This window comes from Ruegeria sp. BH6 (genome assembly GCF_056538105.1).
In genome coordinates this window covers 55,929-110,950 of sequence record NZ_JBQFSR010000002.1, presented here as the reverse complement: position 1 = coordinate 110,950, position 55,022 = coordinate 55,929, and the positions used below count along the sequence as shown (strand labels likewise).

Genomic DNA, 55,022 nt, shown 5'->3' with positions numbered 1-55,022 from the left:
TGGACCAACTTGTGCCCGCGATGGCGTCTTTTTCCACCAACGCGCATGGCGGCGACAGCGTTTGAATACCAAGCGCTCAGTTTTTGCCTATTGACCTTTATCCGGTCTGTGCAAACTCTGCCCACGTCGCCGCGTTTCGAATGGCGAATAGACCCCTGCAGAACGTGCCCGGAAATGAAAAGGTTTGAGGAATGATCGCAACTGGTGGCAAATCACTTTATGGCGCATCGGTGGGTATCCTGATGCTGGACGCACGCTTTCCCCGCATTCCCGGCGACATGGGCAACGCGCTGACCTGGCCGTTTCCGGTGCATTACCGCATCGTGCGGAACGCTTCGCCCGATCTGGTGGTGCGTCGTGGAGCGCAGGGGATGCTGGACGCCTTTGTCGATGCCGCGCGCGAGCTGGTTGACGAGGGCGTCGACGGGATCACCACCAATTGCGGGTTCCTGTCGCTGTTTCAGAAAGAGCTGTCTCAGGCGGTCCCGGTGCCCGTTGTCACATCCTCGCTGATGCAGGTCGAAATGGTGAACAAGGTATTGCCTGCGGGCAAACGGGCGGGGGTGCTGACGATCTCAGCCTCGACCCTGACCGAGGCCCATCTGCGCAGCGCACAGGTGCCTGAGGGCACGCCCATCGGCTCGACCGAAGGAGGGCAGGAGTTCACACGCGCGATCTTGGATAATGAACTGACGCTGGACGTGGACAAAGCCCGCGCCGACAATGTCGAGGCCGCCCTGGCGATGAAAGAGGCCCATCCCGACCTCGGCGCGCTGGTGCTGGAATGCACAAACATGTGCCCCTACGCGGCCGATATTCAAACGGCGACGGGGCTGCCGGTGTATTCCATCGTCTCTCTGGTCAGCTGGTTTCAGGCAGGGTTAAGGCCGCCGGTTTGCTGAGTGGCTAACGCTGAGCGGCGACGTGTTTTGCATCCATTCAACGCGCTGCGTGCCCGTGCAAGTTAAACGATGAATTTCACGCGGATTCGACACCTCGATTCGGTTTTATTGGCGTAATTGCCGTAGTATATCTTATTCACTTTGCAGGATATTCTAGTGGCCGGTGCCGGCACTTGGAGATGTCAGTCGCGCGATCACAGATCACGCGGATGAGATCTTGCAGATGATAAGATGATGCAAATTTTTGGTCTAAAGCACGGATCGACCCGTATCCCTTTTGTAATGGGAGGAAGTCATGACCAATAGTTTCGACGTAAAATCGACGTGGGATTCGGTAATGGATGAGACCAAGAACCCACTTAAGAAATACTCTCTATCTACAGCGCATATGCTGATGCAGATGTTGGCGTGGATGTGGAGTGCAATTTTTTCACTTATGATTGGCAGCTATTTCGTTTTCGGAATCACAGCGGTGGGCCACATGCTGCTGATTGGTGGATTGTTTGTAACGTTAGCCGTTTTCCAAAAAGCCGAAGCGGCTGATCCCAAAGAGTGACGTTGCCTCCCCCCAATGATTGGGAGCCATCGTAATCCGGGGCATTTGGTCCAATCCCTGACGTGCTCCGAATAGCCTACACTACCCCAAACTGTCGCCGCGTTGTTTGTAAAGGTACATCTCCGAACAACGCGGTTTTTTTGGTGAGGGAATGCATGTGAAGGCTCTGCAGTCGAGTAAGGCGTTTTGTATCCACTAAACTTGAGGCGATTTATTATCTTATAGTGACGAAATGTTTTTCGCGGTCGGGGATTAGCAATGGACAACACTGTATTATATTTTTTAGTTGGCATTTTTGTCGTTGGGCTTTTGACGCTCGGCTATTACGCAAGAAGTAGCGGCGCATTGATATCTATTGTGATCGTGATTGGCGTAATTGCCTCGGTAATAGCCTATCTTGGTGGTTATTTTGGTGAGCCTCCAAATTAGAAATCCTACTGAGCATCGAAAGCAGCGAGTGATCCAGCGCCTGCGTTGCCGCGTATTCCTTTTGTCCCTTTAGTCTGGGCAACCCCTGACCAGACTATGGCCCGCGTTGCTCGCCATCCCAGATTTGGGCAACGCGGGCACTGTTAATCCAGTTCTTAAGGTAATCCGCATCGTATTTTTCCCCAACTGCGCTCAGTGTAGGCCATTTAAGTATCCTTCAGGTCAGCGCGGGATCCTTGGGATCTAGGGGTATCTAGCTTCTTGATACGATTGACCGGCCGGGCAAGTGATTTCTGGTCTATCAGTAATGCGTGTTGTTCTGGTTCGGTCTGATCCGACTTTGGATCACGCAACAACCACAGAAACAGCGTTCCCTTGCTTGGCTTCTGAAAACCAGTTTTGCGGTGATTTGGTAGGCCCGGCAGGACTTGAACCCGCAACCAAAGCGTTATGAGCGCTCTGCTCTAACCAATTGAGCTACAGGCCCGCCTGAGCGCTTTGAGTATCACGGTGAACGGCCGCGTCAAGCCTGACCGTTGCAAGATGCCCAACAATCGACTAACCCGCGCGGGAACCATTCATAAGGGGCTGGCCATGACGACGGGCAAGAACGGAATCACCTATGCCGATGCAGGCGTTGATATTGATGCGGGGAACGCTCTGGTCGACCGGATCAAGCCTGCGGCCAAGCGCACCAACCGCTCGGGCGTGATGAGCGGTCTGGGCGGGTTTGGTGCCTTGTTCGATCTGAAAGACGCCGGATATCAGGACCCGATTCTTGTGGGCGCGACCGACGGTGTGGGCACCAAGCTGCGGATTGCCATTGATACCGGTGTGGTCGACGGTGTTGGTATCGACCTGGTGGCAATGTGCGTCAACGACCTGATCTGTCAGGGGGCCGAGCCGCTGTTCTTCCTGGACTATTTCGCCACGGGCAAGCTGGACACCGACACCGCCGCGCGGATCATCGAAGGTATTGCCGAGGGCTGTGTGCAGTCCGGTTGCGCCCTGATCGGCGGTGAAACGGCCGAGATGCCGGGCATGTATCCCGATGGCGATTTCGATCTGGCTGGCTTTTCGGTCGGCGCGATGGAGCGTGGCGCGCATTTGCCTGCGGGTGTGCAGCGGGGCGACGTGCTACTGGGGTTGGCCTCAAACGGGGTGCATTCCAACGGCTATTCGCTGGTGCGCAAGCTGGTTGAAATCTCGGGTCTGGGCTGGGATGCGGCATCGCCCTTTGGTGACGGGTCACTGGGTGAGGCGCTGCTGACGCCCACACGTCTGTACGTCAAACCTGCGCTGCAGGCGATCCGGGCAGGGGGCGTACACGCGCTGGCCCATATCACCGGCGGCGGTCTGACCGAAAACCTGCCGCGCGTGCTGCCAGAGGGTTTGGGTGCTGAGATCGACCTGAACGCCTGGGACCTGCCGCCCGTCTTCCGCTGGATGGCGGAAAGCGGTGGTATCGTCGAGGCCGAGATGCTGAAGACCTTCAACTGCGGCATCGGCATGATTGCCGTCTGCGCCGAAGACAGCGCCGATGAACTGGCCGCTCTGCTGGCCGAGGCCGGAGAAACAGTTGCTCGCATCGGCACCGTGACCGACACGCCCGGCATGGACTATTCGGGCAAACTGTTGTGAGTCACAAGCGCGTCGCCATCCTGATTTCGGGGGGTGGGTCCAACATGGTGTCGCTGGTCGACAGCATGGTCGGCGATCACCCGGCACGCACGTGTCTGGTTCTGTCGAATGACGCTACGGCGGGCGGGCTGAAAAAGGCCGCGGACCGTGGCATCCCGACGGCTGCGGTAGATCACCGCCCCTTCAAGGGCAACCGCGCTGCGTTTGAAGCAGAGCTGCTGAAGCCGTTGGAAGAGGCGCAACCGGATATTGTCTGTCTTGCGGGGTTCATGCGTGTTCTGACCGGTGATTTCGTTTCCCGCTTTCAGGGGCGGATGCTGAATATCCACCCCTCACTGCTGCCGAAATACAAAGGCCTCAACACCCATGCCCGCGCGATCGAGGCCGGGGATGCCGAACATGGATGTTCGGTTCACGAGGTTACGGCAGCGCTGGATGACGGCCCGATCCTGGGGCAGGCGCGGGTAAACATCGAAGCCGGTGACACGCCCGACGTTTTGGCTGCTCGTGTGCTGGTTTGGGAGCATAGACTTTATCCTGCAGTGTTGCGCCGTTACGCCAGTGGCGACCGGACTCCGGTGTTGCTGCCCTGAACGTCCCAGAGTGATTTACACGCGTGTTAAATTCGGCCTATGGTCTGCACTACGGCTAGGTACGGAAGAGACGATCAGCCGAAGAAAACAAGAGCAAGAACAGCACCGCGCATGAAAACCCTGACAACGACGCAAGAGCTGGCCGATTTCTGCAAGGCCGCGGCGGAATATGACTATGTCACCGTAGATACCGAGTTTCTGCGCGAACGGACCTATTATTCAAAGCTTTGCCTGATACAGCTGGCCGTTCCGTCCGATAACGAGGACAGCGCGGTTCTGGTCGATCCGCTGGCTGATGGTTTGTCTCTGGACCCGCTTTATGAGCTGTTCGGCAACGACGATGTGGTCAAGGTCTTCCATGCCGCGCGTCAGGATCTTGAAATTTTCTGGGTCGAAGCCGGTGTCTTTCCGAAACCGCTGTTCGACACGCAAGTTGCAGCAATGGTTTGTGGCTTTGGTGAGCAGGTGGGTTATGAAACGCTGGTGCGCAAGATCTGCAAGCAGGGAGTCGACAAGACCTCGCGGTTTACCGATTGGTCCCGCCGCCCGCTATCCGAGGCGCAAAAGACCTATGCGCTGGCGGATGTCACCCATCTGCGCCAAATCTATGAATATCTCGCAGCGCAATTGCAAAAATCGCAGCGCAGTCATTGGGTGGCAGAGGAGTTGCGCACGCTGACCCATCCTGCGACCTATGACATTCACCCCAAAGATGCATGGAAACGTGTAAAGACCCGGACGAATTCCGCCAAATTTCTGGCCGTGGTGCGGGAATTGGCGCAGTTTCGTGAGGCTTACGCGCAGGAAAACAATGTTCCGCGCAGCCGGGTCTTCAAGGATGATGCGCTGATCGAGCTGGCATCAACCAAGCCCAAATCGCCCTCGGATCTGGGCGGCTCGCGCTTGTTGCTGCGCGAGGCCCGAAAGGGCGCAATTGCCGATGGTATTTTAAGCGCCGTCAAAAAAGGGGTGAATTGCCCTGCGGATCAGCTGCCGCAAGTCGACAACAGCCGGGACAAACTGAAGGTGAACCCGGCGCTGGCGGATTTGCTGCGGGTTTTGCTGAAATCGAAAACCGAAAGCTCTGGCGTGGCAGCCAAACTGATAGCCACCAGCTCGGAATTGGATCAGATTGCAGCGGGTGAGCGGGAACTGCCTGCGATGTCAGGTTGGCGGTTTGAGGTGTTCGGCGAAGACGCCTTGAAACTGTGTGAAGGTAAAATCGCGCTGGCGGCCAAAGGTCAGAACGTCAAAGTTGTATCGCTGTAGCGCCGATTAACGGCGCCGCGATTCCAATGCGTTCTGCTGTCCTACAACCCGCACCAAACGGGTATTTTCCAAGTCTTTTTTGCTGATATTGATGGCGTCGGACACCATTCGAGACCGTTCTGTTCCCGTATTCGTTGCGCGCGCGGGATAGGTTACCCGGAAAGTGAACTCCAAAACGCCGTTCTTCTGGTTTTCTTCACTGTCCACGCGAACCAGTCGGGCGTCATAAGCACCTTGCCGGACTGCCGTCCCCGAGGCGTAGACGATTGCACCGTTCGGGGTCGGCTCAATCCTCAGTTCATCAATCTTGGCGATCGGAACGCTTGTATCCTCAGGGGTCGGTCTTGAGAGCAGTCCACCGCCTTCCCTTGTTTCGGGCACAAGAGCGTTGGCGTCATAGGTCGCTGTTTCCGGCGGCGGGGCTGACGTGCTTGAACCGAACCAGTTGGACGGGTTCACCCGTGACTCGCGCCAGCTGTTGCAGGCAGACAGGGCCAGGGTAGCCACCAAGAGAACAGTAAACGATTTTTGCATGGTCCCAACGTCCAGAGCTGTAAGTCCAGCAATGGGTTATCGCAATTTCTGTTGATTGAAAAGCCGCGTAGGGGGGTGGACAGGCATAGATCGGAGGCATAGTTCACAATTGTGATTGCAACGAAAGGACCGCCGCGACATGGCAACGCCTGCCTTTGAAGAGATCGTCGACGATTTCGAGTTTCTGGAGGACTGGGAAGACCGGTACCGCCACGTCATCGACCAGGGCAAAGCGATGGAGCCGCTGGAGGACGCACTAAAAGTGCCGGCCACCAAGGTCCACGGCTGCGCAAGCCAGGTCTGGTTGCACCCGATCATCGAAGATCGGGTTTTCCGGTTCGACGGGGACAGCGATGCGCTGATCGTACGCGGTCTGATCGCGGTATTGCGTTCCTTATATAACGGGTTGCCCGTCAGCGAAGTTCCCAAGGTGGACGCAGGCGGAGAGCTGGCGCGCTTGGGACTGAACGATCACCTGTCTGCTCAGCGATCGAACGGGTTGCGGGCAATGATTGATCGTATCCGCGAAGTGGCGCAGGAAAACGCCTGACGCTATTCAGGCTCTCGGCTTACGTTTTGCCCAATCGGTCAGGGTGGTTTCCAAATCGCCATAGCCGGTCAGGCGACGTTCGAATTTCAAACCCATCCGCTCGGCACATTCACGAGCACGGGCCGTCAGGTCCGGATCGTCGATTTGCGCTTGATAGACCAGCTTGGTGTAGTTGCCGAAATACATGCTAAGCAACTCGGGGTGTCGGTCCAGCCCCAGCGGTTTCCATACAAAGGCATCAAACTGCCGGGCTAGAAAGTCCGTCAGGTAAAAGGCGGTGGTTTCCTCATCACCATGTGCTTCAAACGCCTGATTTCCTTCGAAGAAGGAATAACAATGGGGGCCTTTGACCATCTCGACGCCCAGGTCTTCGCAGGCTTGCTGCAGCAGGCCACCCGTTCCGCAATCGGCATAGACCACAAAGATCTGGTCATAGTCGTCACGGTGTTTGGCGACGACCTCTTGTACCGCCGGAATGATCTTGTCAGGTTGGATGTGAAAAATCGCGGGCAGGCAGGTCAGCGCCATGTGATCCCAGCCATTGCGTTGCTTCAGGTCCAGAATCTCACGCGCCAGCGCGCCACAGGCCAACAGCAGGATGCGCCCGTGCTCACCGGATTCGTAGCCCTTGGTCGTCAGGCTGGCATCGTCTGGCAATTTATCTTGCTGCATTGGGTGCTTCTCGGATTCTACGCGACTGTCAGTGTAACAAAAAAGGCCGCCCGAAACCCGGACGGCCCCAGAATAACCTGCGCGTCCGGTTAACCGGCCAGTTGGTTGTGCTTGCGCGAGACGAAATCCTTGGCGGTTTCAACCGCAACGGCTGCGTCACGGCAATAAGCATCCGCACCGATGGCTTTGCCGAATTCCTCGTTCAGCGGCGCGCCGCCAACCAGAACGATATAGTCTTCGCGCTTACCTTGTTCGACCAGCGTGTCGATCACAACCTTCATGTAAGGCATGGTCGTGGTCAGCAGGGCGGACATGCCCAGAATATCTGGCTCTTCGGTTTCAAGTGCTTCCAGATAGTTTTCAACCGGGTTGTTGATGCCGATATCGACCACCTCAAAGCCAGCGCCCTCCATCATCATCGACACAAGGTTCTTGCCGATGTCGTGGATGTCGCCTTTTACGGTGCCGATCACCATCTTACCCACGCGCGGTGCGCCGGTTTCGGCCAGCAGCGGCTTGAGGATAAACATACCGCCCTTCATGGCGTTTGCAGCCAACAGAACCTCGGGCACGAAAAGTATACCGTCGCGGAAGTCGTGGCCCACGATGGTCATGCCACCGACCAGAGCCTTGGTCAGGATGTCGTAAGGCGTCCATCCGCGTTCAAGCAGGATGTTCACACCTTCTTCGATCTCTTCTTTCAGGCCGTCATAAAGATCGTCGAACATCTGCTCGACAAGTTCGTCGTCATTCAGTTCGGACAGGACGATGTCTTCTTCTTCAGACATGGGGCGTTTCCCTGAGCTGTGCGAGCCATAGGCCCGTGGTGGCATTTTTTCCGTTTTGGCCAAAACGTCGCAGTTTGACTGTGACGATTGCGACCTCAGTCGTTTCGGGACCGACCTATACGTCAAATTTTCGCGTCTCTCGACAGAATTATCTGCAAGATGATCCTGCATCTGGTTCATTTTACTGGCGGATAACCACGCGGTTGATACCTGCGCGGCCTCGAATGCTGTGCTTGCGTGTATTCGGGATTGCCGTTATACCCAATCAATGGAACATAACGAGAACAAACATGGTTGCACCGCATATTCGCGGCCGAGGAGCCGCCACAAATGCCGCTGGAAGGTTCGAACATTTCGACACCATCCCTTGTGACGATGGCTCGGATATCGACGAGGACCTGCCGCCTTTGCGAACCGATGTTCGGGACGAGGTCGCGCGCAGCCTGATTACCTATAACCGGTCGCCGGATTTGCCGTTTGATCGCTCGATCAACCCGTATCGCGGGTGTGAGCATGGTTGTGTCTATTGTTTCGCCCGCCCGACCCATGCCTATCTTGGGCTATCGCCGGGGCTGGATTTCGAAACCCGCCTGATCGCGCGGCCAAACGCAGCGGATATCCTGCGCAAGGAGTTATCGGCCAAAGGGTACAAGGTTGCACCCATTGCCTTGGGTACCAACACGGACCCTTACCAACCGATTGAGAAAACCCGCGCGATTACAAGAGGCTGCCTGTCGGTTCTGCAAGAATTCAATCACCCCATCGCCATCGTCACAAAGGGGGCCTTGATCGAACGGGACTTGGACATTCTAGCGCCCATGGCTGAGCAGGGGATGGTGCGAGTGGGGATATCTTTAACCACCATGGATGCTGATTTGTCCCGGCGTATGGAGCCACGCGCGCCGTCTCCTCAGCGGCGTTTAACCATCATACGTCGCCTAACCAAAGCCGGGGTGCCTGTGCGGGTCATGACGTCACCCGTGGTGCCTGGTCTAACGGATCATGAGTTGGAACACCTGCTTGAGGCGGGGCGTGAGGCGGGCGCGGACGCTGCCAGTTGGATCATGTTGCGCTTGCCGCGTGAAGTATCGACATTGTGGCAGGAGTGGTTGCAGGATCACGAACCCGCGCGGGCGGAAAAGATCATGTCCAAGCTGCGCGAAATGCACGGGGGCAGGGACTATGACCCGCGCTGGGGCCACCGGATGCGGGGTGAGGGTGAATATGCTGGGTTGATTGCCAAACGGTTTGCCTTGGCGGTCAAGCGCCTAGGCCTTGTAACGCGGACACCGCCCCTGCGATGCGACCTGTTTGCCCGCCCGGCTCAGATCGGTGATCAGTTGAGCCTACTATGAAAGAAGCCCCGGACGCAGGTCCGGGGCTTAAGCATTTCATCGCTGCAATCAGCGGTTTTCGATATCCACGTAATCACGCATGGTTTCGCCCAGATACAGCTGGCGCGGGCGACCGATCTTGTTCTGTGGATCGGCGATCATCTCTTTCCATTGGCTGACCCAGCCAACGGTGCGCGACAGGGCGAAGATCGGCGTGAACATCGAGGTTGGGAAACCCATCGCCTCGAGGATGATGCCCGAATAGAAGTCGACATTCGGGAACAGCTTTTTCTCGGCGAAATACGGATCTTCCAGCGCTTCTCGCTCAAGCTCTTTGGCGACCTGCAGTTTTGGATTGTCTTCGATGCCCAGCAGATCCAGCACTTCGTCAGCGGATTGCTTCATCACCTTGGCGCGCGGGTCAAAGTTCTTGTAGACGCGGTGGCCAAAGCCCATCAGGCGGAACGGATCATCCTTGTCCTTGGCGCGGGCAATGTATTCAGGGATGCGATCCACTGAACCGATCTCTTCCAGCATTTCCAGACACGCTTGGTTGGCGCCACCATGGGCCGGACCCCACAGACAGGCGATACCGGCCGCGATACAGGCAAACGGGTTCGCACCCGAGCTTGAAGCCAGACGCACGGTCGAGGTCGAAGCGTTCTGTTCATGATCCGCATGCAGGGTAAAGATTCGGTCCATCGCGCGGCTGAGGATCGGGTTAACATCATACTCTTCGGCCGGAACGCTGAAGCACATGCGTAGGAAGTTCGACGCATAGTCCAGGTCGTTGCGCGGATACACGAAGGGCTGACCGGTGTGATACTTATATGCCCAGGCTGCGATGGTCGGCATCTTGGCGATCAAGCGGTGCGACGCAATCTCGCGCTGACGTGGGTCATGAATATCTGTCGAGTCATGATAGAAAGCCGACATTGCACCGACGACGCCAACCATGATTGCCATAGGATGCGCATCACGACGGAACCCGCGATAGAAATACTGCATCTGTTCGTGCATCATGGTGTGGCGAGTGATCGTGGTCTCGAACTTCTCCAGATCTTTTGCGACTGGCAGCTCTCCGTACAGCAACAGGTAGCACACTTCGAGAAAGTGCGATTTCTCGGCCAGTTGGTCGATCGGATAGCCGCGGTGCAACAGTTCACCCTTATCGCCGTCAATATAGGTGATGGTGCTGTCGCAGCTGGCTGTCGAGGTGAAGCCCGGATCATAGGTGAACACACCCGCATCACTGTACAGTTTGCGAATGTCGATCACATCCGGACCAACGGTTGGCGAGTGAACCGGCAACTCGTAATTTTCACCATGTACGGTAAGAGTGGCTGTTTTTTTGCTGTCGGTCATCGTTGTCCCTTCTTCGTTCATGAGCACGCCGGGTGAGCGGCCTGCGCGCGGTCAGCGGTCACACACCAAAGTGTTGACCGGTCGTAACGAAGCAGCGTTACCTGATTATTAAGCCAGGGTTATTTTGCTGCGTCGGAAAGCCGTGCCAAGGTTTCTTCACGCCCCAGCACAAGCATCATGTCAAACACCGAAGGAGTCACTGCCCGACCCGCCAAAGCCGCCCGCAAGGGCCCAGCCAGCTTGCCGAACTTGATGCCTTTCGCTTCTGCAAAGGCATTGAGGGTTTCCTCCAGTTCGTTCCGCAACCAGCTAGCATTTTGCACATGCGGCGTCAATTCACTTAGTATACCGTCGGATACTGTTTGCAGTGCTTTTGCCGCTTTCTCATCCGGTTCAATCGGGCGGGAAATCAGCGCAAAGTGTGCTTTTTCAAGCAATTCCGGGAAAGTTCGGGCGCGATCCTTCAGACAATACATTGCACGTTCAAGAACACTAGATTGTGTCTGAGTGAGAGCAGGAAGGCCCGCCGCATCCAGATAAGCTTCGATTTCACGCCGCAGCGCAGCATCATCAGACGTCGCGATATGCTGACCGCAGAGATTCTCAAGCTTTTTCAGATCAAAGCGGGCCGGGCTTTTGCCGATTCCGTCCAAATCAAACCACTCTTTGGCCTGCTCGTCGGTAAAAAACTCATCGTCGCCGTGGCTCCAGCCCAAACGCGCGAGATAGTTGCGCATGCCAGCGGCAGGATAGCCCATCGCCTGATATTCCTGTGCGCCCAAGGCACCGTGACGCTTCGACAGTTTCTTACCGTCTGGTCCGTGAATCAGCGGGATATGTGCCCATACCGGAACGTCCCAGCCCATCGCCTCGTAGATCATCATCTGGCGAGCGGCGTTGTTGAGGTGATCGTCGCCCCGGATCACATGCGTCACGCCCATGTCGTGATCATCCACCACCACAGCCAGCATATAAACCGGTGTTCCGTCCGAGCGCAGAAGGACCATGTCGTCCAGCTGATCGTTGCGAATGGTCACATCCCCCTGCACCTGATCGCGGATCACGGTGGCGCCGTCCTGTGGGGCCTTGATACGGATTACAAAAGGTGCATCTGGATGGGTGGCCGGATCAGCGTCACGCCAAGGGCTGCGAAACAGCGTGGACTTGCCGTCGGCCCGAGCCTGCTCACGAAAGGCTGCAATTTCATCCTGGGTTGAAAAACACTTATAGGCTTTACCTTCGGCCAGAAGCTGGTGAGCGACCTCGGCATGGCGTGTGGCACCCTCAAACTGGCTGATTACATCACCATCGTGATCTAGGCCAAGCCATTCCATGCCTTGCAGAATTGCGGCTGTCGCCTCAGGCGTCGAGCGTTCGCGATCCGTGTCTTCGATCCGCAGCAGGAACTTACCGCCACGACCACGAGCATAGAGCCAGTTGAACAACGCAGTGCGGGCACCGCCGATATGCAAAAAACCGGTGGGCGAGGGGGCGAAACGGGTGACGACCTGATCGGACATTGTGTGGATTAACCTTTTGGTAACCGTGTCGGGCATAGTTTGGCGTCTGTCTAACGAGCCCGAAGGACGGGGGCAACCATGCGTGTTCTGGCAAGGGTCGACGCCGCTTTGCTGAACCAGACAGGGTATTTGTTCCAGTGGTCTCCGATTTGTCTGGCAGTTGGCATCGGCCTCTATTTCAGCCTTCGGTTTGAACCAGAATGGCAGGTCTATGCCTGTCTTCTGCTTGGCATCACGTTGCTGGTCTGGGTTGGCCGCACGCGACGCACTGGCTGGGCTGCGTTGGCAACGGGGGGCGCGCTGATCGCGTCCGGTTTTATACTGGCCGGCGCACGAGCCCATACGGTCGCAGAGCCGGTCCTGTCCTGGCGTTACTACGGCCCGATCGAGGGGCGGGTCGTAGCCATGGATCGCTCTGCGTCGGACGCGTTGCGGGTCACGCTGGATCGGGTGCGCATAGGGGATGTGCCCGCAGATCGCAGACCGCAGCGCGTCCGGCTTTCACTGCACGGAGGATCGGTTTCCCTGGCGCCTGGGCAAAGGATCATGACCACCGGGCATCTCTCACCGCCGCAAGGTCCGGTTGAACCCGGTGGGTTTGATTTCCGCCGTCATGCCTGGTTTCAAGGGCTGGGCGCGGTTGGCTATACCCGGGTGCCGGTGATGACCATTGCCCCCGCAACTGACGCGACCGAAGGGGTCCGGGTAACTGCCTGGCGTATGGCCATCTCGGAAAGGGTACGTGCGATCCTGCCTAGTGAAATCGGTGGGTTCGCAGCCGCCGTCACAACCGGAGATCGCAGTGGCATGGGGCAAGAGACGTTAAAATCCCTGCGGGCCTCGAACCTAGCGCATTTGCTGGCGATTTCGGGCCTTCACATGGGGTTGCTGACGGGGTTCGTTTATCTGGTGTTTCGGTTGGGCTTGTCAGCCATTCCTTCAGTGGCCTTAAGGTTGCCTGTCCGCAAGTTGGCGGCAGTTTGTGCATTGATCGCGGCCGTCATTTACCTGCTGTTGTCCGGGGGCAATGTTGCAACGGAACGCGCTTTCGTCATGGCCAGCGTAATGCTGGGGGCGATCCTGATCGACCGCCGTGCGATTTCTTTGCGCGCCGTGGCCGTGGCTGCCCTAATCGTGTTGATTCTACGGCCAGAAACACTGTTGAGCCCAGGCTTCCAGATGTCCTTTGCAGCCACTACAGCGCTTGTCGCGGTGTTTGGGCGGTTGCGGGACTATGGCCCAATGCCCGGTCCAAAATGGCTGAAACCGGTGACCGGCTTGCTGTTGTCCTCGGCGATTGCAGGGCTTGCGACCGCTCCTATCGGGGCGGCGCATTTCAACACGATGTCACACTATGGGTTGCTGGCCAATATGCTTTCGGTCCCGGTAATGGGCACGATTGTGGTGCCCGCCGCCTTTGTCGCGGCATTGCTGACCCCTTTCGGGCTAGAGGCGGTCGCATTGAATGTCATGGGTCTGGGGTTGGAGTGGATTCTGATCGTTTCAGACAAGGTGTCAAACTTAGATGGCGCGCAAGGCTATGTCGTTAGTCCGCCGCATTACGTGTTGCCTATGTTTGCGCTGGGGGCGTTGTGGCTGGTGCTGTGGCAGGGCCGCGCAAAATGGATTGGGATTATACCGGTTGCGTCCGCATTTATGTTGTGGGGGCAGGGGCAAAGACCCGAGGTTCTGATCGCGGATTCAGGCGGGTTAGTGGGTGTCATGACTGAACATGGCCGCGCGCTGAGCAAAGAAAAAGGCAGCGGTTTCATCGCTACGGTATGGTTGGAAAACGACGGTGACGGAGAAGATCAGAAGAAGGCGGCCAGCCGCTGGCCTGATGCAGAAAACGCTGTTCAGCGCTTTGATTGGCAGGGCAAGGAAGTGATTCACATCACCGGAAAACGTGCGGCTCAAGGGTTTGAAGAATGCCAATCAAACCAGATCGTGGTGTCTGCAGTTGAGTTGAACCTGAACGGGGATTGCGGTCTTTTCGATCCGAACCGCCTGAAAGAGACCGGAAGCCTGGCGTTTTCAAAAGGACGCATAACAACCAGCCGAGAGGTAATCGGCCATCGCCTGTGGTCCCCGGCCATCGCCGAGAACCGCAATTTAAAACGGGATCAGTAGCTGCGGATCAACCCGACCAGCCGTCCCTGCACCTTGACCTTGTCCTCGGGCAGAACGCGGGTTTCATAGGCGGGGTTCGCAGCCTCAAGCGCGATAGCATTGCCACGGCGGAAAAAGCGCTTCAGGGTCGCTTCCTGATCTTCGACCAGAGCCACGACGATATCGCCATTATCGGCAACCCGAGTTTCACGGATCACCACGACATCGCCGTCATTGATACCGGCATCGATCATCGAGTCGCCACGTACCTCAAGCGCGTAATGTTCGCCTTTGCCCGAAACCATGCTGCCCGGGACCGCCACACGGTGCGATACGTGGCTGATCGCTTCAATCGGGACACCAGCTGCGATACGGCCCATGACCGGCAATTCCAAGGCATCTACAGTGACCGGTTCGAAATTCGCCGGGCGGGGACCTTCGGGCCTGTCGCCTTCAATCACGCGAGGTTTGAAAGCGGCTGTTGGTTCGCCGCCGAGACTCTCGGGCAGCTTCACGATCTCAATCGCGCGCGCCCGGTGGGCAAGGCGACGAATAAAGCCACGTTCTTCCAGCGCAGTGATCAGGCGATGAATCCCGGACTTCGACCGTAAATCCAGCGCGGCCTTCATTTCGTCGAAACTGGGTGGAACACCGTCCGCCTGAACGCGTTTGTGGATGAATTCCAACAAATCCAACTGTTTCTTGGTCAGCATTGCTCACACCTCGTCGGTCATGCGTTTTCTTTTGTTCTACGCATGTTCACGTTTTGTGTCAACGGATTTGAGCGTGGCCTATATCGGCAGGTACAGAACCTCATCCCCCGAGGGGCGCGCCGGATCATTCGGCTCACGTACCAAAAGCGCGTTGGCCTGCGCCAGAACACTGAGAAGCGAGCTGTCCTGATCGGCACAGGCGCGAATGCCATCCTCACCGACGACAGCTCGCATATAATGTTCGCGTGGGCCGTTTTTGCCGATGGGCTCGGCCAGCTTGGCCCGGCGAAAAGGGGTAAGGGCTTGTTCGATGCCCAACATGCGACGCAACATGGGGATCAGGAAGAGATAACCGCAAACCATTGCACTCACGGGGTTTCCCGGGAGTCCAACCATCGCTGTGTCACCCAACTGACCCGCCATCAGGGGTTTCCCGGGGCGCATGCGGATTTTGTAGAACGACCGCTCCATCCCCAATTTCTGAGAAACGTCCCCGACCAGATCGTATTCTCCGACCGAGGCACCCCCGATTGTCACGACTAGATCGGCGCCACTTGCCAGCCCAAACGCCGTTTCTAAGGACGCGACAGTGTCGCGCGCGATCGGTAGAACTCGCACATGTGCGCCGGCATCCTCTAGCATGGCTTTCAGGCCAAAAGTGTTCGAAGCGATGATTTGATCCGGGCCTGGGTTCTCACCCGGCATAACCAGTTCATCTCCGGTTGAAATCAATGCGACCACGGGTTTGCGTCTGACCGGCACTGTTGCAATATTCATTGCTGCCAACAGCGCGACGTCTTCAGGGCGCAAAAGGCGCGGAGCGCTGATCTTGGTACCGACGGTAAAGTCGACACCTGCAGGTCGGATATTTGTTTTCAGTCCGGGATCGTCGGTGATTGTAAGCAAATCCCCGCGCCGTTCCGTATCTTCTTGAATAACAACGAAATCAGCACCTTCCGGCACCGGAGCGCCGGTAAAGATACGAACGGCCTGACCGGGGCTTACGGTGCCTTCAAAACGACGCCCGGCAGCGGATTCGCCAACTACTTTGAACATGGCGTGTTGTTCGACTTCGGTCGACTTCAGCGCATAACCATCCATGGAAGAGGCCGAAAATGGCGGTTGATCGCGCGTGGCGCTGAGGTCTTCTGCCAGCACGCGGCCAGCAGATTCGGCAAGCGGAACTGTTTCGGCGTTTAGCGGGGAAACAAGATCAAACAGTAGCGACCGGGCTTCTTCGACCGTAATCATCTCGCCTCGTAACGGCCTGATTTACCGCCATCTTTCAGCAGGACCCGGATACCGCCGATCTCCATCGCCTTATCGACTGCCTTGGTCATGTCATACACAGTCAGCGCCGCGGTTGAGACCGCAGTCAACGCCTCCATCTCAACCCCGGTCTGGCCTGCGGTCTTGACGGTGGCTTCAATCTGTACGCCCGGCAAATCAGGGTTCAGGGTCAACTCAACCGCAACCTTTGTGACTGGCAAGGGGTGGCATAGCGGGATTAGGTCGGGTGTTTTCTTAGCTCCCATGATGCCTGCCAGCCGCGCAATACCCAATACGTCGCCCTTTTTAGCGCGTCCTTCGGAAATTAAATCAAAGGTTTCCTTTGCCATCTTGATGTGGCCAGCCGCCACCGCGACGCGGTCAGTAACAGCCTTGTCCGAGACGTCGACCATATGGGCCTGTCCCTGTGCATCGAAATGGGTCAGAGGCATCACATCACTCCGGGGATCAGCGGGTTTGCCAGCAATTGCCGGGTGGCGGCGGTGACATCATCCTGACGCATCAGGCTTTCCCCAATCAGGAAACACCGCGCGCCATAACGGGCGATATCGGCCAGGTCTTCGGGTGTACTCAGACCGCTTTCACAGACAATCGTCCGACCGCCAGGAACCAGTTTCGACAGACGGCGCGTGGTATCAAGTGTGGTCTCGAAGGTCTTAAGATTACGGTTGTTTATCCCGATCAATGGGCTTTTCAGTTGGGTCGCACGTTCCAGTTCAGCCTCGTCGTGAACTTCGATAAGAACGTCCATCCCCCAGTCAAAGGCCGTTTGTTCCAGCTCGGCCGCCTGACCATCTTCGACCGAGGCCATGATGATTAGAATGCAATCGGCACCCAAAGCGCGCGCTTCGACCACCTGATATGGGTCGTACATGAAATCCTTACGCAGGGCTGGCAGCGACGTTGCTGCGCGTGCCTCGGTCAAGTATTCCTTGGCGCCTTGGAAGCTAGGCGTGTCGGTCAGTACAGACAGACAGGCTGCACCGCCTTCTTCATACGCCTTGGCCAATGCAGGCGGGTCGAAATCGGCGCGGATCAACCCCTTGGAGGGGCTGGCCTTTTTGACCTCGGCGATCAGGCCATACCCCTTGCGGGTCGCTTTCCGCAAGCTTTCGGCAAAGCCGCGCACTTCGGATGCGAAACGTGCCTCACTTTCCAGTGTTTCCAAGGACTTCTCAGCCTTGTCTGCAGCTATTTCTTCCAGCTTATAGGCTTTGATCTTGTCCAGTACCGTCTCGGTCATGCGGCCTCCTGAGTCATGCGGGCCAGTACCGCGATTTTTTCTTTGGCTTTTCCGCTGTCGATGCTTTCGACGGCTTTTTCGACACCATCCCGCAAATCTGTTGCGGCGTCTGCAACCACCAGCGCGGCGGCAGAGTTCAACAGAACCGCATCGCGATAGGCCGAGGGCTGCCCGTCCAGCAGCGCGCGGAAGGCGACAGCATTTTCTTCGGGTGTTCCGCCGATGATGTCCTCGAACGGATGAACCGGTAGGCCCGCGTCTTCGGGGTGAAGTTCCACCTCCTTAACGCCCCCATCCTCTAGTGCTGCGACCCAACTGATGCCAGTGATGGTCAGCTCATCGGTCCCGTCCGAACCATGCACCAGCCAGGCACGATCAGAACCCAGCAGACCAAGCGTTTCGGCCATTGGGCGTATCAGGTCGCGGCTGAAGGCTCCGGTCAATTGGCGTTTGACGCCCGCAGGGTTCGTCAAAGGGCCGAGAATGTTGAAGATCGTCCGGGTTCCAAGCTCTTGCCGCGAGGGCATGACATGCGCAATGGCTGGGTGGTGCATCGGGGCCATCATAAAGCCGATACCGGCCTCTTTCAAAGCCTTTTCAACTGTTTCCGGGCCAACCATGACGTTGATCCCCAACTGCCCCAAAGCATCCGCTGCCCCGGATTTTGAGCTGAGGTTGCGGTTGCCATGCTTGGCCACGGTGACACCGGCACCAGCGACAACAAATGCCGTGGCGGTTGAGATATTGAGCGTGCCTTTGCCGTCGCCTCCGGTTCCGACGATATCCATTGCACCGTCGGGCGCGGTGACGGCATTGCACTTGGCGCGCATCACGGCGGCGGCCGCGGCGTATTCCTCGACCGTTTCGCCACGGGTGCGCATGGCCATCAGCAGGCCACCGATCTGGCTGGGCGTGGCTTCACCGTCAAACAAGATACCAAAGGCCTGTTCGGCTTCGGCACGGGTCAGAGGCCGATCGGCGGCGGCTCCGATCAGCGGTTTCAGAGCGTCGCTCATGCGGGAACTTTCATCTCAGACAGGAAATTCTTGAGCAGGGCATGACCATGCTCGGAGGCGATGGATTCCGGGTGGAACTGAACGCCGTGAATCGGCAATTCTTTGTGCTGCAGACCCATAATGGTACCGTCTTCCAGCTCTGCCGTGACCTCAAGACAGTCGGGCAGGGTGTTGGGGTCGACCACCAAAGAATGATAGCGGGTCGCCTCAAATGGCGAGGGCAGCCCGGCAAACACACCTTTTCCGGTGTGGTGCATCGTTCCCATTTTGCCATGTACGATTTCGTGGCAGCGGATGACGTCGCCCCCAAAGGCCTGTCCGATAGTCTGATGGCCAAGACAGACTCCCATCAGCGGCGTTTTCGTTTCAGCCGCTGCTTCGGTCAAGGCCAAGCAGATACCGGCCTGATCCGGATCACAGGGGCCGGGGCTGAGCAGGATGCCGGATGGGTTCATGGCCATGGCTTCCTGAACGTCCAAGGCGTCATTCCGCCGAATGACCATCTCGGCGCCAAGTTCGCCTAAATAATGTACCAGGTTGTAGGTAAACGAGTCGTAGTTGTCGATCAGCAGCAGCATTTGGGCACTTGTCTCGGCTTGGGCATTTCGGGCTGGCGATGCAGCCCCGAGCCACGGTATAATGTCGGGACATACATGCTCAGGCTTGCGCGGCAGCGTCAAGGGGACATCCCGTACTTGGCGCTGCGGTAAGCAAATGCCGCAGCAGACGGCGAACATGTGATCGATGCAGGGCCAAGACGAGAGGCAATTGTTATGGGCGGATTTGTCGGCGGAATGATCGTGGGAACGGTCGCTGTTCTTGTGCTGGGGGCGGTGCTGTCTTTGAACATGCCTTTGACCAGCAAACCGAACGTGGCGGTTTCTGCGCCTGAACCCTCTCTGGCTGATGTCCCGGTATCAGTGGCGGACGCCACTGATACCGGGGGTGACCCCGATGTGCTGGACTTGCCACCAACCACACCTGAATCTGTCGGCGAACAGACGGACACGCTGGCTGAATTGTCAGATGTCGAGGTTGAGCCCGATGCCCAGCCCAAAGTCAACCTGGACCCGGCGCAAGTCGATGCGCCCAGCGTTGCTCAATCAGCTCCTGTAATTGCAACCACTGTGGCCCCGGTCGCTCCACAGGCCCCGCCTTTGTCGCAGGTATCCCCAAATGCCGAAGCCTTGCCTGAGGTGTCGCTGGAGGTGCCTGAACCTCAGCCTGAACCGGCCGTCGAACAAGAGCCCGAGGTTGTGGAGGTCGAGCCGAAACCAGAACCCGAGGTTGCCGAGGGGGAACAGAAATCGGACCCTGTTGTTGCCGACAGTGCAGCACAACCGGAAACCGAGGTCGCCGCAGCCGCCGATCCGGAAACCGAGGAAAACCCATTTGTCGACAGCCCAATCGCCGTAGAAGGTGATGAGGATACAGCACCGCGCAATCTGCCCCGGATTGCGTCGGTTCCGCAAATTGGGGGGGCAAGCGAAGCGACCACAGTCTCGACAGTCGGAACGCGCGTGGTTCCATTGACGGAACGTGATGATGTTATTGAGGTAAGCACATCCAACGTGGAGGTCGCTATTCCCGGCAAGCCGATCGAGGCTTATGCGGCGGAATTCGAAAACCCCGAATCCAAGCCGTTGATGTCAATCATTCTGATCGACGATGAAGGTGCCTATGGGGCTGAAGCTCTGCATGATTTTCCTTATCCGCTGAGTTTTGCCGTCAGTCCGTCTGATCCGGACGCTGTTGAAAAGATGGCGCGTCACCGCGAAGCCGGGTTCGAAGTTCTGGCTCTGGCTGATCTACACGAAGCCGCCAGCGCGCAGGATGCCGAAGTATCGCTAGCCGTATGGCTCGACACGCTGCCGGAAACGGTGGGAATTCTCGAAGGAGTGGATTCGGGCATTCAAGGCAACCGCAAGCTTGCCGACCAAGTGGCCGCGATTGCTGCCGGTACAGGGCGTGGTCTGATCACGCAGGACAATGGTCTGAACACTGTCCAAAAACTGGCTGCGCGCAACGGTATTCCATCGGGTGTGATTTTCCGCGATATCGACGGTGCGCGCCAGGACCCTAAGATCATGCGTCGTTTTCTGGACCAAGCGGCATTTCGTGCCGGGCAGGAGGGGACGGTTGTAATGCTGGGCCGTCTGCGCCCTGACACGATCTCGGCTTTGTTGCTGTGGGGGCTTGAAGATCGGGGCAGCCGTGTGGCGATGGCCCCAATCTCTGCAGTGATGATGAAAGAGGTTCAGTAACCTCGGAACAACGAAAACGGCTGGCCCTGAAAGCCCGCCGTTTCTTTATGTGTTGCCCGATCCTGTGAACCGGGACGCATCGGCAGCAGCGCGGCGAATGGCGTTTGATTTATGGACGGTTTCCATAAACTCTGCCTCGGGGTCGCTATCAAAAACAACACCGCCGCCCGCCTGAATATAAAGCTTGTGATCCTTAACGATGGCCGTGCGCAGAGCAATGCACATGTCCATGTCGCCGCCGGCACTGAAATAACCAACGCCGCCGCCATAGATACCTCGCTTTTCAGGCTCCAACTCGTCGATGATCTCCATCGCGCGCACTTTTGGCGCGCCCGAGACGGTGCCAGCAGGCATCCCGGCAAAGAACGCGTCCAAGGCGTCTTTGTCTTCGGCCAGCTCTCCGACCACGTTCGACACGATGTGCATCACATGGCTGTAGCGTTCGATGATGAACTCTTCGGTTGGCCGCACCGTTCCGATCTTGGCCACGCGGCCGGTATCGTTGCGGCCCAGGTCCAGCAACATCAAGTGTTCGGCCAGCTCTTTCTTGTCGGCCAGCAGATCGACCTCATTGGCCTTATCCTCTTCGGGGGTTGCGCCACGGGGTCGGGTACCTGCGATGGGGCGGATTGTCACTTCGTCGCCAAAGACACGCACCAGAATTTCTGGGCTGGCACCGACTACCTGAAAGCCGCCAAAGTTGAAATAGAACATGAACGGAGAGGGGTTAGTGCGCCGCAATGACCGATAGAGCGTAAAGGGCGGCAGCGGGAAATCCTGTGTCCAACGCTGAGCTGGTACCACCTGAAAGATGTCACCAGCGCGGATGTATTCCTTGGCCTTTTCAACCGCTTCCATATAGCCGGATTTGGTGAAATTCGACACCGGAGGCGCGACTTCAGAGGCGTCGCCCAGATCGCGAGTCTCGGCGGGCATGGCGCGTTCTAAATCGCGCACTGCGTCCATCACACGCTCAGCGGCTTGCGCATAGGCAGCCTTGGCGGATTGCCCCTCGGCGACCCAGGCAGGGGAGACGACCGTGACCTCTCCTTTTACACCGTCCAGAACGGCGATGACCGATGGGCGCAGCATAATCGCATCGGGTAGGCCCAGCGGGTCTGGGTTCACATCCGGCAGATACTCTACCAGACGCACCATGTCATACCCAAGATAACCGAACAGCCCTGCGGCGGCTTGAGGCAAATCGTCAGGCAGCTCAATCCGGCTTTCGGCCAGCAGAGCGCGCAGATTGTCCATCGGATTGCCATCCTGAGGCGAAAACGCGTCGGCATCGAACCTGGCCGAGCGGTTCAATTCGGACGTCTCACCCCGGCAGCGCCAGATCAGGTCCGGTTTCATCCCGATGATTGAATAGCGGCCACGCACCTCGCCTCCGGTCACGGATTCCAGCATAAAGGCGTCTTTCTGCGCACCGGTCAGCTTGAGCATCAGGGACACGGGCGTATCCAAATCGGCCGCCAAGCGGGTGTAAACGACCTGATTTTCGCCAGCCTCATAGGCGCGGGCGAAGCTGTCAAACTCGGGGGTCAGGGCCATGTTCGGTCTCTTTTAATAGCTCGACTGCACGGCGTTCAGCGCGCGTTGGTCAATCACGGGACGGGCGCGGGTTTGCGCGTCGCGCACATAAGCGTCAAAGATGTTCTGGGCCAGCGCCTGATTTAACTGTGCTTCCAGCGCGGTCTGTACCTGGCGCAGTTCATCAGTTTCGGCGGGCGGTAGCAATTCTTCAAGACGCACGACATACGCCGTGCCATCGCCAGGAATGACGCGCAGCTCACCAGGTTCCATCTCGAACACCTGACCCATGAAATCTGCCGGCACATCCTCAAGGAAAGCGGTGCGGGTCAGCGCATTTTCAACCCGGAACGGCAAACCGGTGGCGGTGAAATCGCCGTCAGCATTCAGTTGTTCCAGAACGGAATTTGCATTTTCAGCCAACGCCTTGCCGGTTTCCACCTGCGTCCATGCGGTGGCCACACGATCACGTGCGTTTTCCAGAGGCTCGGGGCGTTGGGGCAGCACCTCGTTCAAACGCAAAGCAAAGATCGAACCGTCTTCGAGGAACGCAACCTCGGGGAAATCGCCTTCGTTTACGGCTTCGGCAGCGGCGCGGAAACCGTCATAGGCGGCGACGCCTTCACCGCTTTCGCGGGTCCAGTCGATCTGGCCCAATTCCATTTCGGTCTCGCCGGTCAGTTCTTCCAGCGTTGCACCACCAGCGAGCAGATCGTCAATGTCTTCGGCCTGTGCTTCGATTTGACGACGTGCGCGGTCGGCGGCCAGTTCTTCGCGCAGGGCAGGGGCGGCATCTTCGAACGGCGTGTTGTTTTCGGCCAGCGATCCGTTGATGCGGAACAGCGCGGGGCCGAAGGTCGAGGGCAGCGGGCCAACAACCGCGTCCAGATCGGCGGCAAAGACGGCATCAGCTGCTTCGCCCAGATCTTCGCGAGTGACATCGCCAAGGTCGATATCACTCAGCTCTAGCTGACGATCTCGCACGAGGTTTTCGAACGTGGTGCCACCGACCTCTAGCTGCGCCATCGCATGTTGGGCGTCTTCTTCGTTCGGATAAGTCAGACGTTCGACCAGACGACGCTCGGGCTGATAGAATTCCGAGGCCCGCTGATCATAGAGGCGACGCACCGCATCCTCATCAATCTCGACACTGTCCAACAGCATGTCGGGCGACAGAATCGCATAAGTCAGTTGCTTGGTGCGGGGCAGGGTGAACTGATCCTGATTCTGATCATAATAAGTCTGGATCTGCTCATCCGTGGGTGCAGGAACAGGCGATGTCAGGGCGTCGGATCCGACCGTCGCAACGGTAAAACTGCGGCGTGCGCCGACATAGTCCGTCAGCACTTGCGTCAGAAGCGAAGGCATCTCAACCCCGCTGATCACCGCGTTTTGCACGATGGTGCGCGAGGACTCCTTGCGCAGATCCGATTCGAATTCTGTATCCGTCATGCCAGCCTGTTCCAGTTGGAACTGATAGGCCTCACGGTCAAACGTGCCGTTGACGCCCTGAAAGGCCGGGATGGCGACGATTTCTTCTTGCAGGTTCTCATCCCCGATCGAAATGCCCAGCTCACCGACTTCGTTGTCCAGCGCAGCCAAAGCGGTCAGGCGCGACAGGGCCAACTGATCCAGACCGAACTCATGCGCCTGCGACATTTGCAAGGGCTGGCCGGTCTGGCTTTCGACCGCGCGGATTTCGCGTTGCAATTCGCGAACGTATTGGTTGATCGAAACTTCTTCGTTCCCAACTTGCGCGACGGTGCGCACGGTGCCGGTTAGGCTTGTTGCGCCAAAGCCCGCAAGGCCCAGCATCAATAGGCCCATGAGAATCCAGACAAAGGTCTTCGATAGGTTTTTCATGCCTGCGGCCATGGTGCCCTCTTAATCTTGTGGCAAGGAACTGCCCTGTCGGTTGCGGCCCTGAATACGACGCGCACCGCCGGGGGGCAAGCTCAGAAGGACAGGGCTTGCAACCGTTCGAACAATTGCTGAATACCGGCGCGGTCGAGATTAGCGAATGCAATGCGCATCTGGCGTTTTCCAGCGGGATCATCCGGCGGCATAAACATCGTTCCGGGCAGCAGAAGGATGCCGGCCTCCGCCACCAGAAGGCGTGCCAGTTCGTCCGAGGGGATATCGAACGGATGTTCGAAATAGGCGAAATAGGCGCCCAAGCCTAACAGACGCCAACCCTTGTCAGTCAGGTTTGGCAATTGCTCTTGTATAGTCGCTCGGCGATCGAGGATTTCGTCACGCTCTCCGGCGACCCACTGCGACAGGTTCCGCATGCCCCAAAGGGCCGCGAATTGGCCGATCTGACCGGGGCAGATGGCCACCGTATCAAGGAATTTTTCTACCTCGGATAGCAGGTCAGCACCCGTCGCAATGGCACCAATCCGGTGGCCGGTCAGGCGATAGGCTTTGGAAAAGGAATAGAGGTGAACCAGCGTCTTATCCCAGCCGGGCTGCGCGAACAGGTCATGCGGCGGGCCGCTGCGGCTGTCGAAATCGCGATAGGTCTCATCGACCAGCAAGCGCAGACCGTTTTCACGGGCCAGTTCGTAGAACGCGCGCACCAGATCGGCCGGGTATTCCACACCACCCGGGTTGTTCGGCGTCACCAGAGCGATGGCGCGGGTTTTGTCGGTGATCAAAGCGCGGGCGGCATCAGGATTAGGTAACAGATCATCACCGGTCTTCAGGTCAACGGCATGTACCCCGGCCATGTCCAGCCACATTTTGTGATTGAAATACCATGGGGTTGGCAGGATAACCTCATCCCCTTCGTCAGTGATGGCCGAGATTGTGGCGGCAAATGCCTGATTGCAACCCGAGGTGATTGCGACCTGATCCGCTGCGACCTCGACATCATAGTGCTGACCAATTTGCGCCGCCAATTCGTTGCGCAGATCGGGATTGCCCAGAACCGGCCCATAGAGATGGGCCCGATCCTCGGTCACCGCAAATTCGGCCATGGCCTGACGCAAGGCCAACGGGGGCGGATCGACCGGTGCGGCCTGACTGACATTGATCAAAGGCTGGTCGTCAGGGAAATTCGCGCCTTCCAGCCAGCGCCGCGCCTCCATCACCGGAGGGGCGAAGGTGGCGGCGGTGCGTGTGCGGGTCATGCGAGATCCTAGATGTTCAGGAAAAGATCAGTCGGTGCCGCGGTAGGGCTCGACATATTGCAGGGCCATATCCCACGGGAAGAAGATCCACGTATCCTGGCTGACTTCGGTGATGAACGTATCCACCATCGGGCGGCCTTTGGGTTTGGCATAGACAGTGGCAAAATGCGCCTTGGGGTACATCGCACGCACCAGTTCCAGTGTTTTGCCGCTGTCGACCAGATCGTCGATGATCAAAATGCCTTCACCATCACCCATCAGCTCGGCATCAGGGGCTTTCAGCACCTCGGCTTCGCCTTGTTCCTGATGGTGATAGGACCGCACGCTGATCGTGTCGACGGTGCGAATGTCCAGCTCACGGCTGGCGATCATGGCTGGGGCCATACCACCGCGTGTGATCGCAACAACCGCGCGCCAGGCACCGTCGTCCGGTCCTTGACCATCCAGCCGCCATGCCAGAGCACGGGAATCGCGATGGATTTGGTCCCAACTGATGTGAAAGCCTTTTTCGTGGGGCAGACGGTCCTTGGCGCTCATTGCGTTAACCCTTTTCAACGTCCGGGGCGTCGACGGCTTTCATACCGACGATGTGATACCCCGAATCTACGTGCAGATTTTCGCCGGTGACACCGCTGCTGAGATCGGACAGCAGATACAGCGCCGATTTACCGACATCGTCGATGGTCACGTTGCGGCGCAGGGGCGAATTATACTCGTTCCACTTCATGATATAGCGGAAGTCGCCAATACCGCTGGCGGCCAGCGTCTTGATCGGACCGGCAGAGATCGAGTTCACCCGGATACCGTCTTTGCCCAGATCCTCGGCCAGATATTTGACCGATGCTTCCAGCGCGGCCTTGGCGACACCCATGACGTTATAGTGCGGCATAACCTGCTCGGCACCGTAATATGTCAGGGTGATTGCACTGCCGCCTTCGGACATCATCTTTTCCGCACGCTGCATGACGGCGGTGAAAGAGTAGACCGAAACATCCATGGTCAGCTTGAAATTCGCCCGGCTGGTGTCGACGTACCGACCGCGCAGCTCGTTCTTGTCGGAAAAACCAATCGCGTGAACCACGAAGTCCAGCTTGCCCCATTTCTGTTCCAATTCCGTGAACAGAGCATCAATCGAGTCCTCGTCACCCACATCACAGGGAAGAACAATTTCACTGCCCAGCTGCGCCGCCAGCGGATCGACCCGCTTTTTCAGGGCATCGCCCTGATAGGAAAAGGCCAATTCGGCCCCGGCATCGGATAAAGCGCGGGCAATGCCCCATGCGATCGATTTATCATTGGCCAGTCCCATGATGAGGCCGCGTTTGCCGGCCATCAACTGATTTGACATGTTTGGTTCTCCGCCTGTCTTCGCGATTTGTTGCGTTGGTTTATGCCATTGGATGCGCTGCATCAAGGCCGCGTACTCTTGCTCGCAGCGGGTTCTCGCCCTAGGGTGGCCAATAATAGTTTCCGGGGGATGGAAATGACTGAGCGTGACGGCATCTTCGCCGGCTCCGATCCGTTTGAAATAGCGGGGCGGTGGCTAGGTGAGGCCAAAGACAGCGAACCGAACGATCCCAATGCAATAGCGTTGGCAACCGTCGATTCTGACGGCATGCCGAACGTGCGTATGGTGCTGTTGAAAGAAATCGAATCCGGTGCCTTCGTATTTTACACCAATTACGAAAGTGCCAAGGCGGCCGAATTGGATTCGGCGGGCAAAGCAGCTTTTGTAATGCATTGGAAATCATTGAGGCGGCAAATCCGTGTTCGTGGTACAATAACCCGGGAAAGCGGGGCGCAAGCCGATGAATATTATGCGTCGCGCTCGCTAAAAAGCCGTCTTGGGGCTTGGGCTTCGAAACAGTCTCAGCCTCTTAGCAGCCGGGCTGCTTTGATGGCAGAAGTTGCAAAGGTGACCGCGAAATTGGGGCCGAACCCACCGCGACCACCGTTCTGGGGCGGGTACAGGTTAGTGCCGAGCGAGATCGAGTTTTGGGCCGATGGTGCATTCCGGTTGCACGACAGGTTTCAGTGGCGCCGGGATCAGGAAGACTCGGCATGGGATGTACAAAGGTTGAATCCATGACATTCGCGTATCGTGAAATGCAACACAAAGAAATCAAAGGATTTTTTCAGCTTGAATTTGCGAGCCAATCCCATACACATCGGACCCTTAACGAACTATTAATTTTCGCGATAGGAATGCTGTGCCGGAAGACCTGAACAATATGTACCGCGTTCGAGGACACGTGAAATGGTTTGACCCCGCTAAGGGGTACGGGTTCGTTGTGTCCGACGAAGGTGGCCCGGATATTCTGTTGCATGTGAACGTGTTACGTAACTTTGGTCAAAGCTCGGTCGCCGATGGCGCCGGGATCGAGATCATGACGCATCGCACTGACCGCGGCGTTCAGGCGGTTGAGGTTGTCAGCGTAGACCCACCGGCGCGCACCGACTCAATGATGTTGGCGGATTTCGCGGAACTTGATCCGGTTGTGATCGCCGAGGCTCCTTTGGAAGCGGCGCGGGTGAAATGGTTCGACAAGGGCAAGGGTTTTGGCTTCGCCAATGTATTTGGTCGGGACGAAGACGTTTTCCTGCATATCGAGGTGCTGCGCCGATCTGGTCTGGCTGATCTGCAACCAGGCGAAGCGTTGGCGATGCGGGTCATTAATGGCAAACGCGGGCGTATGGCGGCTCAGGTCCTGGCCTGGGAAGCGGCACTGGACGAATAATACCAGATGATCAGATTGTTAACGGTTCTTGCAAGTGTGACAATGCTGTGGGCCGGTAACGTGCTGGCTGCGTGCCAGGTGGATCGTGTCGGGCTGCGGAACGACAAAACTCAAGTCAGTTTCAACGTCGAGCTTGCAATCAGTCCACAGGATAGGGCGCGTGGATTGATGTTTCGCGAGTCGCTGCCGCAGCGGTCTGGAATGCTGTTCGTGTTCGATCCGCCGCAGCCAGTCGCCTTTTGGATGAGAAACACGCTGATTCCCTTGGATATCATTTTTCTGGATCGCACAGGAGCTGTTGTACATGTGCATGAGAACGCGATTCCCGGGGATGAATCACTGATCCAAGGCGGAGATTCGGTGTATGCAGTCCTGGAAATCAACGCTGGATTGGCGGCGCGTTACCTGATCACCCCAGGAACACAGATGCAGCACGAAATTTTTTCGCAAGGTCCTGCAATTTGGCCCTGTTAGGGCTTTTCAAATCAGAATGGCAACGTTAGGAAGGCGCACGGTCCGGGGCGTGGCGCAGTCTGGTAGCGCACCTGTTTTGGGTACAGGGGGTCGTAGGTTCGAATCCTGCCGCCCCGACCACTTCTTCCTCTTATGTTGGTGAACCACCCATCTTCTGGAACAGCGCGCCCAACGCTTGATCCAGTGCTTTGCTCTCTACGGGAACCTTGACGGCCGGGCCCTGTTTTTGCGGCACATTAAAGTACAATTCGGCGTCCACGCGATACCCGGTAGTGTTCTTGGTCGACGTCATGCGCATGACGCTTTTGGGCAGGTCTTGCGGGTAGCCATCATAATTGAGAATCAGAAACGCGGTGGTGTCCGGGGGAAGAAACTCCTGGCACTCAAAAACCCGATTCCCCACTTTCTCGAACTTTTCTCCTGGCCCAGCGCATTGAGTCTCAAAGGTGTCAAACAGCCGTTCGGGATATGTTTCAAACTGCGCGCTGCGGGTCGGAGGGGGTATATCTTGTGGTGCACAGGCCACGATAAGGGCCATTGCGGGCAGAAATCGAAACGCGGTCATCCACTCTGACACTCTCGATTTTCTATTCTGCACGTTATGCCTCCTGTCTGGCCGCGCGACCGGTGGTGTTGTGATTCTCATTCAGCCTATCCACCTTACAGCGGGATTATCAAATGCTGGTAACTCTGCTGATAAAAACAGTTAATCCTGTTGCGCGATTTTCAAGTGCAGTGCTTTATCCCGTGGATGAACCTGTGGAGGAATCGGAATCCAACGCCCGCGGACCCTTGGGAACCGTTTGGTCAACAAAAAAGATTTCAAAAATGAATGAAAATGGCGTTGACGATCTATGGCCGAATACGCCAAGTTGTATGGGCCGAAAGACATGCCACTAAATCTGGTAGCATAACCAGGGTAAGGCATAGGGCGAGGGTCGGAAAGCACATCTATTAAACGTGCAACCGTATAAGCGGTTTCGCGCTGTTAAAGACAGCGACCGGTCATTTGCGCCCAATTTTCAGGCATGGCGTGCGGATCGCTGAAATGCATCTGACGCGAACGGACAAGTTGATTGAATCTAGGGCTGCGGACATGAAGATTGACAGGAAATTCACCAAATCGGGGCAAGATGCATACGCAGAACTGGATTTTGTCTCTGCGACATCTGAGATACGGAACCCGGACGGCACCATTGTTTTCCGACTGGACGAAATCGAGATCCCCGCAAAGTGGAGCCAGGTCGCCAGTGATGTCATCGCTCAGAAATACTTTCGTAAGGCTGGCGTTCCGTCGGCTCTGAAAAAGGTCAAGGAAAAGGACGTTCCCGAATTTCTGTGGCGCTCAGTTCCTGCAGAAGGTGCTGAATTCGGTGGCGAAACCTCGTCCAAGCAGGTGTTCGACCGCTTGGCGGGCGCTTGGGCGTATTGGGGTTGGAAGGGCGGCTATTTCTCGACCGAGGAGGATGCGCGCGCTTACTTTGACGAGATGCGTTATATGCTGGCGACTCAGCGCGCCGCACCGAATAGCCCGCAGTGGTTCAACACAGGTCTGCACTGGGCCTACGGAATCGATGGCCCCGCGCAGGGTCACCACTATGTCGATTACAAGACCGGCAAGCTGACCAAATCGAAATCCGCATACGAGCATCCGCAGCCGCACGCGTGCTTCATCCAGTCCGTCGATGATGATCTGGTGAACGAAGGCGGCATCATGGATCTTTGGGTGCGCGAGGCGCGCCTGTTCAAATACGGCTCGGGTACCGGGACCAACTTCAGCCATCTGCGCGCCGAAGGCGAGGCGCTGTCGGGTGGCGGTAAGTCCTCGGGCCTCATGGGCTTTCTCAAGATCGGCGACCGCGCCGCTGGCGCGATCAAATCAGGCGGAACAACCCGTCGAGCAGCAAAGATGGTAATCGTCGATGCTGATCACCCTGACATCGAAAAATTCATCGAATGGAAGGTGATCGAAGAGCAAAAGGTGGCCTCGATCGTTGCCGGATCGAAGATGCACGAGAAGATGCTGAACGGCATTTTCGAGGCCATCCGCAGCTGGGACGGCGCACAGGACGATGCGTATGATCCCAACAAGAATGACAGCCTGAAGAAAGCGGTTCGCGAAGCCAAAAAGGTTGCGATCCCAGAAACTTACATCAAGCGCGTTTTGGATTACGCCAAGCAGGGCCATGACAGTATTGAGTTCCCGACCTATGATACGGATTGGGATTCGGAAGCGTACAGCTCGGTGTCGGGCCAGAACTCGAACAACTCGATCCGTGTGACCAACGCATTCCTGACCGCCGTTGAGAAAGACGCCGATTGGGAATTGATCAACCGCACCGATGGCAAAGTCTCGAAGACCGTCAAGGCGCGGGATCTGTGGGAAAAGGTTGGCCACGCCGCATGGGCTTGCGCCGATCCCGGCATTCAGTTCCACGACACGGTCAACGAATGGCATACGTGCCCCGAAGATGGTGCGATCCGCGGTTCGAATCCGTGCTCGGAATACATGTTCCTCGATGACACTGCCTGTAACCTGGCGTCGATGAACCTGCTGACCTTCCTGAAGGATGGTGAGTTCCAGGCGGCGGACTACATGCACGCTTCGCGCCTTTGGACACTGACGCTGGAAATCTCGGTGACAATGGCGCAGTTCCCATCCAAGGAAATCGCGCAATTGTCTTATGATTTCCGCACTTTGGGTCTGGGATACGCCAACATTGGCGGCCTGCTGATGAACATGGGCTACAGTTACGACTCGGATGAGGGGCGCTCGATCTGTGGCGCGCTGACGGCGATCATGACCGGTGTGGCCTATGCAACCTCGGCCGAGATTGCAGGCGAGCTTGGGCCGTTCAAAGGGTATGAGCGTAACGCAGACCACATGCTGCGCGTCATCCGTAACCACCGCCGCGCATCGCAAGGAGTGACCGATGGTTATGAGAAACTGGCCGTAAAGCCGGTGCCACTGGACCATGGTAACTGCCCGGACAAGCGTCTGATCGATCTGGCCATGTCCGCTTGGGATGAGGCGCTGAGCCTCGGCGAGAAGAACGGTTACCGCAACGCGCAGGCCACCGTGATTGCGCCGACAGGCACCATCGGTCTGGTGATGGATTGCGACACCACTGGGATCGAGCCTGACTTTGCGCTGGTAAAGTTCAAGAAGCTGGCTGGTGGCGGTTACTTCAAGATCATCAACCGTTCGGTGCCTTCCGCGCTGGAAAAGCTAGGCTATTCCTCGTCGCAGATCGAAGAAATCGTCGGTTATGCGGTTGGTCACGGCACTATCGGCAACGCGCCGGGGATTAACCACACGTCGCTGACCGGTCACGGTTTTGGCCCTAATGAATTGGCCAAGGTGGACGCCGCGCTGGAAAGCGCCTTTGATATCCGATTCGTGTTCAATCAGTGGACACTGGGCGAGGATTTCTGCACCGGCGTTCTGGGCATCCCGGCAACCAAACTGAACGATCCCACCTTCGACCTACTGCGCCATCTGGGCTTCACCCGCGCGGATATCGAAGCAGCCAATGACCATGTTTGCGGAACCATGACGCTGGAAGGCGCGCCGCATCTGAAGGAAGAACACTATTCGATCTTTGACTGCGCCAACCCGTGCGGCAAGAAAGGCAAGCGTTTCCTTGGGGTTGATAGCCACATCACCATGATGGCAGCGGCGCAGAGCTTTATCTCGGGTGCAATCTCGAAGACGATCAATATGCCGAATGACGCGACCATCGAGGATTGCCAAAAGGCTTATGAGCTTTCGTGGTCGCTGGGTGTGAAGGCCAACGCGCTCTATCGCGACGGTTCGAAACTGTCGCAACCGCTGGCAGCGGCGCTGGTCGAGGATGATGACGAGGCGGCCGAAGTGCTGGAAAGCGGCTCGGCGCAGGAAAAGGCCGTCGTTCTGGCCGAAAAGGTGATCGAGAAGGTTGTAGTCAAGGAAATTATCCGAAGCCACCGCGAGAAACTGCCACATCGCCGCAAGGGCTATACCCAGAAAGCGATCGTGGGCGGCCACAAGGTCTATCTGCGAACCGGTGAGTTCGAAGACGGCAAGTTGGGCGAGATCTTCATCGATATGCACAAGGAAGGCGCTGGCTTCCGGGCGATGATGAACAACTTTGCCATCGCTGTCTCGGTTGGCTTGCAATATGGCGTACCGCTGGAAGAGTTCGTCGATGCGTTTACCTTCACCAAGTTCGAACCGGCGGGGATGGTACAGGGCAACGACTCGATCAAGAATGCGACCTCGATCCTGGATTACATCTTCCGCGAACTGGCCGTGTCCTATCTGGACCGAACCGATCTGGCGCACGTGAAGCCCGAAGGTGCAACCTTCGATGATCTGGGCCGGGGCGAGGAAGAGGGTGTCTCAAACGTCTCTGAAATCAGTGAAAGTGCAGCGACTAAGTCTTTGGAAGTGCTGAAACAAATCAGCTCAACCGGGTATCTGCGCAAGCGTCTGCCGCAGGATCTTGTCGTCTTTAACGGCGGTCAGGCCGAGGTGAACGGCATGGCGGAAACCGCCGCATCGTTCGAGGCTCCGGTCGCGGAAACAGCGGTTGCCACAGGCATGGATGCTCGCACCAAAGCCAAGATGCAGGGCTACGAAGGAGACCCGTGCGGCGAATGTGGAAACTATACGCTGGTGCGCAACGGCACCTGCATGAAATGCAACACCTGCGGCGGGACCAGCGGGTGTAGCTAAGACAAACGCCCCGCCAGGCGGGGTGTAGGGACCTGAATTTCCCCTCGGATATTCGGTCCCGACGAATAAGGGGCAAGGCATTGCCTGAGACTTACCACTAGGCGTCTTGCTCCACTCGGTCGACATGCCCGTGTCGGCCGGGAACAGGGTGGGGCGGAATATTTGCTCTTTCCCACTCTTTCACGGGGCGGGTGCGCTCGTCCCATGCGCAGTCCAGGCCGCAGGCAAAAAAACACCGGGCGGTCAACGAAATGAGCCTGGAAGGCGAAACTGACAGGGGGCTTCGGCCCCCTTTCTTTTTTCAACCGTGATTGGGAAATTAGGCAGGGTTCTGCCGGATTGTGCATTCCTCATCGGGCAAGACCCGCCGAGACGTGATGGGGGAATTTTGCCCAGCGGCTCGCCGCAGACGCGACTCGGAAAAACACGCAAAGATTGGCGCGAAAGTGGCTTAGTCCCGCAATGCGGGTGACAGCAGCCCGGCGTGCGGTGTTTGTAGGGCTTGTCCGGACGCAAACATGCAAAAAACTCAATCAGGAGGCATCACAATGAAACCGCAAACTCTGGCCGCTATTTCCGCCCTTGCCCTGGGACTGCCGACGCTGGCCGTCGCGCAATCCTCGGCAGATACAAATGGAGACGGCGTTTTGACCATCGAAGAAGTGCAGGCGGTTCTGCCTGAAGTGGACACGGATGGTTTCTCGGCAATGGATGCCAACGGCGACGGCGCGCTGGATGAGGCCGAGATTGCCGTGGCACAGGAAGCAGGATTGCTGCCGCCAACCGACGGCTAACACATTAAAGAAAGCGGCCAGAGGATTTCTGGCCGCTTTTCAGTATCTTATTGGGGAAGGTGAATATTGAATCTGGTCCGAAGTTCAGCATCCAGAAGTGGATCAAAACGCGCCGGGGACGGCATCGACAAGATCTCTTCCTTCCGCTTGATCGCCTTTTCGATCAGATCGGGTTTGCCAAGCTCGGCCCATTCCTTGGGTGAGGTGCGGTCACCGAAAACGGGATATACATAGTCCGCCTGCATCCGGCTTAGCGTGGCATCGGTGCCCAGATAGTGACCCGGCCCGCCAATGCAGACCTCGGCGATTTGGTCCAAGGCCAAGGTTTCGTCAGTCACTTCGATCCCGCGTACGCAGCGCTGTGCCTGACCGATCAGGTCGTCACTGAGAATCAGGCTCTCATGGCAAAAGCCCAGCAACGAGGCATGCATGCCCGCCGCTTCGTATACCATGTTCAAACCTGACAGGCCCGCCATGACGTTGGAACACATCTGCTCCCACCCGGCCTGCATATCGGGCAGCTTCGAGTCCGATGCTCCAGCCGCAGCACCACCCGGCAGGTCATAAAATCGATGCATTTGCGCGCAGCCGGCCGTTAACAGGGCCTGTTCGCCCGAACCGATGGACATCGCACCTGTGCGCAGGTCCAAACCAAATGGCCAAGTGCCAAAAACTGCCGGTGCGCCGGGGCTTACGGCATTTACGTAAACCAGTCCGGCCAGACATTCCGCAGTGGCCTGCGTGATTGCTCCGGCGATGGTTGAAGGCGCGGTCGCGCCTGCCATGCCAGCAGACAATAGCAGAACCGGCATCCCGGCCTTGATGCACTCTTCCATCACTTCGCAACTTTCGGTCGCGAATTTCATCGGGGGCACGACAAAACAGTTCGAATTCGACACGAAGGGCCGCTCACGAAACTTGTCCTCGCCGCCGGCGATCATGTGGAGCATTTCCACCGCAGGGGCAACGTGGCTGGGTTCGGTAAAGGACGTACCGATATGTTTGAAGCTGCCTGAACAGGCGGCGTAGATCGTGTTCAGGTCCATTTCCAGATTGTCCGAGATGTCGCGGCAAACCATGGGGCGCTGAACAAAATGGATGTTTTCTAGCTGTTCGCAAATGCGCGCAGCATCGTGCAGGTCCTGAACGGTCGAGTCGCGGTATTCCCGCCCGTGTACATCCACCATGCTGACGGCAGCACCGGCGGTGCCGTAGTGAACCTTAGTGCCCGACAACTCTAGGTCGGTCTTTCCATCGCGGCTGTACAGGGTAACCGAGCGGTTGGCCTTGGCAATCGTGTCTTCCACCAACGCGCGCGGGAACCGGATGCGACCATCGTCACCCAGGATGCACCCGGCGCCGACCAGGTAGTCGATGCCGCTTGGCGGGGCATCCGCCAGACCAATGGTTTCCAATGCGGTCAAGGCGGCTTCGTGGATGCGCTCGATTTGGGCTTGGGTCAGCACATTGAGAGTGCCGCCTTCCATACCTGCACGGACAGGGCGCAAATGTTCGGGCAGTGCAGTTGCACGGGCAGCACGACGCGCGGCGCGACCGCCGGTGCGGGATGAGGTGCGGGTTTGATCGTTCATGGTTCGGATTCCGATGGGTAATTGGCTGTCAGAAGGGTTGATCTAAGCCTCTGACGGCCGCCCACGTGCCGCACGACCACGATCCGCACCAATGGTGCGGCTGACCAGTCGAATCTTCCAAACGTCGTTTTGCATGCAGGTCCTCACCTATTGACCTGAAGTTTCCCGATGTACCTGATCACAATCTGTTCTGTTTGCGACCTGAGCGCCTAAAAGCGAAGTATTCATGAAGATGTCACACTCTTCTTTTGTCTGCTCAAGTTTTTTCTTTGGCACCTGAAAATCTGTTATAGTTCCTTCACTTATTTAAGAGTGGTTCGTGATCTCAATTGAAATTTAATGATCATGTACCAAGTTTTTGAGTTAACATGACTTAACCGAACGTCTCTGCGGCGAAAGGTTTTTAGGAGAGATTAATGAAAGCCCTTAAGGCCCTCAGTCTCACAACATTGGTGTCCCTCGCGACCCCGGTATTGGCTGAGGATTGGACCGGGGCTTATGCAGGTTTTAGCTTTGGATATGCAGATGCCGATGGCCCGAATGGCTCCAGCGGCGATGATCTGACCTTCGCGCCACATATTGGCTATGACCGCGACTTCGGGAATTTTGTTTTGGGCGGCGAGCTTGAATACAATAGCCTGTCTTTGGACTTGGGGCAGGGCGAGGGTTCCCTGGACAGCATGACCCGCCTGAAGCTGCGCGGCGGCTATGATTTTGGCCCGGCTTTGGGCTATGTCGTGATCGGTGCGTCCCGGGTCGATAGCTCAGTCGATAACGATACCGCTGCTGTGTATGGAATTGGCGTGGCCTATCCCATCGGCGACCGCTTTGTCATCAGCGGCGAGGCGTTGCGGCAGGAGTTTGACGATGTCACCCGATCAGATGGCACCCTGGATTCGAATGTCTTTAACCTGCGAACCTCATTCCGGTTCTGACACCCGTTAACTGGCCGCGGCGTGACGACCGGCTATTTCCGTCGCAAATTCGCAAATCGTCGACAAAGCGGACCCGAACCGTTCGTCATCAATGGTCATGGCCACGCGGATATGGCCGGCGGCGGCGGACCCAAAACTCTCACCCGGCATCACGGCAATGGCGTGCGTATCCAGCAGCGCGTTGGCGAATGCTTCTCCGCTGAGTCCCGTGGCGCGGATATCCAGCATCAGGTACATGGCCCCCTGCGCTGGAACCAACCCGACAGTGTTCTGAGCGCTCAGAATACCCACGGCGAGTGCGCGCCGCCTGCGGAACGGCGCAGCGATTTGATCTTCCAGCACGTTACCTGCGTTCAGGGCGAAACTAGCAGCGTCCTGAATAAACCCGGGAACCCCATAGGTCGTATGCGTAGCGAGGTTGATCAGATGCGCGATTACATCCTCTGGCCCAACAATCCATCCACAACGCGAACCCGTCATGGCGTGGGACTTGGACATCGACCCAACCACCAGCGTACGTTCGGTCATACCCGGCAGAGTGCGCGGCGAAATATGTGAGCCTTCCCAGACTTGTGTGTCATAAACCTCATCCGAAATCAGCCAAAGATCCCGCTTGCGGCAGACCTTGGCGATCCCTTCAAGCGTTTGACGGGAATAGACGACCCCGGTGGGGTTGTTTGGTGTGTTGATCAGCAGGGACACCGCGCCATCCGCGACCGCGTCAATCTGCTCGGCACGCGGTTGAAATGCGTCTTCGGCGGTTGTCTGAATCGCCCGCGCTTCCGCTCCGACACCGCGGATCGTACCGGGATAGGTGGCGTAATATGGATCCAGATACAGACCAACATCGCCCGGATCGCAGACTGCAACATGGGCAGCAAACAAGGCGGATTGCCCACCAGGCGTGATCAAAACATTGTTTCTGGTAGTGGGAACTCCGGTGCGCGCCTGCAGCCGGGCGGCCACGGTATCGCGCAGCAAATCCGTGCCGGGCACCATCGCGTATCCGGTGTGGCCTTGCCGTGCCGAAAGGTCCATGGCTTCCAGAATCGATGGGTCGGTTCGGACGTCATGTTCACCAATGGTCAATTCGACTACAGCATAGCCGTCGCTGATCATTCGACGGGCACGATAGAACACGTCCCAACCGTCACTGCCGCCGCCGGTCAGATGAGTAATACGCTGCGACAATTTCATGACCCGCCTCCGTCTGGTGTTCTGCGCCGAAAGGGCCAGAGCCGTTGCAGAATGTCAATTGGCGAAACAGATGGTTGGAACTCAAGGCTTGGCGAAGGGCGGTCGCCGTGATACTGGGACAATATGAACCCGATGACCTGCATCATTATTTGCTGCATTACCTGCTGATACTTCAAGCGGGCCGGTTTCTTTCGTTTTCATCCCTGAGACAAGTTGCTAAGCCCGCGTTAACGCGACCAGCCATGCTGTCTTTAGGAGCCGACCGATGACGACAATCAAACTGCACAACACCCGGACGCGGACGAAAGAGGATTTCGTGCCGATCAGTGCCGACAATGTGCGGATGTATGTCTGTGGGCCCACAGTTTACGACCGCGCCCATCTGGGCAACGCACGGCCTGTAGTGGTGTTCGATGTGCTCTACCGATTGTTGCGACACACCTTTGGTGCGGATCACGTGACTTATGTGCGCAATTTCACGGACGTGGATGACAAGATCAACGCGACCGCGCTGGCACGGCAACAGGCGGGGGCTGAAGGCACGTTGGAGCAGCTGGTTCAGGAACGCTCGAATGAGACCATCGGTTGGTATCTGCACGATATGGGCGCGCTTGGGGCGCTAGAGCCCAATGAGATGCCGCGCGCTACGCAATACATTGCGCAGATGATCGCGATGATCGAAGACCTGATTGCCAAGGGCCATGCTTACGCGGCAGAGGGGCACGTTCTGTTCGCCGTGGACAGTTGGAAAGAACATTACGGCGAATTGTCGGGCCGGTCCGTCGACGACATGATCGCGGGCGCTCGGGTTGAGGTTGCGCCTTACAAGAAAAACCCGATGGATTTCGTGCTGTGGAAGCCCTCGACCGAAGAATTGCCAGGGTGGGATTCCCCTTGGGGCAGGGGGCGTCCGGGCTGGCACATAGAATGCTCGGCCATGAGCTATGAGCTGTTGGGCGAGAGTTTTGACATCCACGGCGGTGGCAATGACTTGATGTTCCCGCATCATGAGAATGAGATCGCGCAGAGCAAGTGCGCCCATCCGCATGGCGAGTTCGCAAAGGTCTGGCTGCATAATGAGATGCTGCAGGTGGAAGGCAAGAAGATGTCCAAATCTCTGGGCAATTTCTTCACCGTGCATGATTTGCTGGAACAGGGCGTCCCGGGTGAGGTGATCCGCTTTGTCTTCCTGCAAACCCACTATCGTAAGCCGATGGATTGGACTGAGAAGAAGGCGCGTGAAGCCGAGGCGACGCTGCGCAAGTGGCGGGCGCTGACGTCGGGCATCGAGCCCGCCGCCAGCGCGGCACCTGCAGTTATCGCAGCGCTTAGTGACGACCTGAACACGGCGGGTGCTCTCGCTGAACTCCACCGTATGGAGCGTCAGATAACTCGTCAAAAAACAGCGTCAAATGAGCCAGTAGATTTGCTCCGAGGGTTGTTGCAAAACTTTTTAGCTTCAGCCCAGTTGTTGGGTCTGTTGACTCCAAAAATGGGTGAATGGGCAGATACGGACTCAGTTGACCTGACTGCGCATGCAGGTCGGTTGGCGGATGCGCGGGTCATTGCGATGCAAAGCAAGGACTTCTCGGAAGTGGACCGTCTCAAAGCCGCCTATCTGGCTGCTGGGCTTGAGGTTCGTATGAGCAAGGATGGTGTCGAACTGGTGCCCGGTGCTGGGTTCGACGCTGCCAAGCTGGAGGGGGTGTGATGACCAAAGACCGCCTCTACCTCTACGACACCACCCTGCGAGACGGGCAACAGACGCAGGGCGTGCAGTTTTCGACCTCTGAGAAGGTGCAGATCGCACAGGCGTTGGACGCGCTTGGTGTCGACTATATCGAAGGCGGTTGGCCGGGCGCGAACCCGACTGACAGCGCGTTTTTCGATGTTGCGCCCAAGACTTCGGCCCGTTTGACCGCATTTGGCATGACTAAGCGGTCGGGCCGGTCTGCTGAAAATGACGATGTTCTGGCCGCGGTGATGAATGCAAACACGCAGGCGGTGTGTCTGGTGGGCAAGTCGCATGATTACCACGTGACCCACGCGCTGGGAATTTCGCTGGAAGAAAATGTCGAGAACGTCCGCGCCTCCGTCGCGCATATCGTGGCACAGGGTCGTGAGGCTCTGTTTGACGCCGAGCATTTCTTTGACGGGTACAAGGACAACCCCGGCTATGCGGTTCAGGTGTGTCAGGCGGCCTTGGACGCCGGTGCGCGCTGGGTTGTGCTGTGCGACACCAATGGCGGCGCACTGCCCGCCGAGGTGATGCGGATCGTGACCGAAGTGATTGCCGCCGGATTGCCGGGTGACCGCTTGGGCATTCACACCCACAACGATACCGAAAACGCTGTGGCTTGCTCTCTGGCCGCTGTCGATGCGGGCGCGCGGCAGATACAAGGCACGCTGAACGGGTTGGGTGAGCGATGCGGTAATGCGAATCTGACCGCTCTGATCCCGACTTTGCTGTTGAAGGAGCCCTATGCGTCGAGTTTCGATATTGGTGTTAGTGAGCAAGCTCTGGCCGGTTTGACGCGGGTCAGTCGGATGCTGGACGATATCCTGAACCGGGTGCCCAGCAAGCAATCGGCCTATGTCGGCGCCTCGGCCTTTGCGCATAAGGCAGGGCTGCATGCCAGCGCGATCCTCAAGGACCCATCGACTTATGAACATGTCGATCCGGCCTCTGTCGGAAATGCGCGGATCATTCCGATGTCGAACCAGGCGGGGCAGTCGAACCTGCGCAAACGCCTGACCGAGGCCGGTCTGTCCGTCGAAATGGACAACCCGGCGCTGGGGCGCATTCTGGACCGGATCAAGCAGCGCGAGGCCGAGGGGTATTCCTATGACACTGCGCAGGCCAGTTTTGAGCTGCTGGCACGTGATGAGTTGGGGCAGCTGCCCGAGTTCTTTGAGGTCAAGCGCTATAAGGTGACCGTTGAGCGGCGCAAGAACAAGTACAACAAGATGGTCAGCCTATCCGAAGCCGTCGTTGTTGTGAAAGTCGACGGGGAAAAGAAACTGTCGGTTAGCGAGTCTTTGGACGAGGACGGCAGTGACCGGGGGCCGGTGAACGCGCTGGCCAAAGCGCTGGCCAAGGATCTGGGGCAGTATTCGCAGATTTTGTCCGACATGCGTCTGGTCGACTTCAAGGTACGCATCACGCAGGGCGGCACTGAGGCGGTGACCCGCGTGATAATCGACAGCGAAGACGGGCAGGGGCGGCGATGGTCGACCGTGGGCGTAAGCGCGAACATAGTCGATGCCTCGTTCGAGGCGCTGTTGGACGCGATACAGTGGAAACTGGTGCGCGATTGCGGGTCACAGACGGCGGTGGCCGAGTGAGCGTAGATTTTGATGATGACGTTAAGGCCTGCGCAGCATTGGTGCATCGCGCCGATCCTGATCGGTTTATGGCGGTCATGGCGGCACCCGTTGCGGTACGGCCTAAACTGTTCCCGCTCTATGCGCTGAATGTCGAGGTTGCTCGGGCCCCTTGGGTCACGCAAGAGACAATGATCGCTGAGATGCGCCTGCAATGGTGGCGCGATGCGCTGCAAGAGATTGCTGAAGGTAAGGCGGTGCGTCGGCATGAGGTTGTGACGCCTCTGTCGCAGGTCCTGTCGCCCGATCTGGCGGCTACTTTGGATGAGTATGTGGCCGTAAGGCGTTGGGATATTTACCGTGATCCGTTTGAGGACGAAGCGCATTTCAACGCCTATATCAACCATAGCGCCGGATCCTTGATGGTCGCAGCCGCGCAGGTTCTGGGTGAAGCGGACGAAGCTGTGCTGCGCGATTTCGGCTATGGCGTAGGGGTGGCGAACTGGTTTCGGGCGATTCCTGATCTTGAGGCGCGTGGTCGTATTCCTTTGCTTGACGGCACGTCTGATGGTGTTCGGTCACTGGCGCAAAAGGCCTTGGACAAACTTCAGCGCGCACGGTCAAACAGTGCAGGTGTTTCAGCAGATGCCCGCCCCGCGCTTTTTGCGGGATGGCAGGCAGAATGGGTTTTGCGGCGTGTCGTAACTCGCCCAGAGCGCGTCGCCGTCGGGGACCTCGCACAGGGTGAAATTCGCCGCAGAGCGTCCTTAATGTGGTCCGTTGCCAGCGGGCGCTGGTAGGCGTCAGACCGTTTCCGGCTCAGAGGGTTTCAGAACCAACCACAGCAGCGCACCACCTGCCAGCGTCAACAGTGGGATCATGGCCAGGTTCACGGCGGTCCAGCCTTCGACTGGTGACCCACCCGAGCAGTTCATCAACCCACCCGAAGCGAGCGACGCAAGTGTCACGCCCCCAAACACCAGCAGGTCGTTCAGCCCCTGCATCCGCCCACGTTCGTTCACGTCGTGCGACGCAGCCAGCATCGTCGTGGCGCCGATAAAGCCAAAGTTCCAGCCAATGCCCAGCAGGATCAGCGCGATAAAGAAATTGCCTAACTCGACGCCTTGCAAAGCAACCACACCCGCACCGGCCAGAATGGCGAGACCGAGGGCTACGATTTTTTCGACCCCGAACCGCGCGATCAACTGGCCCGTGAAAAAGCTGGGCACATACATCGCCAGAACATGGCTAGTGACGACATCAGCGGCATCGTTGGCGCTGTAACCGCAACCCACAACCGCAAGCGGGGTCGAGGTCATGACAAGATTCATCAAAGCGTAGGAAACCATCGCACAAATGATCGCCACGGCGATGCGTGGGGTTTTAAGCATTTCAAGCCGGGATCGTCCTTTGGGCGCGTCTTCCTTTGGCTTTTCGGGCGTCGGGATATCGAGGAAGAAAAACAGCACTGACCCAAAGACATTCATCGCGATGACAGCCAGATAGGTGCCAAAAAACGGAATCACATATGCGGTCGAGGTCAGTTTGACGATCTGCGGACCGATGATCGCCGCTGCAAGACCGCCTGCCATGACATATGAAATCGCTTTGGGCCGAAACGCGTCAGACGCCGTATCAGCGGCTGCAAAGCGGTAAAATCCATGCGCGCTCATGTAAATGCCGGTTAGCAGGCTTCCCAGCAGGAAGACCGGGAACGATCCCAGAAACAACCCATACGCGCCGACCGCCCCGCCGCAAGCCCCCGCAGTCGCACCAACCAGAAACCCGGCGCGCCGTCCCCAGCGCTGCATGATCGCCGAGATCGGCGTGGCAGCCAGCATTGACCCCAGCACGATGAGCGAAATCGGTAGGGTGGCCAGACACGCGTTTGTAGCCAAAGAATCCCCAGCTAGCCCTCCTACAATGAAGAGCATCGGCATCTGCGCGCCCAGTACAGCTTGCGCTGCCACCAACACGGCGACATTGCGCTTGGCCAGACTGTTGCCAAGGGTTGTGGTGGTCAATGTCATGCGCCAATGCGTATCTTTGAAAAGCCTGTCGTACAAGCGGGTTGCATCTGCGACAAAGCAACCTACCGTGAGCGCGATATCATTTTCCCTGAGGGCCCATGTCTGTCGGACGCATCATTGAATCACCTGACTGTGTCGCAGAGGGCGCCGAATGGCTGGCCGCGGAATGCCCGCGGATGGCCTGGGCGATGGATCAGACTGGGCCTTTGCCCCTGCGTCGCCGTCCGGATGGGTTTGCCCAACTTCTCAGCGCTATTGTCAGCCAGCAAGTCAGCGTGGCCTCGGCCAATGCGATCTGGAAACGGCTGCAGGATGCCAAGCTCACCGGACCACGCAAGATCATGTGGGCAACCGATGACGATTTGCGGGCTGTGGGGCTGAGCCGTCAAAAGATACGCTACGCACGCGCGTTGGCTGAGGCGCGTATTGATTACAAAACATTACGCGACGCTTCTAATGCGGATGTCATCGCGACTTTGACCGAGGTGCCGGGGATCGGTGTCTGGACAGCTGAAATATACGCGATGTTCTCTTTAGGGCGCGCCGATGTGATCGCTCCGGGCGATCTGGCGCTGCAAGAGGCAGCGCGCATCCTCTATGACTTGCCCAAACGTCCCACGGACAAAGAACTGCGCCAAATGGCCGAAGCTTGGTCGCCCTGGCGATCGGTTGCGGCGCGCGTGTTGTGGGCCTATTACCGGGTGGCCAAAGAACGAGAAGGGATCAGATGACACGGGTTTTGAATGCGCTCCGAAAAGAGCCGGTTTCGGGCGACACACGCTCGGTCGTTGTGTTCGTGCACGGCTATGGGGCCAATGGGGCCGACCTGCTGGGCTTGGCCGATCCTTTGGGCGAACACTTGCCCGACACGCTTTTTGTCGCCCCCGATGCGCCCGAGCAGATCCCCGGGATGCCAAATGGGTTTCAGTGGTTTCCGATCCCATGGATTGACGGGTCGTCCGAAGAAGAAGCCCGACGAGGAATGGAAATGGCGGTTGAGGATTTCAACGCCTTCCTCGATGCGCTGATGGTGGACGAGGATGTTTTGCCGGAACAGGTTGTATTGTTCGGGTTTTCCCAGGGCACGATGATGAGCCTGCACGTCGCACCGCGTCGCGAGGATCCGGTTGCCGGCATCGTTGCCTTTTCGGGACGGTTGCTAGAGCCCGATCTGCTGCCCGACGAGACGGTCAGCCGGATGCCGATTCTGCTGGTTCATGGTGACGTCGATGATGTGGTGCCGCCGCAATCCTTGCCCGCCGCCGCTGAAGCGCTGCAAGAGGCCGGGTTTAAAGAGGTTTACGCTCATGTGATGAAGGGTACCGGCCACGGAATTGCGCCGGACGGCCTGAGTGTCGCGCTGGCCTTCATGCGCGACAAACTGAGCCTGTAGGGATGATCGCGGTCCGCCCCATGATGCCAGAGGATGTGGCCACAGCTTGCCGCATCCTCAATGAGATCATCGAAATCGGGGGCAGCACCGCGTTTGAAATTCCGTTCTCTGACGCGTTGTTCGTTCAAAGCTACCTGGAGGGCGCTGACAAAATCTGCACCCACGTCGCCTTGGACGATCAAGGAGAGGTGGCTGGCTTTCAGTGGCTGGGAATGCACGACGCGTTGCCACAGGATTGCGCCGATATCGCGACCTTCACCAGACGTCATCCTGCGCTGAAAGGGGCAGGCCGGTCCTTGTTCGCCGAAACTTCGAAATTCGCGGCGGCAATGGGGTTTACAGCGATTAATGCAACCATCCGCGCCGATAATGGGATGGGTCTTGGCTACTACGACAAGATGGGGTTTCGAGACTACTCGGTCGCCTATGGCGTGCCACTGCAGGATGGCACGCCGGTTGATAGAATATCTAAAAGGTTTGATCTATCGGCGGGCGCGGCACTCTGAGGGGTCAGCCCCACAAATGCCCTTCGGCAAATTCAACCGAATTGCCTGACGGATCGCGCACGTAAAGAGAGCGTGCGCCGTTTGGCCAGTCAAACTCGGCATCTAAGGGGATATTCCAATCCAGCAGATGTTTGCGCATCGTGTCGATCTCCGCGCGTGTCAGGATCAGACAAACGTGGCCAGGCCCGTGCGCGCCATGGGGGGGAACGGGCAAGTCGGGATTGCCCGGCGGTTTCTCGGTTTCTTCCGCGTTGAACAACAACAAGACCGAACTGCCGATCCGGAAGAATACGTGTCGATCCGTCACGCGCTGGATTTTCTCCAACGCCAGAATCTCTCCATAAAACCGTTCGGCAGCATCCAAGTCGTCGACATAAAGAGCGGCCTCAAGAATGCCGGTTGGTACTGGAATGTCGGGTGTGACTTTCATGCTGTAAGCCTATCACAACATGCAGTTTTTGTCACCGGCGTGGACGACGGTCGCGTTTACGTTGCGGGGCAGAGTTTAATGTTGGCGTCGGTAGGCTGTCCCATTGGCCTGGCTCAAGCCCCTCTAGCGACCAGTCGCCGATCCGGGCGCGGATCAGGCGCAGGGTCGGGTGACCGACGGCAGCTGTCATCCGCCGCACCTGCCGATTGCGGCCCTCGCGGATGGTCAGTTCGATCCAGCAATCGGGCACCGTCTGGCGCACTCTGATCGGCGGATTGCGGGGCCACAGCCCTGGCGGTTCATCCATCAACCGGGCTTTGGCAGGGCGGGTCAGGCCGTCTTTCAGTTCAACCCCGTCTCGCAGGGCTTTCAAGGCAGCGTCATCCGGCAGACCTTCGACCTGAACCCAATAGGTTTTGACCATCTTGTGTTTTGGGTCCGATATTTGCGCTTGCAGTCGCCCGTTGTCGGTCAGCAGCATCAAGCCTTCGCTGTCCCGATCCAGCCGCCCGGCCGGGTAAACGCCTGGCAGATCGATATAGTCTGACAGAGTGCGGCGGGGCGAATCTGCGCTGGCGCGGTCGGTAAACTGCGGTAGCACATCGAAAGGTTTGTTGAAGCGAATGAACCAGGACATGACAAACGCCATAGCTCGCAGGTCAGTGAGGCGCAACCTGTGGATAACTGTTACGCAGGTGTTACAGATTCGGATTAACCAATCCCCGAGATATTGTGGAAACTCAGGGCTTGTCAGAGATTTAACACGATATATAGTTAAGTTAAGGCCGGGGCGGGTGTTCCCCGCTCTGATGTCAAAAACGGGCAGAGCAGAGCGAGGAGCGATTCTGAGATGGATGGAGACTTCAGAACCGAATTTGTCAGGGAACCCGGTGCGCTCAGGCACCATCCGGCATTGGTTTTGAACGCCGATTATCGCCCCTTATCCTATTACCCGTTATCCCTGTGGCCATGGCAAGAGGCGATCAAGGCTGCTTGGCTGGACAGGGTGGACATAGTGGCTGAATACGACGAAGTCGTCCGAAGCCCCAGTACCGAGATACGAATACCTTCGGTCGTTGTCCTGAAAGATTATGTAAAACCTAGAAAGCGCGTGGCCTTCACGCGCTTTAATTTATTTTTGAGGGACGAATTCCGCTGTCAGTATTGTGGGAGCCGGGGTGATCTGACGTTTGACCATGTGGTACCGCGTGCGGCAGGGGGCGTCACAAGCTGGCAGAATGTCGTGGCGGCCTGCAGCCCGTGCAACCTAAAAAAAGGGTCCAAGTCACTGCGACAGGCGGGGATGACGTTGCGCAAGCCTCCGCGCCAACCGGAATCAGAGGCGTTGCGCAATATTGGGCGCAAGTTCCCGCCGAACCACCTGCATGACAGCTGGATCGACTTTCTCTATTGGGATGCGGAACTGGACGAACTTTAACGAGCGCGCCAGGCTGCGATCCAGACCAGCACCAACACGCCGGACAGGACAGCGTTCCAACCTGCCATCGACAAGCCTAACATCTGCCAGGGGATATCATCGCAACGCACCAGCGGGGCGGACATGATCTGTTCCATCAGATCTTCTGTCGACAGGCCGCCTATGTCACCGGATGTGCAGCTAGACGGGCCTTCCCACCATTTCTGCTCGACCCCCGCGTGAAAAACGCCGATTGCAGCCGTCGTTAGGGCCGCAAGCGCGCCCAACAATGGCAACAGCGTTGCCCGTGGCAGGGCCAAAGCCATTGCTCCGATTAGAACAGCGGCGCCATGCGGATAGCGTTGCCAGATACACATTTTGCAAGGCGCCAAGCCGCCGAGGTACTGAAACCCCCACGCCCCAAGCAGAAGTGCCGCAGACCCTGCCGTAGCGATCAGGATCAGAGTGTTTTTGCGAGTCATAGGTATTTCACCACGAAAAACCCGCCGAACAGCAGGATGACGAACAGAGTGAACATAAGGCCCAGCCGCTTCTCGATGAAGGCCCGGATCGGTTCTCCAAAGCCCCAAAGCAGACCGGCAACCATGAAGAACCGCAAGGCGCGCGCCAGGATAGAGGTGGCGATGAAGGTGCCCAGCGGCATACCAGTCCAGCCGGACATGATGGTAATAACTTTATAGGGGAAGGGGGTGACCCCAGCCGCAAGCACGGCCCAAAAGCCGAAATCGTTGAAGCGGGTGTTGAACTCTTCCATGGCGTGGGCTTTGCCCATCGACTCAAGAATCGGTTGGCCGAGACTTTCATAAAAGAACGCGCCAATGGCATAGCCCAGCAAGCCCCCCAACACCGAAAAGACCAGTGCGACCGATGCAATCAGCCAAGCCCGCGACGGGCGGGCCAGAATCATGGGAATCATCAAAACATCAGGTGGGATCGGAAAGACCGAACTTTCGATAAAAGCCACGAAGGCCAACGCCCACAATGCATGCGGATGTTCTGCCAGACGAATGGTCCAGTCATAAAGCGATCGCAACATAAGATGCTAAAATCCTGTTCTAACGTAGCGCAAGCCAAACCACGCGCCCGGCAAGGCGTCAAGCATCACCGCGAATACAAACTGGATTTTGGTTGCTTTTTGCCTCTGGACCTTCCCGGTTATGGGCGCTAATCCAATGGTCGTGGCCCAAGTGGCGGAATGGTAGACGCAGGGGATTCAAAATCCCCCGGTAGTGATACCGTGCCGGTTCGAGTCCGGCCTTGGGTACCAAAGTAAAAACAGAGGGTTAGGGAAACCTGCTCTCTGTTTTTTCTTTTTCGGCATTGCGTTTGTACATACTGCCAAATCACATCTTTTCGTTTTGGTGACGTTTTGCCTGAGTCTCAGAGTCGGCAGGTTTGGAAGCCTTGGGAAAGCCTGTAAAGATCAACCAGATCAGGAATCCGATATATGCGAAAACGACAACATTCAGCATGGTATCAACAAACTGTCCGCTCATGTCCGGTCCTCTCGCGATAGGCTTTTGAACAGGCAGATCACAAGGATCGGCACGATAAAGACGAACGCCATGGCCGAAAGTGCGATGATTGATCTGACCACGGAAATGTCGCCCACCAGAATCATCGCCAGCCCCAGTGCCCCCAAAATAATGCCCCAGATTGTGCGGATGCGGGTCGACGGGTTCTCGTCACCTCCAGTGCCGATCATTGCTAGTGTGAAACCTGCGCTTACGACGCTGGTTACAACGAACAGGAACGCGGCCAAAACAGTGGCGATTTGCGTCACACCGCCCAAGGGGAATTTTGCAAGCAGGGCAAAGGTCGTCGCGTCCAGATTCTCGGAGTTAACGGCGGACAGGGTACCGTCCTGACGCAGAGTGTCGTAGAAACCCAGCCCACCGAAAATACCGAACCACAAGATCGAGAACAGGGTGGGGGCAACGATGACACCAACCAGAAACTCTCGGATCGTGCGCCCGCGTGAGATTCGTGCGATGAAAATGCCCACAAAAGGCGACCAGGCCAACCACCAGATCATATAGTTCAGCGTCCAGCCGTGGAACCAGTCGACGATGATGTCGTCGAAGAATTCAGCTGTAGAGAATCCAGCCGGAAGAACGCCGAAGAGGTAGCGTCCGAAGCCTGACACGATGCCGTCCATCATGAACGACGTGGGGCCAAGGATCAGCAGATAGACCATCATCCCAACCGCAATCAGCATCGCGATATTGGACAGCAGAGACATCCCTTCGCCAAGGTCGCGGCGCAGCGGAATGATATAAGCTACGCAAAGCAAGGCAAAAACGGGCAGGGTTAGCACGCCAGGTGAATCAATCCCGATCAGACCAGCCAGGCCGGTTTGAATCTGGAATACGCCCATCGCCAGCGAACCGGCCAAGCCCACGGCTATCGCAACAATCGAGAGCAGATCGAAAACCCATCCCAGAGATTTGGTCCAGCGGCCCTCACCCAATGTATCGGTTACAGGGGCGCTTAGCAGTAGTGTGCGCCCTCGACGATAGGCAAAATAAGCGATGACCAGACCAACGATCGCGTAGATGGCCCAGGCGTGAAATCCCCAGTTCAGATAGGTGATGAACAAGGCATGACCGGCGGCCATGGGGTCGGGGTTGTATTGGCGCAGAACCTCGAAATGGGTCAGGGGTTCGGCCGCGCCATAAAACAACAGACCAACGCCCATGCCAGCTGCGAACAGCATGGCGATCCAAGCAGGCGTTGAAAACTCAGGCTCGGCCCCGTCGGGACCAAGGCGGATGTCGCCAAATCGGGACAAGGCCAGATACAGCGTGACAAACAACAGGCCGCTGACCTCAAGCATGATGAACCAGCCACGGCTGTTGAACTGCGTGGCCACCGCTGCGGATGCAAGCCGCCCCAGCCCTTGCGGGTCGACTATACCCCAGGCCGCAATCGCTGCGCTGATGGTCAGAGCGATGACAAGCAACGGGCTGGGGGACGCGGGCTTCATCTTAAATGGCCTTTCCTGGCAGTTGCAGAACAAATTCCTTTCCAGCCCTGCGCTTACAGGTGTCTGTGAATGTCGGTTTGACACTAGAGATCACCGAACCGAGTTTCAAAAGAATTGTTCCTGACCGCCCAAAAGACCTGTGAGATGGGCATTCTGGGGGGAAAGTTCTGAAAAAGCCCTCAGATATGCGGCGTGGGCGTGTCTGGCCGAGTACGGGGGTTGACAAGTTGAGTATCTGAATGAAACGTCGAAGGTGTTGGGAGATTTTGGAAATTCAGTCGCTTGTGCCTGTTGCAAGACAGGTGCAGTTGGCGTACCGGCAGGTCCCGGATGGGACCGCTAACAGTCTCCCATCCACCAAAAGAATTGGGAGTTCACGAAAATGAAAAACAGCAGCAAGCTTAGCCTCGGCGCGGTCGTCACCGCGGCCCTTATGGCTCCGGCCGCGTATGCAGAGGAATTCATCACAATCGGCACCGGTGGTGTGACCGGTGTGTATTATCCGACAGGCGGCGCGATCTGTCGTCTGGTCAACAAAGGCCGCAAAGAGCACGGCGTGCGCTGCTCGGTCGAATCGACCGGTGGTTCGGTTTACAACATCAACACCATCCGCGAAGGCGAGCTGGAGTTTGGTGTGGCGCAGTCCGACTGGCAGTACCACGCCTTTAACGGCACCTCGAAATTCGAAGAGGCTGGTCCCTTCGAAGGTCTGCGCGCCGTCTTCTCGGTACACCCCGAGCCGTTCACCGTGGTTGCCCGTGCCGATTCCGGCATCACGAACTTTGAAGACATGAAGGGCAAGCGCGTCAACATCGGCAACCCCGGTTCCGGTCAGCGCGGCACCATGGAGGTCCTGCTGGGCGAAATGGGTTGGACCACCGACGATTTCGAACTGGCGACCGAGCTGAAGGCGGCTGAACAGTCTGCTGCTCTGTGCGACAACCAGATCGACGCGATGGTTTACACCGTTGGCCACCCCTCGGGTTCGATCCAAGAAGCCACCACCGCGTGTGATTCCGTGCTGGTGAATGTCAGCGGCGACGCCGTGGACAAGCTGGTTGGCGACAACTCGTTCTACCGCACCGCAACCATCCCCGGTGGCATGTATCGCGGTTCTGACGGTGACACCGCAACCTTTGGTGTTGGCGCGACTTTCGTGACCTCGGCAGACGTGTCGGAAGACGCGGTATATGCAGTTGTCAGCTCGGTCTTTGAAAACTTCGACGACTTCAAAAAGCTGCACCCGGCATTTGCAAACCTCAAGCCCGAAGAGATGATCGCGGACGGCCTGTCGGCTCCGCTGCATCCGGGTGCCGAGAAGTACTACAAAGAAAAAGGCTGGATTCAGTAAACCAGACCTGACGCAGGGTGCCCACGGGCGCCCTGCAACCTAAAGCCCGTAAAATAACGGGTGGTTCAAAAGGCCAAAATGGCCACGACGGGGAGACATTTGCATGAGTTCCGACACACAATCCAATCGTCCGCTATCCGAAGAAGAGCTGCAGGAACTGGTAGCCTCGTCCGATGCGGGTGGGCGTAATCCGGTCGGTAATGTCGGGATTTTTCTGGCCGTTGTGGCGGCGATATGGTCGATTTTTCAGGTGCTTTTAGCATCACCTATCGCCAACTATGTGTTGCCGGGCAGCGTCGTGAATAATGCACGTCAGTTTCATCTGGCCTTTGCCATGTTTCTGGCCTTTGCGGCCTATCCAGCGCTGAAGTCCAGCCCGCGTGACTATATCCCGGTTCAGGACTGGATAATGGGGGTCGCTGGCGCGTTTCTTGCGCTATACGGATACTTCTTCTACGAAAAGATCGTCGATGCGGGCGGTCTTGCTGATGACACTGACAAGTGGGTCGCATTGGCCGGCCTGCTGCTGTTGTTCGAGGCCGCGCGCCGTGCGCTTGGGCCTGCAATGGCCATTATCGCGACGATCTTTCTGGCATATGTGTTCTTTGGCTCATCTGAATGGGTGCCCGAGGTTATCCGCTGGAAAGGCGCAAGCCTGAAAAAGGCCATGAGCCACATGTGGATCACGTCCGAGGGCGTGTTCGGCATCGCCTTGGGTGTTTCCACCAAATTCGTCTTCCTGTTCGTGCTGTTCGGCGCCTTGCTCGACAAGGCCGGGGCAGGGAACTACTTTATCAAGATGGCGTTTGGTGCCCTTGGCCACCTGCGCGGTGGTCCGGCCAAAGCGGCGGTTGTGGGCTCTGCGGCAACCGGCCTGATTTCAGGTTCGTCCATCGCCAACGTTGTGACCACCGGTACCTTCACCATCCCGCTGATGAAGCGCGTCGGGTTCAGCAGTGAACAGGCCGGATCGGTCGAGGTTGCCTCCTCAGTTAACGGCCAGATCATGCCGCCTGTGATGGGCGCTGCGGCCTTCCTGATGGTGGAATATGTGGGCATTTCCTATGTCGAGGTGATTACCCACGCGTTCCTGCCAGCGGCGATTTCCTACATCGCGCTCGTCTATATCGTTCATCTTGAAGCGGTGAAGCGGAACATGCCCACACTGGGCGATCGCGACGTCCATCTGGCGCGCACTGTCGTTGGAATGTTGATGTTCTTCCTTGTGTTTGCGGGGCTTTGCTATGGCTCGCAATACCCGGTCGATGCGGTCACCAGCTGGGTGCCCTCGGCGGCCGGATTGGTCCTGAGCCTGATTGTCTGCGCGGTCTATGTGGTGCTGCTGTATCTGGCGGCTCAGGTGCCGGATCTGGAACCTGATGATCCGAATGCCAAAGAAGTAACGCTGCCGGTTATCGCCGATATCTATAAGGCCGGGCTGCACTATCTGCTGCCGATCATCGTTCTGGTTTATTTCCTGATGATCGAACAGAAATCGCCGGGTCTGTCGGCGTTCTGGGCCACGGCGTTGCTGTTCGTGATCCTGCTGACCCAAAAGCCCCTCAAGGCGATGTTCCGGGGACAGAGCAGTCTTTACAACAGTTTTATCGATGGTGTTGCCGATCTGTGGCAGGGCCTGATTGACGGCGCGCGCAACATGATCGGTATCGCCCTAGCGACCGCGACTGCAGGTGTCATCGTTGGCACGGTTACCCTGACTGGTGTCGGGCAGGTGATGGCCGATCTGGTCGAGTTCCTGTCGGGCGGCAACCTGATCCTGATGCTGGTGATGGTTGGCATCCTCAGCCTGATCCTGGGCATGGGCCTGCCGACCACGGCGAACTACATCGTTGTCAGCTCGCTGATGGCCGGCGTGGTTGTCGAACTAGGCGCGCAGAGTGGTCTGATCGTGCCGCTGATCGCCGTCCACCTGTTTGTCTTCTACTTTGGGATCATGGCGGACGTGACGCCGCCGGTCGGATTGGCAAGCTTTGCAGCGGCAGCCGTGTCAGGCGGCGATGCGATCAAAACCGGTTTCACCGCGTTCTTCTACAGCCTGCGCACCGTGGCACTTCCGTTTGTGTTCATCTTCAACACGGACCTGCTGTTGATCGACGTCACCTGGGTTGAAGGGATAACCGTCGCGATATTCGCAACCATAGCCATCCTTGTATTTACTGCGGGGACGATGGGTTATTTCGTGACGCACAGCCGTATTTACGAAAGCGTCGCGCTGATCTTCGTTGCCTTTGCGCTGTTCCGGCCCGACTTCTTCATGGATCGGCTTTCACCGCCCTATGCGTCGGTTGAACCGTCGGCCTTCGTTGAAACGATCGGGCAAACGCCGCCGGGAACAGAAGTCCGCCTTGTCGTTAGCGGCCCTGATTTTGACACTCTGGAGATGACGGACACTACGGTCGTAGTGCCGGTTGGCAGCGAAGAGGGTGGCGCCGCGCGTGTGGACGCCATGGGTCTGATGCTGATCGAAGAGGACGGTCTGGTCAAACTGGACGAACCGCTGTTTGGCACCCCGGTCGCGGATGAGTTGGATAACTTCGACTATTACGCGGATGACGCGGTGCGTCTGACCTCGGTCAGCCTGCCATCCAGTCAGCCGCCGAAGCAATTGATCTATATCCCGGCGATGATTCTGCTGGGGCTGATCGCTTTCCTTCAACGCGGCCGCGCCGCCAGACAAGAGGTGCCCGCATGACAAACTCTGTTCTTTGTGCCGTTGATATCAGCAATGGCGATCTGGACGTACATGTGTTGAAGACCGCGGCGGCTTTGGCTGAACAGGACAATGCGCAGTTGGACGTGGTGACTGTGTTGCCGGATTTTGGGGAAAGCTGGGTATCTGGCTTTTTCCAACCGGATTTCCACGAAAAGGCGCTGGATGAGGCGCATACCAAACTGACCGATATGTGTACGGCAACTTTGGGTGCAGAGCGGAACGAGAGAATCCGCCACGTCGTCGCCACCGGAACGGCCTATCAGGAGATCTTGAAGACCGCTGAAAGCGCGAACAGCGATCTGATCGTGATCGGCGCACACAAACCGGACCTCAAGGACTATCTTCTGGGTCCGAACGCGGCGCGGGTCGTGCGGCATTCGACGGTCTCGGTTTACGTGGTGCGCTAGTATCCGGTCATTTCAAGGTAGCCGCGCCCAGAGTGGCTGCCTGAGACCCTTACGGGGCCTTCCCAGTATTCGAACCGCGTCGCCATCCAGGCATCGGGTGTGATCGCCGATACGTCGACCTGTAAATCGCGATCAGGCAATGTCACGCGCCACTGGATGGGCACGTCCCGATCAGCGACTCGTGCCGTATCCAGCGGTGTGAACGAAACGGACCCGTCGGGCAGGGGCGTCGCGGTGCCATCTGCTGTGATCCAAGTGGCCGCTGTGAAATCCCCGCGCCCGCCGCGCAGGCGAAATGCCATCAGCTTATTGCCATCATCAAAGCTGAGCGAGAACCAATCCCATCCGCTTTGATCGGCAGCAAGAGGCTGGCTGGACCACTCACGATCCAACCAGCCCTGACCGGTGACAGCGACATCTCCATCGGGTAGGCGCAGTAAACCTTCGACGTCATAGAAGGGTTGAGAATAGTAATAGCTGGCCTGCCTATCGGCGGACTTGACCGAGTATCCGTCCTCTCC

General features: G+C 57.5%; 54 protein-coding genes and 3 tRNA genes (2 of these 57 cut by a window edge). 29 read left to right on the top strand and 28 right to left on the bottom strand.

Annotated features, from left to right (window positions below):
* From ACR0B8_RS05755 to ACR0B8_RS05740, 4 genes are all read left to right on the top strand, one after another.
* Positions 1-65, top strand: the final stretch of a protein-coding gene (locus tag ACR0B8_RS05755; RefSeq protein ID WP_170358664.1) for a LysR family transcriptional regulator. Its footprint begins 853 nt before the window's first position; the window shows 65 of its 918 coding nt (coding positions 854-918); its start codon lies off the left edge, out of view; it ends in the stop codon at positions 63-65.
* 126 nt (positions 66-191) lie between these two features.
* Positions 192-902, top strand: coding sequence for an aspartate/glutamate racemase family protein (locus ACR0B8_RS05750; protein WP_170358662.1), 711 nt, complete (start codon positions 192-194; stop codon positions 900-902).
* 295 nt (positions 903-1,197) lie between these two features.
* Positions 1,198-1,458, top strand: a complete 261-nt coding sequence (locus ACR0B8_RS05745; RefSeq protein WP_170348841.1) for a hypothetical protein — start codon at positions 1,198-1,200, stop codon at positions 1,456-1,458.
* 258 nt (positions 1,459-1,716) lie between these two features.
* Positions 1,717-1,887, top strand: a complete 171-nt coding sequence (locus tag ACR0B8_RS05740) for a hypothetical protein (RefSeq protein ID WP_170358660.1) — start codon at positions 1,717-1,719, stop codon at positions 1,885-1,887.
* A gap of 410 nt (positions 1,888-2,297) precedes the next feature.
* Here the strand turns inward: ACR0B8_RS05740 and ACR0B8_RS05735 are convergent.
* Positions 2,298-2,374 (bottom strand) — tRNA-Ile (locus ACR0B8_RS05735).
* A 107-nt stretch (positions 2,375-2,481) separates the two neighbouring features.
* Here ACR0B8_RS05735 and purM point away from each other — a divergent pair.
* The 3 genes from purM (at position 2,482) to rnd (ending at position 5,390) form a co-directional block, all read left to right on the top strand.
* Positions 2,482-3,528 carry a phosphoribosylformylglycinamidine cyclo-ligase gene (gene purM / locus ACR0B8_RS05730; protein WP_226688803.1) on the top strand — a complete coding sequence of 349 codons (1,047 nt, stop codon included), beginning with the start codon at positions 2,482-2,484 and terminating at the stop codon, positions 3,526-3,528.
* Positions 3,525-4,121, top strand: a complete 597-nt coding sequence (gene purN / locus ACR0B8_RS05725) for a phosphoribosylglycinamide formyltransferase (RefSeq protein WP_170358656.1) — start codon at positions 3,525-3,527, stop codon at positions 4,119-4,121. The genes purM and purN overlap by 4 nt, the downstream gene beginning before the upstream one ends.
* Before the next feature lie 111 nt (positions 4,122-4,232).
* Positions 4,233-5,390 carry a ribonuclease D gene (gene rnd, locus ACR0B8_RS05720; protein WP_170358654.1) on the top strand — a complete coding sequence of 386 codons (1,158 nt, stop codon included), beginning with the start codon at positions 4,233-4,235 and terminating at the stop codon, positions 5,388-5,390.
* A gap of 6 nt (positions 5,391-5,396) precedes the next feature.
* Here the strand turns inward: rnd and ACR0B8_RS05715 are convergent, their stop codons facing one another.
* Positions 5,397-5,924, bottom strand: coding sequence for a hypothetical protein (locus ACR0B8_RS05715; RefSeq protein ID WP_170358651.1), 528 nt, complete (start codon positions 5,922-5,924; stop codon positions 5,397-5,399).
* Positions 5,925-6,063: 139 nt separating this feature from the next.
* Here ACR0B8_RS05715 and ACR0B8_RS05710 point away from each other — a divergent pair, with 139 nt between their 5' ends.
* Positions 6,064-6,474, top strand: coding sequence for a SufE family protein (locus tag ACR0B8_RS05710; RefSeq protein ID WP_226688397.1), 411 nt, complete (start codon positions 6,064-6,066; stop codon positions 6,472-6,474).
* Positions 6,475-6,480: 6 nt separating this feature from the next.
* On the opposite strand, the gene ACR0B8_RS05705 is transcribed toward ACR0B8_RS05710, so the two are convergent.
* Positions 6,481-7,146, bottom strand: a complete 666-nt coding sequence (locus ACR0B8_RS05705; RefSeq protein WP_480658186.1) for a DUF1638 domain-containing protein — start codon at positions 7,144-7,146, stop codon at positions 6,481-6,483.
* 89 nt (positions 7,147-7,235) lie between these two features.
* The gene (locus tag ACR0B8_RS05700; protein ID WP_170348833.1) at positions 7,236-7,934 is read right to left on the bottom strand and encodes a corrinoid protein; all 699 of its coding nucleotides are present in this window, start codon (positions 7,932-7,934) and stop codon (positions 7,236-7,238) included.
* Positions 7,935-8,224: 290 nt separating this feature from the next.
* Here ACR0B8_RS05700 and ACR0B8_RS05695 point away from each other — a divergent pair, with 290 nt between their 5' ends.
* Entirely contained in the window at positions 8,225-9,289 is a 1,065-nt protein-coding gene (locus ACR0B8_RS05695) for a PA0069 family radical SAM protein (RefSeq protein ID WP_480658188.1), read from the top strand.
* 48 nt (positions 9,290-9,337) lie between these two features.
* Here the strand turns inward: ACR0B8_RS05695 and gltA are convergent, their stop codons facing one another.
* Complete coding sequence (gene gltA, locus ACR0B8_RS05690; protein WP_170348831.1) at positions 9,338-10,633, bottom strand: citrate synthase; 1,296 nt, start codon at positions 10,631-10,633, stop codon at positions 9,338-9,340.
* Between the two features lie 119 nt (positions 10,634-10,752).
* Entirely contained in the window at positions 10,753-12,153 is a 1,401-nt protein-coding gene (gltX, locus tag ACR0B8_RS05685; protein ID WP_170359320.1) for a glutamate--tRNA ligase, read from the bottom strand.
* Between the two features lie 78 nt (positions 12,154-12,231).
* On the opposite strand from gltX, the gene ACR0B8_RS05680 reads away from it, so the two are divergent.
* Entirely contained in the window at positions 12,232-14,283 is a 2,052-nt protein-coding gene (locus ACR0B8_RS05680; protein WP_226688399.1) for a ComEC/Rec2 family competence protein, read from the top strand.
* On the opposite strand, the gene lexA is transcribed toward ACR0B8_RS05680, so the two are convergent.
* The 6 genes from lexA to ACR0B8_RS05650 form a co-directional block, all read right to left on the bottom strand.
* Positions 14,277-14,975: a transcriptional repressor LexA gene (lexA, locus tag ACR0B8_RS05675; RefSeq protein WP_170348829.1), complete on the bottom strand. Its 699-nt coding sequence runs from the start codon at positions 14,973-14,975 to the stop codon at positions 14,277-14,279. The genes ACR0B8_RS05680 and lexA overlap by 7 nt on opposite strands.
* 78 nt (positions 14,976-15,053) lie before the next feature.
* Entirely contained in the window at positions 15,054-16,226 is a 1,173-nt protein-coding gene (locus tag ACR0B8_RS05670) for a molybdopterin molybdotransferase MoeA (protein WP_226688400.1), read from the bottom strand.
* Positions 16,223-16,696, bottom strand: coding sequence for a cyclic pyranopterin monophosphate synthase MoaC (gene moaC / locus ACR0B8_RS05665; protein WP_170348827.1), 474 nt, complete (start codon positions 16,694-16,696; stop codon positions 16,223-16,225). Before moaC ends, ACR0B8_RS05670 begins: the two co-directional genes overlap by 4 nt.
* Positions 16,696-17,508: an indole-3-glycerol phosphate synthase TrpC gene (gene trpC / locus ACR0B8_RS05660; RefSeq protein ID WP_170358639.1), complete on the bottom strand. Its 813-nt coding sequence runs from the start codon at positions 17,506-17,508 to the stop codon at positions 16,696-16,698. The genes moaC and trpC overlap by 1 nt, the downstream gene beginning before the upstream one ends.
* On the bottom strand, positions 17,505-18,524 hold the full coding sequence (gene trpD, locus ACR0B8_RS05655) for an anthranilate phosphoribosyltransferase (RefSeq protein WP_170358637.1): 1,020 nt from the start codon (positions 18,522-18,524) through the stop codon (positions 17,505-17,507). Before trpD ends, trpC begins: the two co-directional genes overlap by 4 nt.
* Positions 18,521-19,102 (bottom strand): anthranilate synthase component II, encoded by a 582-nt coding sequence (locus tag ACR0B8_RS05650; RefSeq protein WP_170358634.1) that lies wholly within the window; start codon positions 19,100-19,102, stop codon positions 18,521-18,523. The genes trpD and ACR0B8_RS05650 overlap by 4 nt, the downstream gene beginning before the upstream one ends.
* 195 nt (positions 19,103-19,297) lie before the next feature.
* Between ACR0B8_RS05650 and ACR0B8_RS05645 the strand changes: the two genes are divergently transcribed.
* Entirely contained in the window at positions 19,298-20,788 is a 1,491-nt protein-coding gene (locus ACR0B8_RS05645) for a divergent polysaccharide deacetylase family protein (protein ID WP_226688401.1), read from the top strand.
* Between the two features lie 45 nt (positions 20,789-20,833).
* On the opposite strand, the gene trpE is transcribed toward ACR0B8_RS05645, so the two are convergent.
* From trpE to fabI, 5 genes are all read right to left on the bottom strand, one after another.
* Entirely contained in the window at positions 20,834-22,345 is a 1,512-nt protein-coding gene (gene trpE, locus ACR0B8_RS05640; protein ID WP_170358629.1) for an anthranilate synthase component I, read from the bottom strand.
* A 12-nt stretch (positions 22,346-22,357) separates the two neighbouring features.
* Entirely contained in the window at positions 22,358-24,199 is a 1,842-nt protein-coding gene (locus ACR0B8_RS05635; RefSeq protein ID WP_480658191.1) for a peptidyl-prolyl cis-trans isomerase, read from the bottom strand.
* 80 nt (positions 24,200-24,279) lie between these two features.
* Positions 24,280-25,455 carry an aminotransferase gene (locus ACR0B8_RS05630; RefSeq protein ID WP_170358625.1) on the bottom strand — a complete coding sequence of 392 codons (1,176 nt, stop codon included), beginning with the start codon at positions 25,453-25,455 and terminating at the stop codon, positions 24,280-24,282.
* 27 nt (positions 25,456-25,482) lie between these two features.
* A complete protein-coding gene (gpt, locus tag ACR0B8_RS05625) occupies positions 25,483-25,992 on the bottom strand; it encodes a xanthine phosphoribosyltransferase (RefSeq protein WP_170358623.1) in 510 nt (169 codons plus the stop codon).
* A gap of 4 nt (positions 25,993-25,996) precedes the next feature.
* Complete coding sequence (gene fabI / locus ACR0B8_RS05620; RefSeq protein WP_170358621.1) at positions 25,997-26,803, bottom strand: enoyl-ACP reductase FabI; 807 nt, start codon at positions 26,801-26,803, stop codon at positions 25,997-25,999.
* 135 nt (positions 26,804-26,938) lie between these two features.
* Here fabI and pdxH point away from each other — a divergent pair, with 135 nt between their 5' ends.
* From pdxH to ACR0B8_RS05600, 4 genes are all read left to right on the top strand, one after another.
* A complete protein-coding gene (gene pdxH / locus ACR0B8_RS05615; protein WP_170358619.1) occupies positions 26,939-27,544 on the top strand; it encodes a pyridoxamine 5'-phosphate oxidase in 606 nt (201 codons plus the stop codon).
* Positions 27,545-27,686: 142 nt separating this feature from the next.
* The gene (locus tag ACR0B8_RS05610; RefSeq protein ID WP_174818762.1) at positions 27,687-28,193 is read left to right on the top strand and encodes a cold-shock protein; all 507 of its coding nucleotides are present in this window, start codon (positions 27,687-27,689) and stop codon (positions 28,191-28,193) included.
* A gap of 42 nt (positions 28,194-28,235) precedes the next feature.
* Positions 28,236-28,667, top strand: coding sequence for a DUF192 domain-containing protein (locus ACR0B8_RS05605; RefSeq protein ID WP_226688402.1), 432 nt, complete (start codon positions 28,236-28,238; stop codon positions 28,665-28,667).
* A 43-nt stretch (positions 28,668-28,710) separates the two neighbouring features.
* Positions 28,711-28,787, top strand: a tRNA-Pro gene (locus tag ACR0B8_RS05600).
* 10 nt (positions 28,788-28,797) lie between these two features.
* On the opposite strand, the gene ACR0B8_RS05595 is transcribed toward ACR0B8_RS05600, so the two are convergent.
* Positions 28,798-29,232 carry a hypothetical protein gene (locus ACR0B8_RS05595; RefSeq protein ID WP_264187187.1) on the bottom strand — a complete coding sequence of 145 codons (435 nt, stop codon included), beginning with the start codon at positions 29,230-29,232 and terminating at the stop codon, positions 28,798-28,800.
* Positions 29,233-29,763: 531 nt separating this feature from the next.
* On the opposite strand from ACR0B8_RS05595, the gene ACR0B8_RS05590 reads away from it, so the two are divergent.
* Together ACR0B8_RS05590 and ACR0B8_RS05585 are read left to right on the top strand one after the other, a co-directional pair.
* Positions 29,764-33,384: a vitamin B12-dependent ribonucleotide reductase gene (locus ACR0B8_RS05590; protein WP_170358613.1), complete on the top strand. Its 3,621-nt coding sequence runs from the start codon at positions 29,764-29,766 to the stop codon at positions 33,382-33,384.
* Positions 33,385-33,932: 548 nt separating this feature from the next.
* The gene (locus tag ACR0B8_RS05585; RefSeq protein WP_170358611.1) at positions 33,933-34,178 is read left to right on the top strand and encodes an EF-hand domain-containing protein; all 246 of its coding nucleotides are present in this window, start codon (positions 33,933-33,935) and stop codon (positions 34,176-34,178) included.
* Positions 34,179-34,225: 47 nt separating this feature from the next.
* Here ACR0B8_RS05585 and ACR0B8_RS05580 read toward each other — a convergent pair whose 3' ends face one another.
* On the bottom strand, positions 34,226-35,770 hold the full coding sequence (locus ACR0B8_RS05580) for a trimethylamine methyltransferase family protein (protein ID WP_170514375.1): 1,545 nt from the start codon (positions 35,768-35,770) through the stop codon (positions 34,226-34,228).
* 416 nt (positions 35,771-36,186) lie between these two features.
* Here ACR0B8_RS05580 and ACR0B8_RS05575 point away from each other — a divergent pair, with 416 nt between their 5' ends.
* Positions 36,187-36,705 carry an outer membrane protein gene (locus ACR0B8_RS05575; RefSeq protein WP_226688405.1) on the top strand — a complete coding sequence of 173 codons (519 nt, stop codon included), beginning with the start codon at positions 36,187-36,189 and terminating at the stop codon, positions 36,703-36,705.
* Positions 36,706-36,711: 6 nt separating this feature from the next.
* On the opposite strand, the gene ACR0B8_RS05570 is transcribed toward ACR0B8_RS05575, so the two are convergent.
* A complete protein-coding gene (locus ACR0B8_RS05570) occupies positions 36,712-37,902 on the bottom strand; it encodes a pyridoxal phosphate-dependent aminotransferase (RefSeq protein ID WP_170375465.1) in 1,191 nt (396 codons plus the stop codon).
* 265 nt (positions 37,903-38,167) lie between these two features.
* Between ACR0B8_RS05570 and cysS the strand changes: the two genes are divergently transcribed.
* The 3 genes from cysS to ACR0B8_RS05555 are packed head-to-tail and all read left to right on the top strand — an operon-like array spanning position 38,168 to position 42,026.
* Positions 38,168-39,613: a cysteine--tRNA ligase gene (gene cysS, locus ACR0B8_RS05565; RefSeq protein WP_226688406.1), complete on the top strand. Its 1,446-nt coding sequence runs from the start codon at positions 38,168-38,170 to the stop codon at positions 39,611-39,613.
* Positions 39,613-41,247: a citramalate synthase gene (gene cimA / locus ACR0B8_RS05560; RefSeq protein WP_226688407.1), complete on the top strand. Its 1,635-nt coding sequence runs from the start codon at positions 39,613-39,615 to the stop codon at positions 41,245-41,247. The genes cysS and cimA overlap by 1 nt, the downstream gene beginning before the upstream one ends.
* Positions 41,244-42,026: a squalene/phytoene synthase family protein gene (locus ACR0B8_RS05555; RefSeq protein WP_226688408.1), complete on the top strand. Its 783-nt coding sequence runs from the start codon at positions 41,244-41,246 to the stop codon at positions 42,024-42,026. Before cimA ends, ACR0B8_RS05555 begins: the two co-directional genes overlap by 4 nt.
* Before the next feature lie 3 nt (positions 42,027-42,029).
* Here ACR0B8_RS05555 and ACR0B8_RS05550 read toward each other — a convergent pair whose 3' ends face one another.
* Entirely contained in the window at positions 42,030-43,256 is a 1,227-nt protein-coding gene (locus ACR0B8_RS05550) for an MFS transporter (protein ID WP_226688409.1), read from the bottom strand.
* A gap of 98 nt (positions 43,257-43,354) precedes the next feature.
* Here ACR0B8_RS05550 and ACR0B8_RS05545 point away from each other — a divergent pair, with 98 nt between their 5' ends.
* Genes ACR0B8_RS05545 through ACR0B8_RS05535 form a run of 3 tightly spaced genes read left to right on the top strand, consistent with a single transcriptional unit; the run spans position 43,355 to position 45,155 of the window.
* Positions 43,355-43,987: a DNA-3-methyladenine glycosylase family protein gene (locus ACR0B8_RS05545; protein ID WP_170348806.1), complete on the top strand. Its 633-nt coding sequence runs from the start codon at positions 43,355-43,357 to the stop codon at positions 43,985-43,987.
* Positions 43,984-44,649, top strand: a complete 666-nt coding sequence (locus ACR0B8_RS05540) for an alpha/beta hydrolase (protein WP_170348805.1) — start codon at positions 43,984-43,986, stop codon at positions 44,647-44,649. Before ACR0B8_RS05545 ends, ACR0B8_RS05540 begins: the two co-directional genes overlap by 4 nt.
* Positions 44,650-44,651: 2 nt before the next feature.
* Positions 44,652-45,155, top strand: coding sequence for a GNAT family N-acetyltransferase (locus ACR0B8_RS05535; protein ID WP_226688411.1), 504 nt, complete (start codon positions 44,652-44,654; stop codon positions 45,153-45,155).
* Positions 45,156-45,159: 4 nt separating this feature from the next.
* On the opposite strand, the gene ACR0B8_RS05530 is transcribed toward ACR0B8_RS05535, so the two are convergent.
* On the bottom strand, positions 45,160-45,585 hold the full coding sequence (locus ACR0B8_RS05530) for a VOC family protein (RefSeq protein ID WP_170348803.1): 426 nt from the start codon (positions 45,583-45,585) through the stop codon (positions 45,160-45,162).
* A 31-nt stretch (positions 45,586-45,616) separates the two neighbouring features.
* Complete coding sequence (locus ACR0B8_RS05525; protein WP_226688412.1) at positions 45,617-46,222, bottom strand: rRNA large subunit pseudouridine synthase E; 606 nt, start codon at positions 46,220-46,222, stop codon at positions 45,617-45,619.
* A gap of 213 nt (positions 46,223-46,435) precedes the next feature.
* Here ACR0B8_RS05525 and ACR0B8_RS05520 point away from each other — a divergent pair, with 213 nt between their 5' ends.
* On the top strand, positions 46,436-47,023 hold the full coding sequence (locus ACR0B8_RS05520) for an HNH endonuclease (RefSeq protein WP_170348801.1): 588 nt from the start codon (positions 46,436-46,438) through the stop codon (positions 47,021-47,023).
* On the opposite strand, the gene ACR0B8_RS05515 is transcribed toward ACR0B8_RS05520, so the two are convergent.
* Positions 47,020-47,484, bottom strand: a complete 465-nt coding sequence (locus ACR0B8_RS05515) for a disulfide bond formation protein B (protein ID WP_170348800.1) — start codon at positions 47,482-47,484, stop codon at positions 47,020-47,022. The two genes, ACR0B8_RS05520 and ACR0B8_RS05515, sit on opposite strands and share 4 nt — an antisense overlap.
* Positions 47,481-48,059 carry a YqaA family protein gene (locus ACR0B8_RS05510; RefSeq protein WP_170348799.1) on the bottom strand — a complete coding sequence of 193 codons (579 nt, stop codon included), beginning with the start codon at positions 48,057-48,059 and terminating at the stop codon, positions 47,481-47,483. The genes ACR0B8_RS05515 and ACR0B8_RS05510 overlap by 4 nt, the downstream gene beginning before the upstream one ends.
* A gap of 145 nt (positions 48,060-48,204) precedes the next feature.
* Between ACR0B8_RS05510 and ACR0B8_RS05505 the strand changes: the two genes are divergently transcribed.
* A tRNA-Leu gene (locus ACR0B8_RS05505) sits at positions 48,205-48,290 on the top strand.
* 76 nt (positions 48,291-48,366) lie between these two features.
* On the opposite strand, the gene ACR0B8_RS05500 is transcribed toward ACR0B8_RS05505, so the two are convergent.
* Both ACR0B8_RS05500 and ACR0B8_RS05495 read right to left on the bottom strand, forming a co-directional pair.
* On the bottom strand, positions 48,367-48,519 hold the full coding sequence (locus ACR0B8_RS05500; protein ID WP_170358594.1) for a hypothetical protein: 153 nt from the start codon (positions 48,517-48,519) through the stop codon (positions 48,367-48,369).
* Positions 48,516-50,009 (bottom strand): BCCT family transporter, encoded by a 1,494-nt coding sequence (locus ACR0B8_RS05495; RefSeq protein WP_480658198.1) that lies wholly within the window; start codon positions 50,007-50,009, stop codon positions 48,516-48,518. The genes ACR0B8_RS05500 and ACR0B8_RS05495 overlap by 4 nt, the downstream gene beginning before the upstream one ends.
* A 382-nt stretch (positions 50,010-50,391) precedes the next feature.
* Between ACR0B8_RS05495 and ACR0B8_RS05490 the strand changes: the two genes are divergently transcribed.
* The 3 genes from ACR0B8_RS05490 (at position 50,392) to ACR0B8_RS05480 (ending at position 54,501) form a co-directional block, all read left to right on the top strand.
* The gene (locus tag ACR0B8_RS05490) at positions 50,392-51,360 is read left to right on the top strand and encodes a TAXI family TRAP transporter solute-binding subunit (RefSeq protein WP_170348796.1); all 969 of its coding nucleotides are present in this window, start codon (positions 50,392-50,394) and stop codon (positions 51,358-51,360) included.
* 103 nt (positions 51,361-51,463) lie between these two features.
* A complete protein-coding gene (locus ACR0B8_RS05485) occupies positions 51,464-54,073 on the top strand; it encodes a TRAP transporter permease (protein ID WP_170358590.1) in 2,610 nt (869 codons plus the stop codon).
* The gene (locus tag ACR0B8_RS05480; RefSeq protein WP_170348794.1) at positions 54,070-54,501 is read left to right on the top strand and encodes a universal stress protein; all 432 of its coding nucleotides are present in this window, start codon (positions 54,070-54,072) and stop codon (positions 54,499-54,501) included. The genes ACR0B8_RS05485 and ACR0B8_RS05480 overlap by 4 nt, the downstream gene beginning before the upstream one ends.
* On the opposite strand, the gene ACR0B8_RS05475 is transcribed toward ACR0B8_RS05480, so the two are convergent.
* Positions 54,498-55,022 carry the 3' portion of a lipocalin-like domain-containing protein gene (locus ACR0B8_RS05475; protein ID WP_170358588.1) on the bottom strand. The gene runs 516 nt beyond the window's last position, so only the last 525 of its 1,041 coding nucleotides appear in the window; its start codon lies beyond the right edge, outside the window; the stop codon is at positions 54,498-54,500. The genes ACR0B8_RS05480 and ACR0B8_RS05475 overlap by 4 nt on opposite strands.

What these genes read in the sequence shown, in the direction of transcription:
- ACR0B8_RS05710 (WP_226688397.1), top strand. Translation starts at nt 6,064, where the DNA reads ATGGCAACGCCTGCCTTTGAAGAGATCGTCGACGATTTCGAGTTTCTG.
- ACR0B8_RS05670 (WP_226688400.1), bottom strand. Translation starts at nt 16,226, where the DNA reads ATGATTACGGTCGAAGAAGCCCGGTCGCTACTGTTTGATCTTGTTTCC.
- lexA (WP_170348829.1), bottom strand. Translation starts at nt 14,975, where the DNA reads ATGCTGACCAAGAAACAGTTGGATTTGTTGGAATTCATCCACAAACGC.
- ACR0B8_RS05680 (WP_226688399.1), top strand. Translation starts at nt 12,232, where the DNA reads ATGCGTGTTCTGGCAAGGGTCGACGCCGCTTTGCTGAACCAGACAGGG.
- ACR0B8_RS05705 (WP_480658186.1), bottom strand. Translation starts at nt 7,146, where the DNA reads ATGCAGCAAGATAAATTGCCAGACGATGCCAGCCTGACGACCAAGGGC.
- ACR0B8_RS05715 (WP_170358651.1), bottom strand. Translation starts at nt 5,924, where the DNA reads ATGCAAAAATCGTTTACTGTTCTCTTGGTGGCTACCCTGGCCCTGTCT.
- ACR0B8_RS05485 (WP_170358590.1), top strand. Translation starts at nt 51,464, where the DNA reads ATGAGTTCCGACACACAATCCAATCGTCCGCTATCCGAAGAAGAGCTG.
- ACR0B8_RS05580 (WP_170514375.1), bottom strand. Translation starts at nt 35,770, where the DNA reads ATGAACGATCAAACCCGCACCTCATCCCGCACCGGCGGTCGCGCCGCG.
- ACR0B8_RS05635 (WP_480658191.1), bottom strand. Translation starts at nt 24,199, where the DNA reads ATGGCCGCAGGCATGAAAAACCTATCGAAGACCTTTGTCTGGATTCTC.
- ACR0B8_RS05515 (WP_170348800.1), bottom strand. Translation starts at nt 47,484, where the DNA reads ATGACTCGCAAAAACACTCTGATCCTGATCGCTACGGCAGGGTCTGCG.
- ACR0B8_RS05545 (WP_170348806.1), top strand. Translation starts at nt 43,355, where the DNA reads ATGTCTGTCGGACGCATCATTGAATCACCTGACTGTGTCGCAGAGGGC.
- ACR0B8_RS05745 (WP_170348841.1), top strand. Translation starts at nt 1,198, where the DNA reads ATGACCAATAGTTTCGACGTAAAATCGACGTGGGATTCGGTAATGGAT.
- purM (WP_226688803.1), top strand. Translation starts at nt 2,482, where the DNA reads ATGACGACGGGCAAGAACGGAATCACCTATGCCGATGCAGGCGTTGAT.
- trpD (WP_170358637.1), bottom strand. Translation starts at nt 18,524, where the DNA reads ATGAGCGACGCTCTGAAACCGCTGATCGGAGCCGCCGCCGATCGGCCT.
- ACR0B8_RS05510 (WP_170348799.1), bottom strand. Translation starts at nt 48,059, where the DNA reads ATGTTGCGATCGCTTTATGACTGGACCATTCGTCTGGCAGAACATCCG.
- pdxH (WP_170358619.1), top strand. Translation starts at nt 26,939, where the DNA reads ATGACTGAGCGTGACGGCATCTTCGCCGGCTCCGATCCGTTTGAAATA.
- ACR0B8_RS05650 (WP_170358634.1), bottom strand. Translation starts at nt 19,102, where the DNA reads ATGCTGCTGCTGATCGACAACTACGACTCGTTTACCTACAACCTGGTA.
- ACR0B8_RS05575 (WP_226688405.1), top strand. Translation starts at nt 36,187, where the DNA reads ATGAAAGCCCTTAAGGCCCTCAGTCTCACAACATTGGTGTCCCTCGCG.
- ACR0B8_RS05495 (WP_480658198.1), bottom strand. Translation starts at nt 50,009, where the DNA reads ATGAAGCCCGCGTCCCCCAGCCCGTTGCTTGTCATCGCTCTGACCATC.
- ACR0B8_RS05630 (WP_170358625.1), bottom strand. Translation starts at nt 25,455, where the DNA reads ATGACCCGCACACGCACCGCCGCCACCTTCGCCCCTCCGGTGATGGAG.
- ACR0B8_RS05645 (WP_226688401.1), top strand. Translation starts at nt 19,298, where the DNA reads ATGGGCGGATTTGTCGGCGGAATGATCGTGGGAACGGTCGCTGTTCTT.
- ACR0B8_RS05500 (WP_170358594.1), bottom strand. Translation starts at nt 48,519, where the DNA reads ATGAGCGGACAGTTTGTTGATACCATGCTGAATGTTGTCGTTTTCGCA.
- ACR0B8_RS05520 (WP_170348801.1), top strand. Translation starts at nt 46,436, where the DNA reads ATGGATGGAGACTTCAGAACCGAATTTGTCAGGGAACCCGGTGCGCTC.
- ACR0B8_RS05585 (WP_170358611.1), top strand. Translation starts at nt 33,933, where the DNA reads ATGAAACCGCAAACTCTGGCCGCTATTTCCGCCCTTGCCCTGGGACTG.
- ACR0B8_RS05540 (WP_170348805.1), top strand. Translation starts at nt 43,984, where the DNA reads ATGACACGGGTTTTGAATGCGCTCCGAAAAGAGCCGGTTTCGGGCGAC.
- ACR0B8_RS05605 (WP_226688402.1), top strand. Translation starts at nt 28,236, where the DNA reads ATGCTGTGGGCCGGTAACGTGCTGGCTGCGTGCCAGGTGGATCGTGTC.
- ACR0B8_RS05740 (WP_170358660.1), top strand. Translation starts at nt 1,717, where the DNA reads ATGGACAACACTGTATTATATTTTTTAGTTGGCATTTTTGTCGTTGGG.
- ACR0B8_RS05595 (WP_264187187.1), bottom strand. Translation starts at nt 29,232, where the DNA reads ATGACCGCGTTTCGATTTCTGCCCGCAATGGCCCTTATCGTGGCCTGT.
- gltX (WP_170359320.1), bottom strand. Translation starts at nt 12,153, where the DNA reads ATGTCCGATCAGGTCGTCACCCGTTTCGCCCCCTCGCCCACCGGTTTT.
- ACR0B8_RS05530 (WP_170348803.1), bottom strand. Translation starts at nt 45,585, where the DNA reads ATGAAAGTCACACCCGACATTCCAGTACCAACCGGCATTCTTGAGGCC.
- ACR0B8_RS05570 (WP_170375465.1), bottom strand. Translation starts at nt 37,902, where the DNA reads ATGAAATTGTCGCAGCGTATTACTCATCTGACCGGCGGCGGCAGTGAC.
- rnd (WP_170358654.1), top strand. Translation starts at nt 4,233, where the DNA reads ATGAAAACCCTGACAACGACGCAAGAGCTGGCCGATTTCTGCAAGGCC.
- cysS (WP_226688406.1), top strand. Translation starts at nt 38,168, where the DNA reads ATGACGACAATCAAACTGCACAACACCCGGACGCGGACGAAAGAGGAT.
- moaC (WP_170348827.1), bottom strand. Translation starts at nt 16,696, where the DNA reads ATGCCTCTGACCCATTTCGATGCACAGGGACAGGCCCATATGGTCGAC.
- ACR0B8_RS05695 (WP_480658188.1), top strand. Translation starts at nt 8,225, where the DNA reads ATGGTTGCACCGCATATTCGCGGCCGAGGAGCCGCCACAAATGCCGCT.
- fabI (WP_170358621.1), bottom strand. Translation starts at nt 26,803, where the DNA reads ATGTCAAATCAGTTGATGGCCGGCAAACGCGGCCTCATCATGGGACTG.
- trpC (WP_170358639.1), bottom strand. Translation starts at nt 17,508, where the DNA reads ATGACCGAGACGGTACTGGACAAGATCAAAGCCTATAAGCTGGAAGAA.
- ACR0B8_RS05525 (WP_226688412.1), bottom strand. Translation starts at nt 46,222, where the DNA reads ATGTCCTGGTTCATTCGCTTCAACAAACCTTTCGATGTGCTACCGCAG.
- ACR0B8_RS05750 (WP_170358662.1), top strand. Translation starts at nt 192, where the DNA reads ATGATCGCAACTGGTGGCAAATCACTTTATGGCGCATCGGTGGGTATC.
- ACR0B8_RS05550 (WP_226688409.1), bottom strand. Translation starts at nt 43,256, where the DNA reads ATGACATTGACCACCACAACCCTTGGCAACAGTCTGGCCAAGCGCAAT.
- trpE (WP_170358629.1), bottom strand. Translation starts at nt 22,345, where the DNA reads ATGGCCCTGACCCCCGAGTTTGACAGCTTCGCCCGCGCCTATGAGGCT.
- cimA (WP_226688407.1), top strand. Translation starts at nt 39,613, where the DNA reads ATGACCAAAGACCGCCTCTACCTCTACGACACCACCCTGCGAGACGGG.
- gltA (WP_170348831.1), bottom strand. Translation starts at nt 10,633, where the DNA reads ATGACCGACAGCAAAAAAACAGCCACTCTTACCGTACATGGTGAAAAT.
- ACR0B8_RS05610 (WP_174818762.1), top strand. Translation starts at nt 27,687, where the DNA reads ATGTACCGCGTTCGAGGACACGTGAAATGGTTTGACCCCGCTAAGGGG.
- ACR0B8_RS05490 (WP_170348796.1), top strand. Translation starts at nt 50,392, where the DNA reads ATGAAAAACAGCAGCAAGCTTAGCCTCGGCGCGGTCGTCACCGCGGCC.
- ACR0B8_RS05590 (WP_170358613.1), top strand. Translation starts at nt 29,764, where the DNA reads ATGAAGATTGACAGGAAATTCACCAAATCGGGGCAAGATGCATACGCA.
- ACR0B8_RS05700 (WP_170348833.1), bottom strand. Translation starts at nt 7,934, where the DNA reads ATGTCTGAAGAAGAAGACATCGTCCTGTCCGAACTGAATGACGACGAA.
- ACR0B8_RS05535 (WP_226688411.1), top strand. Translation starts at nt 44,652, where the DNA reads ATGATCGCGGTCCGCCCCATGATGCCAGAGGATGTGGCCACAGCTTGC.
- gpt (WP_170358623.1), bottom strand. Translation starts at nt 25,992, where the DNA reads ATGAGCGCCAAGGACCGTCTGCCCCACGAAAAAGGCTTTCACATCAGT.
- ACR0B8_RS05480 (WP_170348794.1), top strand. Translation starts at nt 54,070, where the DNA reads ATGACAAACTCTGTTCTTTGTGCCGTTGATATCAGCAATGGCGATCTG.